The following is a 57,533-nucleotide window of genomic DNA, read 5'->3' on the forward strand; positions in this document are numbered from 1 at the left end:
CGCCTCAAACCTGCGGCCATCGATGTCCACCATGAAGGCCGCGCTGTGCCTGGGAGCAGCGCACCCACCCATCGGCGCCTCGTACGCCCTAGCATCGAAGCCATGGCCTCGACTCCTCTTGGTGACTATCTGCGCAGTCGGCGCGCCCGCGTGAGCCCCGACGACGTGAAGGTGCCGAGCATCGGCGTACGCCGGGTCCCTGGTCTGCGTCGGGAGGAGGTCGCGATGCTGGCCGGAATGAGCGTCGACTACTACGTCCGCCTGGAACAGGGCCGCGAACGTAACCCGTCGACCCAGGTGCTCGACGCGCTCAGCCAGGTCTTCCGCCTCGACGATGAGGCCCGGCTGCATCTTTACCGGATCGCCGGGCTGGCACCGGCATCGTCCCGCGCGATCCTCCCCGAGCGCATCGACCCCCAGCTGCTCCAGCTGCTGGAGCTGTGGCCGAGCACCCCTGCCCTCGTGCTGGGCCGGGCCTACGACGTCCTGGCCGGGAACCGTCTGGCGTACGCCCTCTTCGACGGGTTCCATCACGGCGCGAACCTGCTCGTCAAGGTGTTCCTGGACCCCACAGCGCGCACCTTCTACCCCGACTGGGAGCAGGTTGCAGCGAACACGGTGGCGGGCTTCCGCCTCCTCCACAGCGACGCCCCGCACGACCCACGCATCCGCGAGGTCCTGAGCACCCTCAGCGAGCAGAGCCCCGACTTCACGCAACTGTGGGCCCGACACGATGCGCGCGGCAAGCGCCACGAGTCCAAGCGGTTCCACCATCCTGACGTCGGCGAGGTGACGCTTCGGATGGAAGCCTTCGACGTCCGTTCCAGCCCCGGGCAGCAGCTCGTCGTGTACCACGCCGACCCCGGCTCACCCAGCGCCGAGGCGCTGCGGCTGCTGGGCACTCTGGATGCGACCAGAGCCGAGGAACAGAAGGCCCGCTGATCGCGGCACGCGGCTCAGCCGCCTTGCACCCGGCCTCGGGCACATCCGATGACTTCCCCGAGGTCGACACCGTAGGTCGGCCCGGCGGTCTGTTCGTACGCTTCGAGCCGACCCGCTGCCCGATCGATCAGGCGCGCGGCACCGACGGCGTTGCCGCGCTCGTGGTGGGTCAGCCCCACGCACAGCTGAGCCAGCCCCTGCCACAGCTCGCGCTCGTCCTCAGGGCACGACTTCCACCGGACCTCGAGGGCCTCGTGGGCCGCGAAGGGGCGACCGTCGTCGAGCAGACTGCGGGCGTACGCCAAGGTCTCGTCGGGAGGTAACGGCTCCTCGGAGATCGGCTCGACGCCGACCTCGCCGTACGGCAGCGGACGTCCGAGCGCGTCGCGCGGTCGAGCCTGCTGCGCACGCCCTTGATCGTTCCGATCGCGATCGCTCACCATGTCAGCCTCCTCGGCTCCCACCATACGGACCCGCGTCACCTCGATGGCGTCGACCGGGGAGCCGCGGTTCAAAATGCACGAAGGGCCCCGACTGCAGAAGCAGTCGGGGCCCTTCGAGTTAAATCAGGAGACGCGGACGTTCTCAGCCTGCGGGCCCTTGGGGCCGGCGGTGACGTCGAACTCGACCTTCTGGTTCTCGTCGAGCGACTTGTAACCGTTGGTCTGGATAGCGGAGAAGTGAACGAACACGTCCTCGCCGCCACCGTCCTGCGCGATGAAGCCGAAGCCCTTGTCAGCGTTGAACCACTTGACAGTTCCCTGAGCCATGATCTTGTTCCTTTGTTCGGTGCCGGGACACTGTGCCCCGAGCTGCTGAAGACATCCACACCTGAGCTGATGTCCAGCGAACCGAAAACCAGAAGTAAAAGATACAAGCCGCGACTTGGTGTGCGGCCAGGACGGCTTTTATGCCCGTCCCTTCAACAAGACCAACTGTAGCGCATCTGCCCCAGGTTCGGGGTTTCGACGTTCTTCGGCGCGGCGATCAGGACTGCGCGGCCTCCCTGCTCGGCCCTTCGACACCGGCATCGAGCAACCGGACGGTCTCGTCGAACTCGGCCTCGATGGCCGGGTTCGCCCTGTACGTCAGCAGGCTGACGACCACCGCGACGATCGAGTTGAGGACGAAGCCCGGCACGATCTCGTACATCTGCGAGCTGAGCGCGTCGATGTTGCCCCACACGACGACCGTCACCGCGCCGACCACCAGACCGGCCAGAGCGCCGGCCGCGGTGAGCTTCCGCCACCACAGCGACAGCAGGATGATCGGGCCGAAGGAGGCGCCGAAGCCCGCCCAGGCGTAGGCGACCAGATCGAGCACGGTCCCGCTCTTCGGCCAGGCCAGCACGGCCGCCACGATCGCGATCGCAAGCACGGCGAGCCGGCCGAACATGACCAGCTGGCGGTCGGACGCGTCGCTCTTGAAGACCGCCTTGTAGAGGTCCTCCACCAGGGCCGAGGAGGTCACCAGGAGCTGCGAGGAGATCGTGCTCATGATCGCCGCGAGCACCGCGGCGAGCATGACGCCCGCGACGAGCGGGTGGAAGAGGACCTGGCCCAGGGCGATGAAGACCGCCTCCGGGTCCGTGAGCGTCGCGTCGGGGTTCTGCTGGTAGTAGGCGATGCCCACCAGGGCGGTGCCGACCGCGCCGAAGAGGCTCAGCAGCATCCAGCCGATGCCGATCCGCCTCGCAGCGGCGGCCTCTCCGGCCGTACGCAGGGCCATGAACCGGACGATGATGTGCGGCTGACCGAAGTAGCCCAGACCCCACGCCAGAGCGGAGACGACACCGAGGAAGGTCGCCCCTTCGACCATGCTCAGCCGCGCCGGGTCGACGGCACGGATGCTGTCCAGGGTCTCGGACGGCCCACCGGTCACGAAGACACCGACCACAGGCACCAGGATCAGGGCGAGCAGCATGATCGTGCCCTGCACGAAGTCGGTGTAGGAGACCGCGAGGAAGCCACCGAAGAGCGTGTACGCCACCACGACCGCGGCGACCACCAGCAGGCCGGTGTGGAAGTCGGTGTCGAAGGAGCTCTCGAAGAAGACGCCGCCGGCGACCAGGCCCGAGGAGACGTAGAAGGTGAAGAAGACCAGGATCACCAGACCGGAGGCGATCCGGAGCAGTCGCGAGCTGTCCTTGAGCCGGCTCTCCAAGAAGCTGGGCACGGTGATGGAGTCGCCCGAGACCTCCGTGTACGTCCGCAGCCGCGGCGCCACGATCTTCCAGTTGAGCCAGGCGCCGACGGTCAGGCCGACAGCGATCCAGCCCTCCATCAGCCCGGACGCGTAGATCGCGCCGGGAAGGCCCATGAGCAGCCAGCCGGACATGTCTGATGCACCCGCACTCAGCGCACTCACCATCGGGCCGAGTCCACGGCCGCCCAGCATGTAGTCGTCGAGGTTCGAGGTGCGCCGGTACGCCCAGGCGCCGATGCCGAGCATGGCGACCAGGTAGGCCAGCAGCGCCAGCACTTGGAAGGTCAGGTCTGACATCAAGGACTCCTTGATCGGGGGATTCCGGAGAACCTAAACCGTGAGCCACCTCACCAGCGACGGACACCTGTCATAAACCTGAGGTCCACTCTCTGTACAGATGTCTAAGACACGGGCCTCCCAGTCTCCATACGTGTTGCCGCCGGGGACGCGCGCTCGACAAACGTTATGCAGTTCGCTTGAATCAATAGACATTTGCTCAACGCCCCTGGAGGGCACGTGCGCCCCGAACTGCTAGACGTCATCGACGACATATCCCGGCTGTTGGACCACCCGGTCACGCTGGAAGACCGCGACTTCAACCTGGTCGCGTTCAACTCCCACGAGTCGCAGATCGACGACGTACGCCAACGCTCGATCCTCGAACGCAAGTCCACCACCGAGGTTCGCCGGTGGTTCGAGGGGTTCGGGATCGCTACCGCGACCTCCCCGGTCCGCACCCCCTCCTCCCCCGAGCTCGGTGTCCTGGGACGCCTCTGCCTGCCGGTGCGCTGGAACGACGTCACCTACGGCTACCTGTGGGCGATCGACGAGAGCCGGGAGATCGACGATGCCGCGCTGCCCGCGGCGATGGTGATCGCCGAACGGGCCGGCGCCTTGATGGCGCAGCAGGCGCGCACCCGCGAGGACCTCGGGTTCCGGCTCCGCGACCTGCTCTCCAGCGACGTGGACACGGCCGAGCAGGCGGCCGACGAGATCGCCGCCCGACGCATCATCGGCCGCGGTGTCCCGGTCACCGCCATCGAGCTGCGTCTGGTCCGCCAGACAGCCGCCCCGGTGCCGATGAACCTGTGGACACTGCCCCGCTCGGTGATCGCCTGGACCGGCGCGAACCACACCACCTTGCTGATGCCGCTGCCCGGCCACGATCTCACGCCCGCCTACGACCTGGCCCAGCGCGCCCGCGAGCTCTATCTGGAGCGCCTCGACCCCGATGCCGAGACCGACCTGGTGGCCGGCATCGGGGCACCACGTGATGACCTGGCACAGTTTCGCGACAGCTGGCGGCAGGCACGTCTCGCCGCTCGCGTGCTCGAGTCCGTACCCGAGCGTCGGCCCGCGGCCGCTTGGCCCGATCTCGGCATCTACCGCCTCCTGGGCTGCGGCCCCGACAGTGTCCTCGCCGACGCGGTGCTGGATGCCCCCGTGCGGCGACTGCTGGAGCAGGGCGACGCCGAGCTGCGCCGCACCGCCCTGACGTATCTGCAACATGGCAACAACGTGCAGAAGACCGCTGCCGCCCTCAACGTCCACCGCCAGACCGTGTATTACCGGCTGGAACGCATCGCCTCGATCTCGGGACTGGATCTGACCCGAGGCGAAGACCTGCTGCGGCTTCACCTCGCCCTGACCCTGGCGCCGGTACTGCACCCCCGAGCCCAGACAATCTGACCAGTTCGACGCACCGCCTGGAGGGTGACCAAAGCCCCTCGCTGATCCCACTTTGGGCCCTGCCGGCCCGACGCCTCGACACGCGACAGTCGTACAGACAACGCAGCGCGAGGGGGAATGGCATGCAGGCAGTCATCGACGGAGAGATCCGGGCCTTCACCGACTACGAACATGCCTGCCGCGACTTCACCTGGGAGTCGGTGCGTGCAGGACTCCCGGACGTACCCGGCGGCCACGGGCTGAACATCGCCCACGTCGCCGTCGATCGGCACCTGACCGAGGGGCGCGGCGACGTGGTGGCGATCAGGTGCGTGGCCGAGGACGGCACGTTCGAGGACCTGACCTATGCCGAGCTGGCGGGACGTACCAGCCGCTTCGCCAACCTCCTGGCCGATCTCGGCGTGGAGAAAGGTGATCGGGTGATGAGCCTGCTCGGCCGGCAGCCCGAGCAGTACGTCGTCGCGCTCGGAACGCTCAAGCACACCGCGGTCTTCGCGCCGTTGTTCTCCTCGTTCGGGCCCGAGCCGATCCGCGACCGGGCGTCGCTCAGTGGTGCCCGGGTGCTGGTCACCACGCCGCAGCTCTACCGGCGCAAGGTGGCACCGATCCGCGCCGACCTGCCGCGACTCGAACATGTGCTGGTGGTCGGCGACACCGCCGTCGAGGGAACGATCGCGCTCGACCCGGCGCTGGCCGCCGCATCGCCGGACTACTCGATCCCCCGGACCGATCCCGAGGACATGGCCCTCCTCCACTTCACCAGCGGCACGACCGGCAAACCCAAGGGAGCCGTGCACGTCCACGAGGCCGTGGTTGCACACCACGCCACCTCCTCCTTCGCGCTGGACCTGCACGAGGGCGATGTCTTCTGGTGTACGGCCGACCCAGGCTGGGTGACCGGCACGTCGTACGGCATCATCGCGCCGCTCACCCATGGCGCCACCCTGATCAGCTATGCCGGTGAGTTCGACGCCGGCGCCTGGTACCGGTTGCTCGAGCAGCAACGGGTCAATGTCTGGTACACGGCGCCCACCGCGCTGCGCATGCTCGTCAAGTACGGCACCGAGCTTCCTCGGCAGCACGACCTCTCCGCGCTGCGGCACATCGCGAGCGTCGGTGAGGCGCTCAACCCCGAGGTGGTGCTCTGGGGCCGCGAGGCCTACTCCCTCACGGTGCACGACAACTGGTGGCAGACCGAGACCGGCGCGATCATGATCAGCAACTACCCGGGCACGGAGGTACGTCCCGGCTCGATGGGCCGGCCGATGCCGGGCATTCGGGCTGCGGTGCTGACCCGCGGGGACGATGGCCGGGCCGCGATCGTCGACGGATCCGCCCAAGAGGCAGGCACCGACGAGGTCGGCGAGATCGCCCTGCGGACGGGGTGGCCCTCGATGTTCCGTGGCTATCTGAACGACCAGCAGCGCTACGAGTCGTGCTTCGCAGGCGGCTGGTACCTCACCGGCGACCTGGCCCGGGTCGACGCCGACGGCTACTTCTGGTTCGTCGGCCGGGCCGACGACGTGATCAAGTCCGCAGGACATCTGATCGGGCCGTTCGAGGTCGAGACCGCACTGATGGAGCACCCCGCCGTGCTCGAGTCCGGGGTCATCGGCAAGACGGACCCGGTGGCGGGTGAGGTCGTCAAGGCATTCGTCACGCTCAAGCCCGACTTCGAGCCATCCGATGATCTCGCCCTGGAGCTGCTCGCCTTCGGGCGTCGGCGTCTCGGCGGCCTCGCACCGAGGGAGATCGCGTTCGACCAGCACCTCCCGCACACCAGCAGCGGCAAGGTCATGCGCCGGCTGCTGAAGGCGCGCGAGCTCGGCCTGCCCGAGGGCGATCTGTCCACCCTGGAGCGGCCGTCATGACCACCCTGCGCCGCTCCCCACAGACACGCTCTCCGCAGGAAAAGGACACCGCCGTGGCCAAGCACAGGGCCGAGCTGCTCCGCACGATGCTGACCATCCGCCGCTTCGAGGAGCGGTGCGCCGAGCTGTACAGCTCCACCAAGATCCGCGGGTTCCTGCATCTGTACGTCGGTGAGGAGGCGATCGCCACCGGTGTCGTCTCCACGTTGGCTTCGGACGACGCGATCGTGTCGACGTACCGGGAGCACGGCCATGCGCTGGCCCGCGGCGTCCCGATGGATGCGGTCATGGCGGAGCTGTTCGGCAGGCAGACCGGCTGCAGCCGCGGCCGCGGCGGATCGATGCATCTGTTCCACAGGCCCAGCGCGTTCGTCGGCGGCAACGCGATCGTCGGCGGGGGCATCCCGTTGGCGGTCGGCCTGGCCCTGGCCGACAAGCTGCAGGGCCGCGACCGGGTGACCGTGTGCTTCTTCGGTGAAGGCGCCGCGGCGGAGGGCGAGTTCCACGAGTCGCTCAACCTGGCCAGCCTGTGGCAGCTCCCGGTGCTCTTCTGCTGCGAGAACAACCGGTACGCGATGGGCACCGCGCTCGCCAAGGAACACGGCCGGGCCGACCTCGCGCTGCGCGCCTCGTCCTACGGCATCGTCGCCGCACCCGTCGACGGCATGGACGTACTCGCCGTCGAGCGCGCGACCCGCCTGGCGGTCGACGGGATCCGGACCGGGGGTGGGCCGCACTTCCTCGAGCTGGAGACCTACCGGTTCCGGGCGCATTCCATGTACGACCCGGACCGCTACCGGGACAAGGCGGAGATCGAGGCCTGGAAGAAACGCGACCCGATCGACGCGCTTCAGAAGGTGATGCGAGCCGACGGCCAGCTCACCGACCAGGCGCTGGGCGAGATGGAGGCCGAGATCGCCGCCGAGATCGACCTGGCCGTCGCAACCGCAGAGGAGGGCCCACTGGAGCCGGTCGACGGCCTGACCCGATTCGTGACCTCGGACAAGGAAGCGTCATGACCACGACGACCGCGCTGGAGACCACCTACCGCGACATGCTCCGGGAGGCGCTGCGCGAGGCGCTCCGCGAGGACGACCGGGTGTTCCTGCTGGGCGAGGATGTCGGTGACTACGGCGGCTGCTTCGCGGTGAGTCTCGGCCTGATCGAGGAGTTCGGTCCCGAGCGGATCCGGGACACCCCGCTCTCCGAGTCGGCCTTCGTGGGCGCCGGCATCGGGGCGGCGATCGGCGGGATGCGACCGATCGTCGAGGTGATGACCGTCAACTTCAGTCTGCTCGCGCTCGACCAGATCATGAACACGGCCGCATCGATCCTCTACATGTCCGGCGGCCAGTACAACGTACCGCTGGTGATCCGGATGACCACCGGCGCCGGACGACAGCTCGCCGCCCAGCACTCGCACAGCCTCGAAGGCTGGTACGCCCACATCCCGGGCCTTCGGGTGCTCGCACCGGCCACGCTCGAGGACGCCCGCGGCATGCTCGCCCCCGCCCTCGCCGACCCCGACCCCGTGCTGATCTTCGAGCACGGCTCGTTGTACGCGTTGAAGGGAACAGTCGCCGCGGATGCCGGCCCCGTCGACATCGACCACGCCGTCATCCGTCGACCAGGCACCGACCTGTCGCTGATCGCCTACGGCGGCACCCTGCACAAGGCTCTCGAGGCCGCCGACATCTTGGCCGAGGACCAGATCTCCGCCGAGGTCATAGACCTGCGCACCTTGCGCCCGCTCGACGACGCGACGATCATCGATTCGGTACGCCGCACCCATAGCGCGGTCATCGTGGACGAAGGCTGGCGCAGCGGCAGCCTCTCCGCCGAGATCACGGCCCGGATCATGGAGCAGGCCTTCTACGACCTCGACGCCCCGGTGCAACGGGTCTGCACCGCCGAGGTGCCGCTCCCCTACGCCAAACATCTGGAAGACGCCGCCCTCCCGCAGACCGAGGACATCGTCGCCGCCGCCCGCAAGGTTCTGAGGTGAACCATGGCTGACTTCACGATGCCTTCGCTCGGAGCCGATATGGACGAGGGCACACTCCAGGAGTGGCTGGTCAAGCCCGGCGACACCGTCCACAAGGGCGACGTAGTCGCCGTGGTCGACACGTCCAAGGCGAACATCGAGGTGGAGTCCTTCGTCGAAGGCGTCGTCCAGCAGCTGCTGGTCGAGCCGGGAACGACGGTCCCCGTCGGGCAGGTCCTCGCGGTTCTCGGAGACGACATCTCCGCAGCGCCATCTCCCGAGACATCCATCACGACGCCGGCCGAAACCGAAGCGCCACCTGTCGCACCACCTGTCGCACCACCTGCCGCACCAGCGACCGCCGAGGTCGACGCCACCGACGCTGCCGCCGAGCGACCTCAGTCGGTCCGCGTCACGCCGTTGGCACGGCGCCTCGCCGCGGAGCTGGGCGTCGACCTCCGCACCGTGACGACGGCGGACGGCGCGCCGATCCGCGCCAAGGACGTACGCGCCGCGGCAGCACCCTCACCCGCAGCGCCCTCCCCGGCTCCGGCGGCGCCTGTTCACGAGGAGCCGGTCCACGAGGAGCCGGTCCACGAGGAGCCGGTCCACGAGGAGCCGGTCCACGAGGAGCCCAGCCCGGCGCAGCAGCCGTCCAAGGCAGAGGCGACGCGCACGGTGATCGCCCACCTGATGAGCCGCTCGAAACAGGAGATTCCCCACTACTACCTCTCGACCACGGTCGATCTCGCGCGCTCGCTGGACTGGCTGCACGAGCGCAACCGTGCCCTCGACGTCAGCCAGCGGTTGGTGCCGGCGGCGCTGATGTTGAAGGCGACCGCCCTCGCCGCGCAGGCGACGCCGACGATGAACGGGTTCTGGGTCGACGGCGGCTTCAGACCCGGAGGGCCGGTTCACCTGGGCATCGCGATCTCGCTCCGAGGCGGTGCACTGATCGCCCCCGCGCTTCACAACGCGGCCGACCTGCCCATCGAGGATCTGATGGCGGGCATGCGCGACCTCGTGGCTCGCGCCCGCACGGGCCGCCTGCGCGGCAGCGAGCTCAGCGACTCGACCATCACCGTCACCAACCTCGGCGAACAGGGCGTGGAGACGGTGTACGGGGTCATCTACCCGCCGCAGGTGGCGGTGGTCGGCTTCGGCCGCGTCGTGGATCGGCCGTGGGCGGTCGACGGGCTGATCGGCGTACGTCCGGTCACGACCCTCACCCTCGCGGGCGACCATCGCGCCACCGATGGCTTCACCGGCGCCCGCTTCCTCGCCGACATCGAGCAACGGCTACAACACCCGGAGGAGCTATGACCCACGACGCCATCACGATCTCTCCCGACGCCGCCCGGGCCGCGATCGCCGCGGCGATCAGACGGATCGTCCCCGATGCCGACCTCGACACCCTGGCTGACGACGCGCCGATCCGTGCCGAGCTGGAGCTCGACTCGCTCGACTTCCTCTCCTTCGTCGAGCTCCTCAGCGGCGCGACCGGTATCCGGATCGACGAGTCCGACTACCCCGAGCTCGCGACGATGACACGCGCCATCGCGTTCCTGACTGTCCGTGGAGCCAACGGCAACGCCAACAAAGAGGAGTAGCCGCCCCGCAGACATCCTCGCGACCAGCATGGAAACCACGCAAGCATCCACCGAAGGAGAGAGCCTCATGCATGCATTGCCGGGTGACCGGATCGTGATCCGGTCCCACCACATCGGGGAGCCGATCAGGGACGCGGAGGTGCTCGAGGTCGAGCACGAGGACGGCAGTCCGCCATATCGAGTGCGCTGGTCTGACACCGGCCACGAGGCCCTGTTCTTCCCAGGGCCGGACGCGTTCGTCGACAACGAGCATCGCAAGAGCAACATCGACGACCGCAACGCCCGGGACGACGTCTAGCCACGCAGCGTCCCTCCGGGTGAGGACTTGTGGGCGTAGGTGCGAAGGCCGTCCTCGGACGCCGGCGTACCCGGACTGACGCGAGTCGCCGACCGCAGAGAACGACCCCGACATCGGTGGACACACAACGCACGCGCCGGGTCCAGAAATGGGGTCACCCAGGACCTGTTACGCCAGGTCCTGGGTGACTTCGAGGTGGTGCGTGACACCGGGTTCGAACCGTCCGGTGCCGGCGGTGGCGCGCGCTCGTCGGCCTTCTCGCAACAGGCGATGTCACCAGTCCGCCGGTCAACCCGCCAACGGCTCTCCCGCCGACCCCCGACGGCGCTGGGTGAGGCGTTCACCCAGTCGAAACTGTCGGTCCCAGTTGGGGCTGTACTCAACCCCGCACAGAGCCAGGACTCGCACCAAGGACTCGCGTGTCTCGTCGCTCGGTTCCACCCCTAAGCCGTTGCGCAAGCGGTCCTCGCACTCGCTGTACCAGCGCAACGCCATTCCCAGCTCGCTGCAGTTGCCATGCATCTCCATCATGAGGCGGTACATCTCCTCGTTGTACGGATCCAACGAGACGACCCGCTTGCACAGGTCGATGGCTGCCAGCTCCCTGCCCTCGGCCACCGCGATCACGATCAGGCCGTTGAGGACCTTGACGTACAGCGATTCAGCCCACATGCGCTCCTCCCGGGCCCACTCAGACTCATCATCGGGCAGGAACGGCCCATGATAAAGAGCTGCGGCCTCGGCATAGGTGGCCTTGGCCAGCCCCACGTCCCCGGCTTCAGCAGCTGCCGCCGCGGACTGTGCGAGCGTCGAGAAGTCTGTGATGTCGACACAGACATCGTCAGTGACCAGCTCATACCCGAAGTCCACGTATCGCACCTCAGCCACCGGGACGCCCGCCTGCTTCTCGCACTCCCGGAGCACCCTGCGCAGCGCGTGAACGGCGACCTTCAACGATGCGTTGCCGCCCCCACTGCTTCCCTCCGGCCACAGGACATCAACCAGCTGACTCTTCGGGATCACTCGCCCTCGTCGCATCGCGAGGTACTGAAAGAGCTTTCGTGTCTTCCCCGCCCGCAAGCCTGCTGCAGGCACCCCTTGCACGCGCACCTCAGAAGTGCCCAGCATCTTGACTTCCAAACTTCGACCTGTCATCTGCTCCCCTGAGACGTCCGGCTCGATCATGGCCCCGAGAACGCCACTGGCGAAAGTGTTGCGACTTTGGTTACATACTTCCACCCTGCACTACGCCGGGGCATCGCGGAACTGTTTTACGGAAGAACGTTTGGCTCTCTTGGTTGAGACTTCGTCACAGCGCCGCGGCCAGGCCGCGCGGCGTCGGCTGGTCGACCAACATCACGAAGTCCATCTCGACACCGAACTCGGACTCGGCACGCTCGATCAACATCGCCGCCTGCAGGGACCCACCACCGAGCTCGAAGAAATCGTCGTCGGCACCGACCGCCGCCAAGGCCAAGACGTCGGCGAAGAGCGCGCAGAACTGCTCTTCCCGCTCCCCCTCCGGTGCCGAGAACTGTGCGCTGAGGTCGGGGCGATCAAGCGGCTGCTGGCTCAACGTCAAGCGGTCGATCTTTCCGTTCCGGCCGGTCGGCAACGGTCCAGTGACGTACCTGCGAGGCACAGACGGCGATGGTAACCGCGTTTCCAGGTAGGTCCGTACAGCGTCGACGTCGATCTCGCTGTCACCGTCGATGTAGGCGACCAGCACCCGTGGCCCGTTGCCCGGCTCATGAGCAACGACCGCGGCCGCTGCAATCACGTCCAGCGACAAGAGCTCGTGCTCGATCTCCGCCGGCAGGACCCTGACGCCGTCGATCTTGACCTCGTCGTCGATACGGCCGACGACCTCCACCACACCGTCGGCACCGAATCGGGCCAGGTCTCCGCTGCGGTACAGCACAGGGAAAGGGTCCGAGTCGATCGGGTTCGCGACGAACTTCGTCGCCGCCTTGGCCTCGTCGTTCAGGTAGCCCTTGGACAGGCTCCTGCCTGATATGCACAGCTCGCCGATCACTCGGCGGGGTACCGGGTTCAGCTCGGAGTCCAGCACGTATATGTTCACGTTCCGCACGGGCCGCCCGATGGGCACCGCGGACAGCCGTTCGCGTGGGACATCGCGCACCAGCCGGGTCGCGTCGCACAACGACACGACGTTGGCCTCGGTGGACCCGTACACGTTGAGCACCTGATAAGGGCTGCGGATCGTGGGCCACACGCCCAGGCGTTCACCCGCCACTCGCAGCGAGCGGAAGGATTCCGATACTCCTGAGTCGAGCTTGATCATCTGCTCAGCGAGGGCCGTCGGCATCTGGGCGTGGGAGACGCCGTGCTCTTCGATCCACGTCCACGCCGTACGTGGATCGCTGCCCAAGCCGTCGGGGGCGACGACCACCGTCGCTCCCGTCCACAGGCTGGGGAACAGGTCCACCTGGACCAGCCCGACCCCAGGAGGGCAGAACCACGACGCCCGTGAGTCCGAACCCAGTCCCGACGCCGCTGCGATCGCGACCGCGGTGTTGGCCATCGGCCCGTGCCTCAGCTCCACCGCCTTCGGCGTCCCCGTCGAACCGGACGTGAACGCGATGTGGCTGGTGGCATCGGGGTCCAAGGGGGGCGAAACCTTCTGCTCGACGTGCAGATCGATCGTCGAGTCGTCGATATCCATGTCTACTTCGATGAATCGCAAGCCGGCCGCAGCGACGCTGCGTCGCACGGAGTCAGTGCTGCAGTCTCCCACCACAACAACGGTCCGCGACTGGCGTAGCTGCGCCTCCACCCGCGCCGGCGGGAGGGAAGGGTCGATCAACACCACGGGGCAATCGGCCAAGAACGCGGCCAGCTGGGCCACCGCACTCTTCGTACCCCTCCCCAGCGCCACCGCCACCGGCTCGCGCGGCTGTGCGTGTCCGGCGATGAGCCGCGCGTTCGCCACCGCCAACCTCGCCAGCTCGTCATAGCTGGTCGAACGCCCGCCCTCCTCGATGGCGCACTTCGACGGGCTCTCCAGTGCATGTCGCAGCACCGCCCTCCACACCCCGAACGTGGGCCCCGGTTCAACCGGCCCCGTCCCGACCGCCAGCTCGTCCCGGGCCACGGAACCGGCCCGCTCTGCGGCCCCAGCCTCTCCCAGCAGCTGAGCCACCAAGGCCGCGAAGCCGCGCACCTCCTCCGTTCCAGCCATCGGACCGCGCCCCACGAACTTGACCAGGTCCGCGGTCCGCTCCACCGACATCGTCGCGGCCGGCGATCGGACCACCCCGTCCGTGATCAGCTCGACATCCACCTGAACGCCGGAGACGGCACTCCTCGGCTGCTCGCGATATCCGTCGTCGCGAACGCAGGTCCACGCCCCCTCGGCATCGTCTATCTCGACCACGCCATCAGGCCGATAGCGGGTAGCGACTCTGGTGAGGAGCTCGCGCGCACCGCGGGGGCTGATCGCGTCCCATACAGGGGTGCGGAGAGTCGTCTGGTGAGTGTTCACGTTCGCACGTCCGTTTCCGTGACTCGAAGTGTCGGAAAAATGCTGCTGAAGCCGGGACCGGTCGACGCGGACACGGAGTCGAGGAAGTTGCTCACGATCCGGTGACCGTCCCGGCTGCCATGGCTCTCGGGATGGAACTGGACACCAACCGCCAGCGCGCCGACCTCGATGCCCATCACCACGCCGTCGTCGACGGCGTTGGCCACCACTCGAAGGCTCGGGCCGGCGGTTGCGGGATCAACCGCCAACGAGTGATAACGGGCGACCTTGGCCTCGGCAGGCACCCCGGCGAAGACCCCCGCACCCTCATGAACCACACCGGACACGCAGCCATGCCGAGGACGGTCGAGCTGTTCGATGGAGGCGCCGGCCAACAGACCCAGGACCTGGTGTCCCAGGCACACTCCCAAGACAGGCTTGGATCTCATCGTCGCCAACGCCACCGGCACATGGCACGACTGCGCTGGGTGCCCGGGTCCAGGTCCAAGGACCACGGCATCCGTGTGCGGGTCTGTGGCCGCTCGCAGAGCCGACTCGACACCTACCTTGTCCGGCCGGACCATCACCACCTCCGCGCCGGGTCGCCGAGCGACGTAGTCGGCAAGCACGTGCACGAAACTGTCTCTGGCGTCGACCACGAGGACCCTCATGAGCACGTCCTGACCGCTTGCCGGGGGCCGGAGAGCTTGGTCTGCACTTCCTCCCACTCCTTCGCCAAGGACGAGTCCCACAGCACACCGCCGGCAGCTCTGATCCGGCAACCCTGTGGCAGCACCTCCACCATGCGGATACAGATGGCCGAGTCGAATCGACCGTCGGAGTAGGCGCAACCGACCACGCCGGCGTAGGCACCGCGGGCCTCGGGTTCCAGGTCAGAGATGATCTCCATCGCCCGGAGCCGCGGAGCGCCCGTCATCGTCCCGGCGGGGAAGACCCTCCGCAGGGTTTCGAATGGGCCACGGCTGCGGTCCAGTCGCCCTGCCACGTGCGAGGCGAGATGAAATACGTTCCCGAACGCCTCCACCTCGAACTCGCTGCGCACCTCGACAGACCCGTCGACACAGGTGTTCGCGATGTCGTCGCGACACAGATCGAGCAGCATCAAGTGCTCCCCGAGCTCCTTGGCATCCTCCTTGAAGAGCGCCAACGTCGCCGAGTCCAGCTCCTCCACACCGGAGCGGCGCACCGTGCCGGCCAGCGGGTGAAGGTGCAGCTCCACCCCGTCGGACTTGGCGAAACACTCCGGACTCGCGCCCACCAACGTCCGTCCGTCGCTCAAGGGCCACATGAATGCGTAAGGAACCTGCGAACGGCTCGTGAGCTCGTCGAACAAGGCCCGAGGACAGATCGAACCCTGATGACCGACGCTGTGACTCAACACGACCTGGTAGGCCTCGCCTTGGGCGATGTGGTCGGTCACCGCTTCGAAGGCGGCCCGGTAGGCATCGGCGGGTTCAACGACTCCCTCGGGCACCGCAACAAGACTCACCGGCGTAACGGACGGAGCTTGCGGCCGCTCGGGACCCCCGCCGTCCATGCTGACCTCGTGGACTGCTTCGGGAAGCACCAGCTCCGCGAGCAAGGTGTCCTCTGTGACCCCCGGAGGGTAGGGGATCGAGTCATCGGCATGCGTGGCCTCGAACGCGAGGTGAAACAACACCGGGGTCTGCGTCGCGACCTCCCGGATGCCGGGGACCTCCAGCACCGCGTCGAACAGCACCCACGGCTGAGTCGTGAACCGTTCGCCCAGGGACCACCAGTCCCGGGTCAGCAGATGTTCGGGATCGAACACCTCGAATCTGTCCACGAACACAGACACCCGAAGCCTCACCCCACGAGCAAGCAGGGTGGGCGTGCTCGACGTCTGGTCGTGCAGCAACCACGTGTCACGCAACTTCTCGCCCTCGAGCCGGGACCACACGACCCGCTCGCCTGGACGCGTCATCGCGACGACCGTGAGTCGACGAGACGAGCAGTCTTCCAGCTCGCCGTCGCGCCAGTCTTGGTACGCGGGCTCAGTGAGTCGGTGAACTCCACCGTCAACGGCATCGCCAACAGCTCACCCAGTGCCTCACCGACTCCCGGCGTACGGTTCGCAGGATCAGGAACCAACAGCCGTAGCCGGGCCGCGGGCAGCTGGCTGGAGCCGGCGATGAGGACCTGGTAGCCCAAGCACCCTTGGACGTCCTTCAACGCCAAGCGTTCCACATCGTAGGCAGAGACCCGCCGACCGTCGCCCGTCAGGACCTGGTCAGCCACTCGTCCGAGAACCGTGAGCCTCCGCCCCGGATACTCATGGCAAGGATCGGTCTCCAACGCAACCAGGTCACCGGTCCTGAACCGGATCATCGGGCGCAGCCCCGGAACCAGGGACGTCACCACCAGCTCACCCTCGTGGCCCGCGGCAGGTGACCCGTCGTGCGGGTTCACCAACTCGAAGTGGTAGTTCAGCTCGTTCAGCCGCAGTGACCCGTCCGGCCAACCCGACGCGACGCACAGCGCCTCTTGGGACCCATACATCGCTGGCGATACCCGTGCCCCGGGCCAGAATGACTCCGCATTCGACCGGAAGTCAGGCGTGGACAACTCGCCCAACACCAAGAATCGCTTGATGGCGAAGTCTTCTGCGCTCAGTCCCGCGGCCGAGACGACCTCGGCCAGCTCCAACACCATCGACGGCGCGCACACCACATGCGTCACCTGCAGCTGCCTCAGAATCCGCAATGCTTTCGACAAGCCCACGCGGGGAGAATCCGGCCACAGCTTGACCTGTGGAACCCCCAGGGTGCGAGCCACCGACCCGAACACGTCACCGAAGGCGTAGAGCTCGCTCGGGCCCATGATCGCCACCACAGCGGGGCGCCCGTCCTCGGCCAGCATCGACGTCCACGCGCGGACCAGCGTGCGATTGCTGGCCCACACCTCCAGCTCTCCGCGAGGGCACGGCGTCGGCGGTCCGGTGGTGCCGGTCGTCTCGTAGTAGACCTCTGCCTCGGCGACGGAGCCAGCCAGGATGTTCATTCCGGCCTCGACCAGATCGGCCTTCGTGGTGAACTCGCCGGACCACCGCGGGCCCATCTGCTCGGCCCTCCGGGAGTAGAACACGGACTCGCGCGCGGTCAGCGCACGGACCTGCTCCAATCGCTCAGCTCGCCAAGATTCCAGGGTGGGCGAGCGCGGGTCCCCGTCCCAGCGGTTCTCCATGCTCTCCCACGCGCGTTTGAGAAACTCACGTCCTCGGTGCTTGGTTGAAGTCGCCACGCACCCACCGTGCCGGCCCGGGGTTGCCTTGCGGTTTCCAGGCAATCACCCAGCCATACCGTCGCTTAAGCCCCGAACCACCTCAGTCCTCGAGCCGGCGGGCTGCCGAGATCATGAGCCGGCCAGCTCCATGATGACCTGTGCCGTCTCCTCGGGGTGCGTGACCATCGGCCAGTGCCCCGTGGCCAGCGTGCGATAGTCCCAGCCGAGCTGGTCTGTGGGCACGTCCTCGACCGGGGGGTTCGTGACCAGGCACCGCACATAGGCCGCGCGCGCCACGTCTGCAGTCAACGGCTCCTTGATCGCCGCCTGCGTGTACGTGGCGATCGGCTGCCCGGCCAGCCGCGGTCTCATCCACGCGAAGTCAGCATCGCTGATGCCATGCCCCGGATAGAGCTGGTCGAGCTGCTCTCGCGTGAACCAGGGGATCGCCCCATCCTGCGCCAGACCCGTCATGAACGTGGCCACACCGGACCCCATGACATCGAACCAAGACTTGTTTGGCCTCGGCAGGATCGCGTCGATGAAGATCAATCGCCGGACACTGTGCGGTTGCCGCTCCAGTACGCCGGCTGCGACGTAACCGGCGAAGGAGTGGGCGACCAGCGTCGCCTCGGTGAGACCGGACAGCACCTCGCAGACGTCCTCGACCCACGCCTCCAGGTCGACGGCTTCGGCTGGGGTGGCATCACCGCCCGTGGTGCGCAGCCGTGGCGTCACGGATTGGAACCCATGGTCTGTCAAGAATGGCGTGACCCGGTCCCACGCCCAAGGGCCGAGTCCGCTGCCACCGATGAGCACGATGGGGTTGTTGGCATTCATGCGTTCACTCCTACGCAGTTGATGAAGTCGTCCAGGTCCGTGATGAACTCGGCAGCAGAATCGAGCGAGGCGACGTGGCCGCCACCGTCATGTGAATACCAGCCGACGAGGTTGTTCTCGCGTGCAGAAACAGCACGCCCGGCGAAGTCTCCGCTGCCGAACACACTCACCGCGGTCGGCACTCCCCCGGCGATGGCATCGACCTCTGCGGAGTCCATCGAGTAGATCCGCATACTGCTTCCGGCGCTGCCAGTCAGCCAGTAGAGGGTCGCATTGGCCAGAATGAAGTCCGTTCCGAGCCCGAAGTCGTCGCCGAGGTCGCCCTGCCACAGCTGGTATTTGTCGAGTTGCCAGGCGAGCAATCCGACTGGTGAGTCAGACAGCGCGTAGGCAAGCGAGTCAGGGCGACGGCTCTGCAGGTGAAGGTATCCGCCGCTACCTCCCACGAACTCCCGCAGTCTGCCCCAGACTGAACCGTCGTTCGCCCCTTCAGCCATGAACCCCTTCAGACCTGCACTGACATGAACGCCGATGACCCGGTCAGGTGCGATTGCGCCGACCGCGCGAGCCACCACCGATCCCCAGTCCTGTCCGTGGACGATGAACCGGTCGTGGCCCATTGCCGCCATCGCGTCAGCCATGAGCCGCGCGGTGTCGACGGCCGACCAAGGACCCAGCGGCAGCCGGGACGTACCGAATCCTGGCAGCGATGCCAGCACGACCTCGGACGCCAAGGCTTGTAGTGGCTCGATCACCCGGTGGAACGCGAGGAAGGAGGTCGGCCAGCCGTGCAGGAGCAGGATCGGGACTCGACCGGACCCCGGGAATCTGGCCACGTGCACGCCCCGGCCGTCGATGTCGAGAATGTCGTGGTCACCAAGCCCCGGACGCTGTGGTTGAGCGAGCCATCGCTCCCACTCGGAGACAAACCGTTCCACAGTCGATGCCGTGACACCGCGCGCCCGGCCGTCGGCGGGTGGCAGCACCGGCCATCGCGTCTCGCTCAGACGACGACCGAGTGCCTCCATACCTGGCCCCCCACCGGGGAGGGCAGCCACGAGAAGTTGGTAGCATGCTGTCACGTCGCCCACGTTAGGAAACTGACAGGAACCTGTCAAAAGGAGAGCATCATGACGGATGCCGATGTCGACGCGGCTCTACACGCCATCTTCGATGCGAATCGGATCCTGCGCGAAGCAAGTGAGCGAATCTCCGCAACCACAGGCCAAACGCACTCCCGCCGGATGGTCCTCCAAACTGCCGGCGACGGCGCCACCGTGCCGGACGTCGCCCGCAAGCTCGGCCTCCAACGCCAGAGTGTCCAGCGCGTGGCCGACGAGCTGGTCCGCGCAGGCCTGGCTCGCTACGACGAGAATCCTCGCCACCGACGGTCGCCGCTGCTCGCCACGACCGCAGCCGGCAAGGCCACACTGGCCACGATCCAGGCCATGCACCGCGAATGGGTGGAGGAGATCGAGACCGCCGCCGGCGAGGTCGATTGGCCCCGCCTTCGAGGGGAGCTCGACCGTATCGCGCGGGCTGTCGATGGCCTGCCCCAGGCACCCGAGTAGATCTCGGGCAGCCTCAGTACTGGCACGGATCACGCAGCGGGCCGCCGGCCGCGAGGTTGTCGAGGTTGGCGCACAGATCGTCGAGGTGCTGGTCGGGGAAGAAGTGGTCACCGCGGTATCCGGTCACTTCGAAGGGCCCGGTTGTGAGCTCGACCCACCGCTTGACCCCCTCGGGGTCGACGTCCCGGTCCTCGCGTCCGTAGCTGGCAGCGATCGGGCAGCTCACCGGCTCCAGGCCAGGCGCGTAGGTCTCGGCCAGAGCGAAGTCCGCACGCAGGACGGGCAGGAACATCGCCCGCAGCGAGGGCTCTGCGAACACCTCCGGCGGCGTTCCTCCCAACGTGCTGATCGCTGCGGCAAAGCTCTCGTCGTCGAGCTCGTGCCTCACGAGAGCGGGTGGTCGAACCGGGGCTTCAGCCGCTGCGACCCCGAGCCCGTCGACCTCGACGCCGCGTCGCTGCAGCTCCTTCACGGCAGCATGGGCGACGTAGGCGCCCAGACTGTGGCCGTGGAGCAGGAGCCTTCCGCGAGCGGCGAGAGCCTCCAGCTCGTCGCACAACGGGCCGATCAGCTGTGAGATGCGCGAGGCAAGGGGCTCGCCCAAGCGCCTTTCTCGGCCAGGGAGCACGACCGCCATCGCGCGGTGTGGACTGCTGAGCCTGCCCACGAAGCCGTACGCGCCGCGGCCGGCGGGCGGAAAGACCACGACCGTGGTCCCCGCCCGCCCGCCGGATATCTCATGCAGGAACCTTGCCTGCATCTGCACGACTTCCCCTCAGAACCAGTGACACGCTTGCGGCCGCAAGCACGAGGATGCCTGTGGACACCCACATGGCGCTTCCGATGGTGCTTTCGTCGAAGGCTCCATTCGTGCCCACCCCCAAGGCGATCGCCGTCAAGGTGGCCAGACCGATCGCCTGGCCCAGCTGCCCGAGTGTGGTGACGATGCCCGATCCCAGTCCAGCGTCTTGCATGGTCAGGTTCGTCAGTGCCGCGGTCTGTGCGGCCGGGAAGGTCACGCCGCCGCCGAGACCGACGAGGATCATGCCCGGCAAGAGACCTTCCCAGAAGCCGTCGCCGAAGGGTCGCGAGGCCAGGAGCGCCATGCCGACAGCAGCCATGCACAGGCCCGTCACCATGACGCCGCGGACGCCGACAGTGGGCATCCTCTTGATGGCCTGCTGGATGCCGATCATGAACACGATGCAGTAGGGCACCCACGCGAGTCCGTTCTGCAAGGGCGAGTAGCCCAGCAGCGCCTGCATGTACAGGACCAGCAGGAAGAACATGCCAGCGGTCGCTGCGTTGAGCAGGCCCAGACCTACGTAGCCCGCCGCCCGGACACCGTCCTGGAGGAAGCTCAGCGGCAGCAGCGGCGTCGAGGACCGGGCCTGCAGCATGACGAAGGCTGCCAAGAGTGCCAGCCCGACGAGCAGCGGGGTGAGGGTGGCACCCGACACCAGGCCGTGCTCGGCGATCTGGAGGATGCCATGCACCAGCGACACGGTGCCTCCGGTGACCAACAGGGCGCTCAGGGGTCCGTCGGAGATCTTGCCCTGCATCTTCGACTCGGCCACCAGCCCGAAGACCAGCACTGCCGGGATGATCGCCAGGGGCACGTTGATCCAGAAGATCCAACGCCAGCTGATGAGGTCGACCAGCACCCCGCCCAAGAGCACGCCGGCTACGGACCCCAGGCCGGACAGACCGCCCCAGATGCCGAAGGCCTTCTGGAGTTCCTTGGGGTCGGCGAACGTCAGGGCGATGATGCCCAGCGCCGCCGGCGCCGCGAGGGCCTCCGCGACCCCCTGAAGAACCCTCGCGCCCAGCAGCACCTCGGCAGAAGTCGACGTGGCAGCGACGACGGAGGCCACGCCGAACATGAGAGCACCAGCGACGAACACCTTGCGTCGTCCGATGACGTCCCCGAGTCGACCACCCATCAGGAGGAGACCTCCCGCTGCCAGGAGGTACCCGTTGACCACCCAGGTGAGCATGGCGTTGGACATCTCGAGGTCGTCACGGATCGACGGAAGCGCGACATTCACGATGGTCGCGTCCAGGAAGATGATGAACTGAACGACGGCGAGTACCCACAGGATCGTCCACCGCTTCGGGTTCGGCGCGTTCTCACTCCCCCACTCCGCCTTCTGCGCATCCACCGTCGTGTCATCGTTCGGCGAGCTCACGTTGTCTCCTTTGTCGGCAGGCTTTGAGCCCGCGAAATTGCGTACACGCCCACACCATCAGCGAGGTCGGTTACGAATCGGTTAGTGATCCCGCAGCGACCGACGCCGGGCCCACCGCCCCTTTACTCCGGCTGGTCTAGGAATGGCCCCGGAGGTGGTGCAGATGTCCGATGTTCTGAGTCCGGTAGGTGTTCACCAGACAGATGTGGCCCGCGACGAACCGCTCGCAGGGCTGCTCGGCGCCGAGGTGCGACGAGCGCGCTCGGCGGTGCCGTTGGTGGCCTCGACGTCCATCGGGCACCCCGAGATGCGGGCGCTGGCCGGCTCCGAGTTCGGTGACTTGACCACGGAGGGCTACCCAGGCGCGCGGTTCCACCCCGGATGTGAGGTCTTCGACCGAGTCGAGGAACTGGCCCAAGCCCGTGCTTGCTCGGCTTTCGGAGCGTCCTTCGCGAACGTGCAGGTGCACTCGGGATCCACGGCGAACCAGGCCGCCACGGCCGCGCTGGTCAGTCCTGGTTCACGGGTGCTGTCCATGGCGCTGAAGGCCGGCGGTCATCTGTCGCACGGCGCGAGTGCATCACAGACCTCACGCTGGTTCGAGTACGTCCACTACGACGTCGACCCCGAGGGCCTCCTGGACTATGCCCAGATCCGTGCGCAAGCACGCGAGGTGCAGCCGGCTCTCATCATCTGTGGCGCGAGCTCGTATCCGCGGCGGATCGACTTCGCAGCGTTCTCAGACATCGCACGAGAAGTCGGGGCTTTCCTCATCGCGGACATCTCCCACATCAGCGGACTCGTGGTTGCTGGGCAGCACCCCTCCCCCATCCCCCACGCGGACCTCGTCACCACGAGCACCTACAAGCAGCTCGCCGGGCCTCGCGGCGGACTGATCCTGGGCGGGTCGGACGTGGCAGACGCTCAGGCCTTGCACCAGCGGGTCAACCAGGCCGTCTTCCCAGGTCTCCAGGGCACACCGAACGGCGCATCGGTCGCGGCCAAAGCGTGGGCGCTCGGCTATGTGACCAGCCCCGAGTTCCGCGCGATCGCCGTCCGCATCGTCGAGCTGGCACGCATCGTCTCCGACCGGCTGGCCAGCCACGGTCACCACATCGTGACGTTCGGAACCGACACGCACATGGTGCTGGTCGACACCTCGGCGGCCGGAGTGTACGGCTTGGAGTCCGAGCAGTCGCTCGAGGCAGCCGGGATCCTGGTCAACCGCAACGCCATCCCCCACGATCCCCGGCCACCCAGTCGACCCAGCGGGATCCGACTGGGGCTCAACAGCCTTGCCCAGCTCGGCGCCTCAGACGCCCAGGCAGCGCTCGTCGCGGACATGGTCGCGACGGTCCTCGCGGCCCTGAGGCAGGCAGAGGCTCGCCAGCTGCGGCGAACGATCGAGACGACCCGCACCCAAGCGGCAACGCTGATGGCGCAGCTGTGGGCCAGGCACACAGAAACCACCTCGGAGAGAGGCGTACTGGCATGACCACGACGAACGACTCGTTTCCCCTCACCGCCACACAGGAGGCCTACCTGGTCGGGCGCAGCTCGGGCGTCGACTTCGGCGAAGTCGGTTGCCAGGGCTACTGGGAGTGGCGACGCCCCTACCAGCCAGGTGACGAGCACAGGATTCGCGATGCCTGGAACACCATCGTGGAGCGGCATCCATCGCTACGAACGGTGATCGCCGGCGACCGCTCCTCACAGAAGACGCTCCCCCCGGGATCCCCGTGGACCTTCACCTTCAACGACTGGTCCCAGCTCTCAGCCGATCAGGCCGACGACCGCCTGGCCCAGCTACGACACCACTTGTCACATCACACGTTCGACCCCAACACGTTCCCTCTGTGGGACGTCCAGGTGTCGTTGATGCCAGACCAGAACGCCCACATCCACTTCAGTCTGGACCTGCTGATCGCCGACGCGTGGAGCTACTACCAGGTGCTGGTCCCGGAGTTCGCAGCTCTCCTGTTGGACCAAGACCTGCCGGCGGTGCCCGGCGCGTCGTTCCGGGACTGGGTCCTGGCACATGAACGTGCCACCCACGAGTCAGCGTCGTGGCGCCGAGCAGAGCAGTACTGGGTCGACCGCCTGCCGACTCTGTCCCCGGCTCCGCAACTGCCTCGAGGATCGGGCGAGGCCACGGAGTTCACGCGCCTGGAGGATGCGGTGGACGCTCACGGCTGGGCTGTGATCCAGAAGGCCGCCAGCGGTCGACGGGTAGCCGGCACAGCGCTGGTCGCTGCAGCACTCGGTGAGGTGCTGCGCCGTTGGGGTGCGGGCGAGAGGTTCGTCATCACGGTGCCGACCTTTGTGGCATCACGTGCGTCCGAGGCGTACGCGGGGGTGGTGGGCGACTTCACCAGCACGATCCTTCTGGAGGTGGACGGGTCCGGCGACTCGTTCGCGACACGTGCCCAGACAGTGCAGCGGCAGCTGTGGAGCGACCTGCCCCACTCGGCGTTCAGCGGCATCCACGTCGCTCGCGAGATGGCGCGTGCCTCGGGGGCCACGCAGGTGAGCTTCCCGTTCGTGCTCACCAGTCTGCTCGGCCAACCCCCGCGCCGGTACCACACCGATCTGGGTGTCTCGACCTACACCAACACCAAGACACCGCAGGTGAGCGTCGACGTACAAGTGGCTGAGGTCGACGGCGCCTTGGCCTGGAGCTGGGACTTCCGGCGAAGCGCTTTTCCAGATGGCCTGATCGAGGACATGTTCACCGAGTTCGGTCGTGTCTTCCGGGACCTGTCACGAGACGACATCTGGGCCAGCAGCGACTGCATCGCCCAGCTCCCGCCGCACCAGGCGGTCGCGCGGGCACGCGCGAACAACACGGCCGGGCCCGTGCCAGGCAACACCCTGGGTGAGTCGTTCTGGAGCCAGGTCGAGGCCCGACCCACGGCAACGGTGCTGGTGAGCGAAACCGGCACTCGCCTGACCTACGCCGAGCTGGCTCGAGCTGCCAGGAACGTCGCCGGAGCTGTCGCCGAATCCGCCCACGATGACGGTCCGGTCGCGATCGTGCTACCGAAGCAGGCCGCGCAGTTCATCACCGCGCAGGCGGCGAACTACGCCGGCCGCACGTTCGTCTCCCTGGACCCGGACCAACCTCTGACCCGTTTGCAGCGTGCACTCGACTCGGCGTGCCCCGCTCTCGTCATCGCCGACGAACCCCTGGCTTCAGCCCTCACCTCGCTCACGCAAGCCCCGGTGCTCAACGTGACCCAAGCACAGGCGCACGACCCCCTCCAGACCCCGGCCACTGCCCCCGAAGCCTGCTACGTCGTGTACACCTCCGGCACGAGCGGGCAGCCCAAGGGCGTGGTCGTGGGCCAAGCCGGGGTGGCGAACGCGTTCGCCCACATGAGTGAGATCGGCGAGATCGACCACACCGATGTCGCCTACGCCGTCTCCCCGTTCCACTTCGACCTGGGCATGTTCGAAGCGCTCGGCATGCCGGCCCTCGGCGGCGCGGTGGTCGTGGCACCGCCGGTCGTTGACCCGCTGCGGTGGCTCAACGACGTGCACCGTGAACAGGTCACGGTGTGGAACTCCACCCCGGCGCTGCTGAGCCTGCTGCTCGACGCCGCCGAATCCCAAGGAGAGACCCTCGCCAGCCTTCGTACGGTCATCCTCGCCGGCGATCGGATCCCGGGGGCCCTGCCCAGCCGGCTGGCGCGGCTGGCACCCGACTCACGCCTCATCGCGTCGGGGGGCCCAGCTGAAACCTGCGTGTGGTCGGTCTACTACCCCGTGCCCATCGACTTCCCGGCGTCGAGCCCGTCGGTTCCCTACGGCCTGCCCATGCGCAATCAGCGTTACCTGTTGCTGGACCCACTCGGACGTGAAGTGCCCGACTGGGTCGAAGGCGAGATGGTCGTCGAAAGTGAGATCGGGCTGGCCGAGGGGTACCTGAACCTCCCCGACCAGACCGCAGAGAAGTTCTCGCACACGGCCACCCCCGGCACCCGTCGGTACGCCACAGGAGACATGGGACGCTGGAGGCCGGACGGACTCATCGAGATCATGGGCCGCAAGGACTTCCAGGTCAAAGTCAACGGCGTACGCATCGAGCTGGGCGAAGTGGTCGAAGCGCTCAAGACCCTGCCCGAGATCTACGACGCGGTGGTGGTGCAAGCCGGCGACGCCTCAGAGTCACCCCTGGTCGCTTTCGCGAGGAGTGACAACGTCGGGCTGAGCGAGATCGCCATGAAGGCCCACGTGTCGAACCTGCTCCCGCGCGCAGCCGTGCCGGCACGGATCATCGCGGTTCCGCAGTTTCCGCTCACCCCGAACGGGAAGGTGGACATCCTGACCCTGCAAGCGACCGCAACTGAGGCCATCACGGCCGCGGCGTCTCAAGACTATGGATCCGTCGAACGCGATGCCATCGAGGTCGTCTTGTCGGCTTGCTGGCTGAGTCTCCTCGGGCACCGGATCGGACGGGATGACAACTTCTTCAACGTCGGAGGCACCTCGTTGGACGTGGCGAAGGCGACGATGCGGTTCAGCTCCTTGACCGAGTTCGACGTCGACGCCCGGACGATGTTCATCCATCCCACCGTCAGGTCAGCGGCCCGCGCCCTCTTGGAGCGCCACGGCCAGGAGATGCTCAATCGGTGCAAGCTCATCACCAACGCCTAGCTGTACTCGGCCATCACGTTGGTCACAGTCGGGCGAGGCCCTCTGGAGCTGGACGCATCAGAACACCGGCCACTCAGGCTGCATGACTCGACAACCACCCGGTCGAGCGGCAGCGCGAATTGGCGCGTATCCTGATGGCAGGGAGGTCCCGCATGTCGAATGCACGGTTGACGCTCGCCTCACATGCACTGTGTTGGCTCGAGTACTGGCGCCGCGAGGGCAAGGAGTTCCTCACGTCCGACAAGCTCGCCAAGAGCCTTGGAAGCAACCCGGTCTCAGTCCGCAAGGTTCTCGGCGGCGTGCGAGACGCCGGCATCCTGCGTACCGGGCGCGGTCCCGGATCTGGCTGGGCGTTGGCACGCCCCGCCTCGGAGATCACGCTCTTGGACGTGCACAGCGCGTTGGGCCTGTCAGGACCCTTCGACCTTCACGCCTCGCCTCCGGACTTCAGCTGCCCGGTCGGCGGCGGCATCAGCCAGACGCTGACGGCCGTCTACGGTCTGGCTGAGCTGCGCGTGGCCGAAGTGCTCCGCGAGGTCACCATCGAGCTCATGCTCGAAGACATCCTTCGAGTCAACCAAGGTGGCGAGTCCATGGCTGCCCAGATCCTCACCAAGGAATCCGGGCAGCCATGGCTTGCCCCGCTGTCCGGTTAGGACCTTCGGGTCAAGGTCGCGGTCAGATTGTCGGGGATGAAGAAGCCCCCCTCCGCGACCGACAAGGGTTCCTCGGAGAGCTGCAGGTCGAACTCGGTGGTCAGCGCTGAGAGCGCCAGCGTTGCCGAATGGATGGCGAACTGGCGCCCGATGCACATTCGAGGGCCCGTGCCGAACGGCTTGTAGATGTGCGCCGGGCGCGCCTTCACCTCGTCGGGCAGGAACCGGGATGGTCGGAACTCGTGTCGGTCCGGCCCCCAGGCCTCATCGTGGTGCAGAGCTCGGGTCAGCACCGCGGCCCATCCGCCCTCGGCCACCTGATGGACGCCGCCGACCGTGGTGTCCTCCTTCGCGACCCGCAAGAACGCCGGTGTGGGCGGCCACAGGCGCAGCGTCTCGTCTATCACGCGCCGCAGGGCGCGCAGCTTGGGCACTTCGGCGAATGTGGGGTGCTGCCCTTCTAGCACCTCTGCGGCCTCCTGCCTCACCTCCTCGAGGACGTCTGGGTGGGAGTAGAGGTACATCAACGCGAACGAGATCAGCGAGGCAGTGGTGCCGTACCCGGCCACCATGAAGGTGGTGATCTGGTAGCGCACGTTCTCCTCGGGGAGTGTCCGCCCCGTCTCCGGGTCCACGTTCCTCAACATCGCGTCCAGCAGGTCGCGCTGCTCGTGGTGGGGGTTGTCCTTGCGTTCTTCGATGACGGCGTCGACCGTCTTGTTGAGCAGCCGCACCCAACCCTCGAAGTCCGCCCGCCGCTGCTCCTGCAGGTCTGGGGGCAACACACTGAACATCAGCGCCTCGACCATGGCATCGACATAGGGGTGACGGCCGGCCTCGGGCCCCATCGTCCCGAAGTCGTAGCCGAAACCGGCACGCCCGATGATGTCGAGCGAGAGCTTCGTGGACTCGCTGCCCACGTCGACAGGTTGGCGCTGCTCGTGCCAGTAGGCGATGAACTTCTCCACCGACTCCCGCATCGGCTCGTGGTAGCGGGCCAGAGCCTCCTTCGAGAACGCCGGCAGCAGAACCCGGTGCGCAAGACCCCAGTTCTCTTCGTCGTTGCGGGCGGTGAAGAGCCCATCTCCGGTGATCGGCCTGAATGCCTCCATCCCGAAGCCCGCGAACTTTTCGAACCGGCCGTCGTCGAACAGGTCCTTGCACACATCTGAACCCGATGCGACGACCATGCCGAATCCTGGCGCCTGGGTCTCGAAGATGGGCCCCAGCTCCTGAGACCAGCTGAACAGCTTCTGCATGGGCTTGACGAAATCCGAGTTGGGAGCGTCGAGCAGCTCCGGGTCTCTGCCCGGAGGGTGCGGGATCGTCCCCATGTTCCATTCATCGAGCATCGATCTTCTCCTCCTTGTTGGTCAGCGATCGCGTTCGCTGAAGCTCTCTTCGGCCAAGAGATCGTGCCCGCCCAGTTCGGCGTAATGCCGAAGCAGGCGGGCAAGACGGGCCATGCGTACGGCCATGCGCCGCAGCATCTCCATCCCTTCGGTGTCCTCGAGCACCTCACCCGCGGCATCGCCGAAGAGCACCGGCGGGAATCCCGCGCCAGGCAGGATCATCCGGTTGAGCAGGAGGTGCTGGAGCAGATAGTTGTAGGTCTCGACGTGGGAGTAGCGCCGGCCAGTGACGAACGCCCCACCAACCTTGTTGGTCAGCACTCTGTCGAAGCGCAGGTGTCCGGTGCCGATGCGCTCGATGAAGGTCGGCAACGTCGGGCTGGGCCCGAACCCGTGCACCGGTGCCGAGAAGATCACCCCATCGCAGGCAGCGAGCTTCGGGATCAGGTCGGGAAGTGCGTCATCGACCTCACACGGCGAACTGCGGAAATTGCAGTCACCGCAGGCTCCGCACGGGCGCAGGTCCATGTCCCAGACATTGACGACTTCGAGGTCCACGCCTTCTGCGGAGAGGACCTTCTCGAGGAACCCGTAGGCGCGAGCCCCGTTGCCCTCAGCACGCTCGGACCCGTTGATCCCGATGAACTTGATCCGCTCACGTTGCTTGGCCATGGTCGCAGCATGTGGAGGCTCGGTAAGGTCTCGGTTAACCCCTCCGTCAGCGTCCGTTCTGGCCGTTGACCACGCCGTAAGAGTGTCGTCCCAGGAGGTAATGATGCACGTCGTGTTCTACCGAAACCTCAATCTCGGTCATGCCGGGTCGCCGAACCGAGAGCAGCTGGAGGGTGCCCTCAAGGCGGGCGGTGCCGCGCAGGTGAAGTCGTTCCAGACCAACGGGACGGTGTTGTTCAAGGCCGAGGATCCCGAGGGCGTTGTGGCCGCGGCCGCCGGTGAGTTGGTGGCCGCAGCGGGGTATGCCGACGCAGCCATCGTCAGGCCGCTCGCGGATCTCGAAGATCTCCTGGCCCTGGGGGTGTTCGAGAAGCACGAGTCGCCCCGCACCTACCGCGAGACCGTGACGTTCTTCCAGGGCGGGAAGAAGCCGAGTTGGTCGATGCCGTGGACCAACTCCAAAGACGACGTCGACGTGCTCCACATCGGAGACGGGATCGCCTTGAGCCTGATCCGCAAACCCCGCAACTCCGCAGGGAGCCCCACCTTCGAGCTGGAACGGGCAACAGGTGGAGTGGCCACGACGAGGACCCGTGGCTCCATCGACCGGCTGTTGAAGGCTGCCGCAACTTGGAAGTAGTCCGACCCGGGTTGTGCCTGCTCGCCCTTCCTGCAACGCACCACTCGACCGCCGTGGCAACGCAGCGCGATCGAGAACTGGCTTCGAAGTTCGCCGACCCCGAGGATGCCAAGTCGTTCTTGACCTCGAGGTGGCTGACAGGTGAAGCGGCCAGTCGCCTGCTCGACGTGCCGGCTCCACATGTCCGGATCACTCGGGAATGCGCTCAATGCGGCTCGACGGCGCACGGCCAGCCGCGAAGTGGCGACCTGTGGTTGTCGGCGACGCGGCGCCGGAGCCTGGTCGCCGCGGCGGCCGACAGTGTTCGAGTCGCTGTGGATCTGGAGCCCGTGGCGGCCGGAGCCGGTGTTCCGGACTCCTGCTTGACCCGCCGGGAACGCGATGCGGACGCCTTGGGCCGGCTTCGGCTGTGGACGCGCAAGGAGTGCTTCGTGAAGTTGGGAATGTGCAGCGTCGACGACTTCGGGATAGTCAGCGCCGGAGAACCTCACCTGGACGACGTGCAGGTCGGTGCGGTGCGGCTGAGCTCACACGTGGTGCGGCCGCAGACAGGGCAGCCCCACGTGGTCACGGTCGCCTCGCTGGGCCCACGGCCCCCCACCCCAACGTTCGTGTGCCGCTGAGACGGGGGCGCCGCTCGGCCTCAGCCCACGCGGACCGCAGGGGCGAACCGGATGGGCAACGAGGTGAGTCGATGCACAGTGATGGAGTTCAGCCAGACCAGGTCCTCGGCTCGAGCATCGAGCCGCAAGTCCTCGAGCCGGTCCAGAGTGCGCCGAAATGCGACCTCGCCTTCCAACCTCGCCAACGGCGCGCCCAGGCAGAAGTGCGTCGACTTGCCGAAGCTCAGGTGCGGGTTCGGTTTCCTGGCTACGTCCAGCCGCGCGGGGCACTGGATCACCGCCTCATCGTGGTTGGCCGTGGGCAAGGCAATCGCCACGTGCTCGCCCGGTGCGATCGTCGCTTCACCGATGCTGACTTCTGAACGGGCGAAGCGGTAGGTGATCGCAGAGACCGGGGAGTCGAACCGCAATAGTTCCTCCACGAGCAATGAGGTCGACTCGGCGTCGCGGTTGGCCAAGGCCCGGCTGAGCTGCTCGGGGTGGCTCAACAGCGCCAACAAGCCATTGGCCAACAGGTTGACCGTCGTCTCGTAGCCGGCGGACAGGAAAAGGAACGTGTTCGAGCGGGCCTCGACCTCGCTGAGGCGGCCCTCGTCAACGGCGCGAGCCATAGTCGTCATCACGTCCGCGCGGGGCTCGACGCGGCGCCTGGCCAGCAGCTCCCCGGAGAAGTCGTAGAACCACGTACCGGCGGTGAAGATGCCGCTTTGGTCCCCGTCGTTTCCCACCCCGGTGATGACCGAGGCGTTGGCCTCGAAGTCCGCCTGATCGGTCTCCTCCACACCCAGAATCCGACTGATCACCGCGATCGGCAACGGCAGCGCGACCGAGGTCACATAGTCGGTTCTTCCTGCTTCGATGAACTTGTCGATGAGTCCGTCGACGAAGGTGGTCATCCACGGCCGGAGGGGCTCCACGTTCTTACGTGTGAAGGCGTCGTTCAACACGCTCTTCATACGCCGGTGAGCCTCGTCGTCGGCGAACAGAATGTGCTGCGCGAGCGGGAAGTCACCCGCCAAGGACAGAAACCGCCTGATCGTCGGATCGGCAGCTTCGGCGCTGCGGACCAGGTCGCGGTGCGAGAGCACGGCATCGACCGCCCGATGCCCGACGGCGAGCCAGCTGGGCATCCCGTCCGGGAGGATCACGCGCACGCAACCCTCGGTGATCCCCGTCTTGGCGTAGATGGTCTGGGGCGAGGCAAAGTCGGTGCTCTCAAGCTTTACGACAGTCGGCTGCTCGGTCATTCGTCCCTCCAATTCGCTGGAGAGACCACCGTCGCAACATGCGGTTACGCCCCGAGAAGCAAGGCCTCATCCGCATTAACCGTGGCTCGCGTCGTGGCGTCACACACTGGCGGGACGAGACGACTCGAAGGGAATCTCACATGCGCGAAGACATGGATCTCGACCGGGCGAACGCTTGCCGGATCTACGACACACTGATCGGAGGTGGCAATCTCTCCGAGGCTGACCATTCGGCCTACGGGCGACTCCTGGAGATCAATCCCGGAACCCCGTTCGTGGCCCGGGAGAACCGCGACTTCATGCTCAGAGCCTGCCGGACACTGGCCAGTCAGCACGGGGTGCGCCAGTTTCTGGACCTGGGCTGCTCCTTCCCCACCTTCGACACGCCAAACCTGCACGAGGTCATCGCCGAGCACCAGCCCGACGCCCGGGTGCTGTACGTCGATGTCGAACCCGAGGTGGAACATGCGTGGGACCTCGTCATCTCGGGGCTCCCGTCGGTGGGCTTCATCCGCGGCAACGTGTCCGATCCCCGTGGCACCCTCGAGGCTGCCAGGGCGGCCGGGGTACTGAACTTCCACGAACCGATCGCCATCGTCTTGACCGGCGTCCTCCCGTTCGTACCCACCGACACCGACCCCTGGGCGGCCGTTTCAGCGTTCCGAGACAGCTGTGTAGACGGCAGCCACCTCGTGCTGTCACACGCACTGACCTCGGAGGACTGGCCGGCGGGAGCCGAAGAGGTGCTCAGCATGTATCGCGAGCACATCCAGCCGATGTTCCCCAGGCTCGAGCGGGACGTGCTGCGCTTCTTCGACGGCTACCGCCTCCTCGAGCCGGGCCTCGTCTCCACCCCGGCCTGGCGGCCTGACACCCCTCCGGACCCGGACCTCGTAGCGTTCAAGCGTGCGGTCGCGGGAGTGGGGATCAAGGAGCCTTGCCCGCGGTAGAACCCCCGCCCTGAACGAAAGGCACGCGCGGATCCATGCCGCGCGTGCCTTCGTCATTTCGGGCCCGCTAATCGCTTCCCGGCGATAGCTCCGCCAATGCCGCCGCCTTGAGGCGCAGGGCGATTCCCGCCGCGGTCGGGTCGTCGTACATCTCACTCATCCGCAACGACACTCCGAGGTCCGATCGAGCCGCGGCGACGGTCCTGGCCAGGATCAAGGAGTGGCCGCCCTCGTCGAACAGGTTCGCCGTGCGCGACACCGAGCGCTGCAAGAGCATGTCCCACAGTTCCAGCACCCACCGCTCGAGCTCGGCCAGATCGTCATCCACGGGGCTCTCGTCCGCAGCGGTCACACCTGTGGAGACCTCGGTGCCGGCCTCCAGGTCCCCTGATGAGGCAGCGCTTGATGAGGCAGCGTTTGATGAGGCAGCGTTTGATGAGGCAGTGCTCGCTTTGGCAGCAGCGATGACAGCGAGTCTGTCGACCTTGCCGTTCGGGGTCAGGGGCACGGCGTCAGCGGTCACGGCCACCACATCAGGCCGGATCGCGCGTGGCATCTTCAAGAAGGCCGCGTGGAGCGCACTCGGGTCCGGGGCCCCCTTGACCAGGAGATAGACACGCTCTCCGTCGCATGCAGCAGCTGCCGGTCCGGCCCCGGCTACCGCGGACGCGATCGTCTCGTACTCCCCCAGCTCCACTCGGTGGCCCCGCACCTTGACCTGTTCGTCCGAGCGTCCCAGGAACACGATCTGGCCGTTGACGACCTTCGCCTGGTCGCCGGTGTCATACCAGCGCACGCCCTCCGCGAGGACGAACTTCTCGGCGGTGAGCGCGGGTTGTTCCCCGTACCCGTGTGCCAACGCCGGGCCACCGATCATTAAGCGCCCGACCTCTCGGGGCGCCACAGGTTCGGTACGCGAGGAACTGACGAGGCGTACAACATATCCCGGCAGAGGGGTCCCGATGGGCGGGTCGACTACGAGGTCATCACGCAACCGGAACTGAGTCGCCCAGATCGTTGCTTCCGTGGGCCCGTACACGTTGCGGGCGTCGCTGCTGCGGAGCAACAGCTCTTGGGCCATGGAGAGACTCAGTCGCTCGCCGCCGACAATGATCCGGGCGATCTTCGACTCCGGGCTCCACCCCTCAGCGAAGAGTGCCGCCATCATGCTTGGCGTCCCATGGACGACGTCGACATTACCGCGACCGATCTCGGTGACCGCGTCCGAGACTCCGCCAAGTCCGTGCCCACCTTCAGGGAAGACGATGCTCGCCCCACAGACCAGCGGGAGCAGGAGCTCATCGATGGAGATGTCGAAGGTAGGGCTGGTCAGAGCCAGCATGCGTTCGCCAGCTCGTACGAACTCCGCCTTCGACGCCGCGCGGACATGCTCAGCCAACGCTTCACGTCCCACCCACACCGCCTTCGGCTCTCCTGTGGACCCCGAGGTGAACATCGCGTACGCCCGCTCCGGGGACAGCTTCGGCGCGGACCCGCTGTTCATGTGAGGTGTGACTCGTAACCCGTCGGCACCGGAGCCGATCTCCACGTCCGTTCGTGCCTTGCTCCTGATCGCCTCGACGCGACTGCCGGGCAGAGAGTCGCTGACCGGAACGTAGGCGACCCGCGCCGAGAGGCATCCCAGCAGGGCCACGACGAGGTCCGGCCCATGCTCAGCAGTCACCAACGCCGTCGCAGCACCGCACTCGAGCAGTTCTGTCCGCAGGCGCGCCACCCGATCGGCGACCTCGGCGTAAGTGAGGCGAACCTGGCCTCGTTCGACAGCGATCTGCTCCCCCCTCTCCTCCACCGATCTGAGGAACAGTTCGTCGACGTCGACGGCGGGTTCTGCATCCACCGTCCCCAAGTCCGCGCCCGCACCCCGGCGCCCCAGATCACCTACGGACCCACCGCACGCCACGTCGCTCAATGCTTGGACGAGGTCGTCGCCGATCTGCTCGATGAACTCGATGGTGAACATCGATTCTGCGTAGTCGATGCGTAGGTCGACGCCCCCGTTGGGGGTGTTCGCCGCCGTCACCTGGAACGGAACCCTGGCGGTGTCGTTCATCACCGGGCGCGGCGCCATGCTCGCCCCACCTGCCAAGGACAAGGGCTGCGGGTCCGCGGCGTCAGTGGTCACCAGCACGTTGTAGAGAGGGTTCAGGCCCCCCTCACGGCGTGGGCTCAGGGCACGTACCAATGATGAGAACGGAACCTCGTGCTCGACGTTCCCGCTGGCCGGGCCGGCTGCGACTCGTGCCAACGCGGCCGAAGCCGATTCCGTCGGGTCGAGCTCGACCCGAATCGGAAGGCTGTCGGCGAAAGGGCCCACCGTCGAGGACAACCGAGCAGACCTGCGCCCGGACACCGACAGGCCCACGACTGTGTCCCACTCACCGCTGTAGCGGCCGCAGACGGCCGCCACCGCCAACATCAACAACGCTGATGGTCCAGCTGACTCCCGGCCCGCAGCTGCGATGGACGCCGCCCACGCCGCATCGTCTACGCGGAACGAGCGATGGCCACCACGAAACCGGGACGCGTCGTTCCTCGAGGGCTGATCCGGTGGGAAGTGGGCAGGAGTGGCCGATCCCAGGTGCTCTCGCCACCAGGTCAGGGCCTGGTCGCTGGGTTCCTCGTCGGTGGAGACCGTTCCGGCGTGAACCAGTCCCCGGAAGTGGTCGGACGTTTCGACGGCTCGCCCGTCGTACCGGGCACAGATCTGCTCAGCCACGATGGCGATCGACTGACCGTCGGCCACCACGTGGTGGGTCTTGACCACCAGCGAGATCGACACGCCACCCTCGGGTGCTCGTGAACCCGCGTTGGGCGCCTGCAACACCCACGCCTTGGTGCACGGTCCGGCGTGGGGGTCGATCGGCTCCGATGCGATGCGCCGTGTCCAGATGTCGAGGTCGACGTCGCGGACGACCTCGACCTCGGCCGCCGGCACCAGGTATGACTCGCTGCCCGCAACGGTGGACCGGTATGCGGTGTTGAGCACCGGGTGGGCCTTCAACGTCTCCTCGACAACTCGCGCCAGCAGGTCCACGTCGACCACACCGTTCACGTCGAACGCCGTCGTGAGGGTGTAGGGGCTCAGCGGCGCCGCCTCTGCCTCGCTGGCGAGGATCGCCTCCTGGGTCGGGGTCACGGGCACCACGGAGCCAGGATCATCCAGCGCGGTTTGCGGTTCGATCCCGAACGCACTACGGCGGTCATCGAGTGACTTGCTTTCCCACCGCTGCAGAAAGTCCATGCTGGTCTCTCCTAGGTGGCTGAAGTCGTTGACGACGTCAGCCCTAATCTCGTGCGGATGTGAGTCGCCAACCCGGCCGGATCTGTGGTGCAGAAGTAGTGATCACCTGTAGGCAGCACGGACAGGCTCACCGGGCTGCCCAGCCGTCCCCAGTCGCTGTACCTGTCCTGGAAGCCCTCGGTCGCGGGGTCTGCCCCGCCCACCACGCAGTGGACCGGCACATCCAACGGCACGGGAGGGTGCTCGAGGTCGGTGAGATACATCCGGACCATCTCCTGCAGGTCGTGACGCACAACCTTCAAGATGCGGGTGATGTCCGAGTCGTCCAGGACCCCGTCGAATCCGCCCAGGCCACGCATGTGGCCCAGCAGAAGCGCATCGTCACCGTCCCTGACCAGCGCCATCGACGCCTTCGGATCGCGATCGGGCAGCGCCGCTCCCACGAACACCGCGTCCAGTCGAATCCCATCGCGCCGCATCGCCCGGGCGAGGCGATCTGCGGTTGCGCAGCCGGCACACTGTGCGTACACGGCCGTGGGCATCTCCGGCAGCTGCCTGAGCTCCGCCGCCACTTGGTCGGCCACCTGGGAGATGGGCTGCATGGGAGACCCGTCGGCCAGGTCGTGCCCCGGCAGGTTCACCGACAAGACCTCCACGGCATCGCCGAGCTGGTCGGCCAACGGCTGATAGGCGATCGCGTTCCCACCGCCGTACGGCACGCACACCAGGCGAACCTTCGCCGTTGTGTCGGTGCCGGACAGACGTACCAACCGCTTCAGATGGCTGGTGGAGCCGTCGGTGTCGAGGTAGTTCGCGAGCTCTCGCACCGTGGGGTAGCGAAACAGGGCCACGGTGGGCAGGTTCGGGTCGATCAGACGGGCCGCCTTCACAGCCTTGAAGGAGTCACCGCCCAGGGCGAAGAAGTCGTCCACGGCGCTCTCGACCGGCGTGGACAACACCGCGGTCCACACCTGCGCAACGTGGGCCTCACGCTCGGTTTCCAGGGGCACCTGCTTCGCCGAGCCGGTGAGCTTCTCTGCCGTGTCGAACAGAACCCGTACCTGCTTGCGGTCCAGCTTCCCGCTGGTGTTGAGAGGCATGGAGGTGACCCGCCGAAACTCCGACGGGATCATGTACGAGGGCAGCTCGGCAACCAACCTCTGCCTGACTGCCTGCATGTCCGGATGTTGCTCGGACTCGAGAACGGCCACCAGCCGCTCATCCGGGTCGGCCACGGGAAACACGACCGCAGAGGTGACCTGTCCGGACTTGACGATGGCGGCTTCGACGTCGCCGGGTTCGATCCGGAGCCCAGCCAGCTTGATCAGGAAGTCGCGTCGCCCGAGCAGCTCCAGCGTCAGCTCGTGGTTCCACCGAGCGATGTCGCCGGTGTCGTACCAGACCTCTCCGTCCTCGCGCGCCTGGAACTTCTCCCGAGTCAGTTCCTCTGCGCCCAAGTACCCGGAGGCCAGCCCCACACCACCCAACAGGAGCCGTCCGGGGACCCCGATGGGGCACAGCCGGCCCTGTTCGTCGACCACGATGCTCTTCTGGTTGGCCATGGGGCGCCCGTAAGGAACCGCGTTCCACGTGGGGTCCACCTCGGCGACGCGGGTGTAGGTCGAATGGATGGAGGCTTCCGTGGCACCGCCGAGGACATCGAACGTGGCGTCACCGAAGAACGCCCACCACCGAGCCGGCATCGACAAGGGAGCCCAGTCGCCCCCCAGAACCGCGGCGCGCAGCGGAGGGGGTTCCTGGCTGGCGTCTTGTTCGAGCTCGTCGAGGAAGGCCCCCAGCAGGGCTGGGGCCGAGTTCCAGACCGTGGCCCTTTCGTCGACTGCCCGCTCGAGCCAGTGGGACGGGTCACGCCGGAACTCGGGATCCAAGATGACCGAGGCTCCACCAACGCTCAGGATGCCGAAGCCCTCGAAGACCGACATGTCGAAGCCGGTGGAGGAGATCGCCAGGCATCGGTCCGCGCTGGTGAGGTCGAGGCGACCAGCAAGATCGTTGAGGTTGTTCACGATGCCGCGATGGCGGATCTGCACTCCTTTGGGCACTCCGGTCGAGCCGGAGGTGAAGATGATGTAGGCGTGGGCGTCGGGTTCGACATCGCGAGGTTCGAAGCCCGCTCCTGCCCCCTGGTAGACCCACGACTCGACCACCTCGGTGCTGGTGAACTCTGCGACGGGCTGGGCAGCCGCCCGGATCTGGTCGAGGCGCTCGGTGGCCATGTCGTGCGCCACGGGCACGAATGCTGCCCCTGTCATCGAGGTGGCCAAGCAGGCCACGAGATACTCTCGGCCGGGAGGAAGAGCAACCAGGACTGTCCTCGTGACCCCGGCCCCTTCCTTGACCAGCCGAGCAGCGACCGCGGTCGCATCCGTGGCGAGCTCCTTGTAGGTGACAGCAGTACCGCCAGGCAGCAGAAGCGCTTCGGCGTCGGGCCGTAGCTCCGCCTGTGCCAGCACCAGGCCGTGCAGGGTCTCGGCGCCCGTAAAGTCCTTCTCGGTTGCGTTGATCGCGGCCAGCGTCTGTGCTTCCGCAGGGCTGATCGTGGGTAGCTCACCGATGGGCCGCGATGGATCCTCGCAGGCGGCCTGCAGGCAGTGGTCGATTGCGGACAACAGCGCCTCGACCCGACTAGGGGTGAACAGGTCGGTGTCGTACTGGACGTGCACCCGGGTGTCGTGGGCCTGGTTCCGCACGCTGACCAACAACTCGTACTTCGCCGCATGGGAGTTCACGTTGTCGTCCAGCGTGGTCCTGCAGCCCTCGAACGCGAATGCGCTCCCGGGAGTGTTGTCCTGCTGGAAAAGCACCGCTGTCAGTGCCTTACCGGTTCCGTCACCGCTGACGCCCAAGCGCGTCACGACCTCACCGAACGGCGTGTTCGCCCGCTCCTGGGCCTGGCTGACGGTGCCCTTCACCTGCTCCACCAGCGCCGCGAAACTCATCTCGGCTGGCGCCTCGGCGTGCAGCACCAGGGTGTTGACGAAGAATCCGATGAGCCCGGCCAGGTCCTCAGAGTCGCGGCCCGCAGCACTGGTCCCGAACACGAACTCGTCCTCGCCGCCGTGCACCCGAGCCAGCGCCAGGAACGCTGCCAAGGTGACGATGAATGGAGAAGCGCTCAAACTGCGTGCGCAATCCTGGATCGCCCGGGTCCGTTCACCGCCCAACCAGAGAGCTCGCTCATCGCCACCGAACGAGCTGTGCGCCGGTCGCTGCTTGTCCGGCACAAAACGCAACGCTGCTTTCCCCTGGGCGCGCGAGACGAAGTGCGCGACCCCGTCGCCATCACCTCCGACTGCCTCGACATCGCCCAGCTGCAGGTAGTCGGCCTCGATGGGCCGAAGGCGCGGTTCATCGCCCCGAAGAAGAGCGGCGTACGCCGTGGCCAGCTCACTGGCGAAGATGCCCATCGACCACTGGTCACAGGCGATGTGATGGATCGTCAACAGCAGCTTGTGCCGCATGGGACCGAGCGAGATCAACGTTGCCCGGAACGGAATGTCCTCGGTGAGGTCGAAGGTGGTCGCGATCTCGGCAGCGATGATGCTCTCGGCCTGCACCTCACGCAGTTCAGGCTTGGACTCTGCCAACGACCTGACGGTGAGCACAGAGGCCGGCGCCGGCCGCAGGACCTGAGTCAGGTCACCATCAGCGTCGGTGAAGGTGGTGCGGAATGCGACATGACGTTCCACCAGCGCAGCCAACGCCCGGTCGAGCACCCCGACGTCCAAGGGGCCCTCCACGTCGTGGAGCACAGGGACGGTGAACGCAACGTTCCCGCTGAGCTCGTTGGCCACCCACAGTCCTTGCTGGGCAACAGTGGCCGGAGCGCGCGTCCCAGGGGCGGGCGGTCGAATGTGTGTATCAGAGTGCTGTGCCTGCGCTCGAGCTCGCCGGGCACGCTCTTCCAACCGATTTCGTAGGCTCTCTGCCATTGCTCCTCCTCGACGACGCACCGACGGTCACACGGTCGAGTTAGGAATGGGCAAGGCAGTGAAGGGACGGCTTACCGGTGCCTAACCTGCCCGGATCAGGCTTCATGGGTGGCCGGAAGCAGACCCTCAGAACAAGTCGACGTGGTGATCGTGGGTGCGCGCTGTGCCGGCGCCAGCCTCGCCATACATCTGGCCCGCGCTGGCCTGTCGGTGGTCGTCATCGACCGCGCCAAGCGTGGAAGTGACAAGCTCTCGACCTTGTACATCCACCAGCCGGGAGTACAGCAACTTCGAAACCTCGGCGTGCCGATGGGCGTCACGCTGGCCGGAGCACCGGCAATGGACACGCTCAGGTTCCATGCCGAGGGCGTGGAACTGCAGGGCCGGGGCCCGTTGTTCGGTGACGGCAACGTCGCCTATGCGCCCCGTCGCTCGGACCTGGATGAGTTGTTGTGCTCGCAAGCAGAGAACGCCGGCGCGACCGTGCTCCATGAAGCCCGCGCCACCGGCCTGCTCGCTGACGAGGACAGAATCACGGGGGTCTGCTTCCGCACCTCCGAAGGCGATCATCTACTGGGCGCTCATCTGGTGGTGGGGGCAGACGGGCTGCGTTCGACGGTGGCTGAGAAGGTGCAAGCCCGTACCTACCTGGAACGGCCCAAGGCATCCATCTGCTATTACGGGTTCTTCGAAGGGTTGGACGACCCGTTCTCCCAGTTCCAAGGCGGGCGGCGTTGGGTCGGAGTGATCCCCACCGCCGGTGCTCACCTGGTCGCCGCTTATCTGCCCCAAGGCGAGTTCACCACCGCGAAAGCCAGCCCCCAGACCGCCTTCCGCCAAACCCTTGCCGAGGTGGACGCGCGCCTGTACGCGAAAGTCATGGACGCGAGCCAGGCGGAGCGACTCATCGGGATGGGTGACCAGCGCAACTACTACCGCGCCGCATCAGGCCCGGGCTGGGCTCTGATCGGAGATGCCGGACACCACAAGGATTCCCTGACCGCTCAAGGAATCACCGACGCCCTGGTGCAGTCAGCCATGCTCGCCGGCGAACTGGCCCAGGTCCCGATCGACGACCCTGACCGAGTCGATCAGGCCACCAGAGACTTCGAACGCAAGCGCGATGAAGAGTCCCTGGCTCGCTACTACTCCACCTTGGCCATCGCTCGGTTGCAGCTGGATCCGGCTCGTAAGGCAATGCTCGAGGCGATCGCTCCGAGCCCACAGCTGTGTGACCTGTACGCCTCCGCCGTGGCCGGGGTCACCACACCGGCCGAGTTCCACGCGCGTCTTGGCGAGCACGGCGTCAATGCAGACCGATGAAGCACCCACATGGGAGAGATCAGATGACCGAACAGCTGGACAATGACCACTCACTCAGCGGCGACGCCAGCATGTACACCAAGCCGGTGCTCCGGATATACGATCCGATCGCGCTCGGGATGGTGTGCCCCATCGCGTGGCGCTGCTCACGAGGGACGATGCTGCAGTTCTTCAACGACAACGTACGAGGCAAGCACCTCGACATCGGACCCGGGACTGGCTTCTTTCTCGACAAGGCGACCTACCCGGTCGAGTGCCCCGACATCGTCGTCGCCGACCTGAACGAGCTCGTCCTGCACACCACCGAGAAGCGGATCATCCGGTACCGGCCCCGCACCATGGTGCAGGACGCGCTCATGCCGCTTCAGACCGACGAGTTGTTCGAGTCCATCGCCATCCAGAACGTGTTGCACTGCCTCCCCGGCACCATGACGGACAAGGCAGTGGTGTTCGACAACCTGATCCCGAACCTGAGCCCGGGCGGGGTGTTGTTCGGGTGCACCGTGCTCGGAAAGAACCACGGTCTCGGGAGAGCAGGATCGTGGATGATGGAGAAGTACAACGACGCGGGATCGTTCCACAACCGCCATGACGACGTGCACGGGCTCGAATCGATCCTGGCCGATCGTTTCGAGAGGTACTCAGTGCGCACCCGGGGTGCCGTTGCCTTCTTCGAAGGCCATCGTGGCTGAGGTTGTCCTGGTTCCCGGGTCCTTCCTCGCCGCGAAGGTATGGGAGCCCGTGCAAGACCTGCTCACCGCACAAGGGATCCATGCGTCGGCCGTTGAGCTGACCGGCCTCGGAGACCGCCACAGCGAAGAAGCCACCCTCGACGCACACATACGAGACGTGGTCGAGGCTTTGGCGGCCACCGAGGGACCCACCCTGCTCGTCGCACACTATTATGCCGGTGTTCCCGCAGCTCTGGCCGTGGCGCGGCTGTCGCAGGAGTCACGCGAGAAGGTCTCCACGATCCTTCTGGGCGCGAACCTGCCTGTCGCAGGGCGGTCCATCTTCGACGACTTCGGCCGGGGCGCCGCGTACCTGAGGAAGTTGTCACTCGAGCTCGGCGGAGTGGCGATCCCCGTGCTCACCAGGACGCAACTAGACGGGTGGGGTGATCACGGGCTGAAGGGAGACCTGCTCGCCCAGTTCGAGGCGGTGACGAGCCCCCATCCCATCGCCACCTACGAAGACAAGGCGGAGCCTTCCTTCAGCTGGGATGCGTTCGTGACCCCACCGACCTTCGTGGATCTCCGACGAGACACCGTCAAGGTGCCCCCGATCGCACTGGAGTCGATGGACGTCGTCCCACTCGATGCGGGCCACTGGCCCATGATCACGGCACCTCGCGAGCTGGCCAACCTGATCGTCGAGCGCACACGTTGATCCGTACGTTTGAGGTTGGTACGGGCGGATGAAATTTCGAGGGCGCTTTGAACTGCATTGTTGCAGTTCAAAGGGCCTTCTCAACAGTGTGCGTGATACTGGGTTCGAACCAGTGACCCCCTCGGTGTGAACGAGGTGCGCTACCACTGCGCCAATCACGCGTTGCGGGTGAAACATTAGCGCATCCGTCCGCCGGACCCACATTCGACCCCGCCGAGACGTAGGCTCCCGGCCATCGGCATGACACCCAGAGGCAACCGAAGGAGCGAGGATGCTCGCGTACGAACGGACCGGCAGCGGGGAGCCCCTGCTCCTGATCCATGGCATCGCACACCGCAGGCAGGCGTGGGCGGGGGTGGTGGAGCGGCTGGCCGACGAGTTCGAGGTGATCACGGTCGATCTGCCGGGGCACGGTGAGTCGCCGGCGTTCGATCTGGCGGGGCGTACGGTCCGGGAGGCGGTGGCCCACGAGCTGAACCAGCTCCGAGAAGAGCTCCGGATCGAGCGGCCGCACGTCGCCGGCAACAGCCTCGGCGGGCTGCTCGCGCTGGAGATGGCCGACGCCGGGCACGCGCGGTCGGTGACGGCGCTCTCCCCTGCCGGGTTCTGGATGAACCACGTCGACTACCTCTACGTCCGGGGTCTGTTCGCCGGGATCCAGGCGGTCGCGCGGCCGCTGGCGCCGGTGGCGGGGACGCTGCTGCAGTCGCGGGCGGCGCGCGCAGTCACGATGGGCTGCTTCTTCGCTCGCCCGGGGCAGATCGACCCGGCTGTCGCGGCCGCCGACACGGCCAACATGGTCAGCTCGCGCGAGGGGATCAGGACGTTCTTCAGCGGTGTCTACCGCTACAGCTACCCAGGGCCGACGCAGACCTTCGTCCCCACCACCGTCGCGTGGGCTTCGCGCGACCTCACCCTCCTCCCCTACCAGGCGAAGGTGGCCGCGCGGCGGCTCCCGCACGCGACCCATCGGTGGCTGACCGGCTGCGGCCACGTACCGATGAACGATGACCCCGACCTGGTGGCCGAGGTCATCCGCGAGACCGCCCGGACTCAGCGGCGCGACGAACAGGTCGCCTAGCCGCGAGCGGCGAGAATCCCGCGCGGGTCGAAGGCGACCCGGATCTCGGTGATCAGCCCGTCCTCGACGCGCATCCAGTTGGCGGTGGGGGCGGGCTCGGCGACAGTGGTGTGCAGGTCGAACCAGGTGATCACGCTCGGGCCGTCGGCGAGCCGCTCCTTCACGTCGATCCTGTCGAGCACCGTGGCCATGCCCTCCATGCCTGCGACGCACTCGTCGGCTCCCTCGATGGTGGCGAGCGGGCCGGCGAAGCTCACGTCGTCGGCCAACAGCGTGCGCAGGCGGGCGAAGTCGCGCTCCTGCCAGGCGGTGAAGTACGCCTCGGCGAGCTCGGCAGCGGATGCGGTCATCGGATCTCCTCAGTGGGTTCGGCTTTCACCATCCAGCCTGACCCGAAGGAAGCGAACACTCAAACAGATGGTTCTGCTGATTGCTAGCATCAGTAGTGATGGAAATCGGACAGCTCCGCTACTTCGTCGCCGTCGTCGACCATGGTTCCTTCACGGCCGCTGCTCAGCGGCTCCATGTCAGCCAGTCGGGCATCAGCGCCCAGCTGGCCAAGCTCGAGCGCGAGCTCGGCCACGACCTGCTCGTCCGGGGTCCCCGCAACGTACGACTCACCCGTGCCGGCGAGACGCTCCTCCCCCGCGCCCGCGACGCGATCCGCGCGATCGAGGGCGTGCGGCAGAGTGCCGACGAGCTGAGCGACCTGATCCACGGCCAGGTACGCCTCGGGATGATCGCCGGGTGCACGATCCCCGGTTTCCTCGACGCCGTCGCCACCTTCCACCGCGAGCATCCCGGGGTCAGCGTCGAGCTCGTCGAGGACACCTCCGACCGCCTCCAGCAACGTACGCTGGCCGGCGAGCTCGATCTGAGCCTGATCTCCCATGCCGGTCCGGTCATCGAGGGCCTGGCCACGGATTCCGTCAGCAACGAAGGACTCGCCGTGATCACGCTCCCCGGCCATCGTCTGGCCGGCGCTGAGCCACGGCTCGCCGACCTCCACGAGGAGACGGTGCTCTGCATCCCGCCGGGCACCGGGATACGTACGGCCTTCGAGCAGTCGTGCGCGCGGGCGGGCGTGGACCCCAAGGTCGACCTCTCCGGGTCCAACCCGGAGACTTTGCTCGGGCTCACCGCGCGCGGCCTGGGCGTCTGCGTGCTGGCCGGGTCCATGGCGCGAGGCACCGAGCTGGTCGCGACCACGATCGTCGATGCGGAGGTGCGGGCCGGGCTCGCGCTGATCATCCGGGACGGCGACCGTCAGCGTGCCACCCGACGCCTCTACGACCTCGTCCGCAGCACTCTCAGCTGAGCACGTCGGAGGCCACCCGCGGGTGGCGCAGCCCGGGGTGCTCGGCCGGGAGCGAGCGCTGCAGGACGACCCAGCTCATCAGCAGGCACAGCGCCACCAGAGGCCAGCTGAGCGCGACCCGGGCAACGGCCAGGGCGAACACGTCACCCGACCACCACAGCGGCGCGAAGACCGAGACCCGGACGACATACTGGCCGACCCAGACCCAGCTCGCCCGCGAGTAGCCGCGCAGCAGCGCCGGGTCACGGCGCCAGGTGCCGCGTTGGCGCAGCACCAGACCGACGATCACACCCAGCAACGGTCGCCGGAACGCGATGCTGACCAACCACACCAGGGCGCTGGCCGCGTTGGCGGCGAGCTGGACCACGAAGAAGTCCTCCGCCCGCCCCGTACGCAGCGCGATCATCGCCGCGACGGCGACCCCGGCCACGCCCAGCAGGACGGCGCGCGGCTTGCGGCCCTTGTGCCACTGCCAGACCGCGACGATCGCGGCGACCACCAGGGAGACCACGGTCGCCACCCACAGCTCGCCGCTGACCAACCAGCCGAGCGCGAAGGCGACCGGCGGAATGGTGGCGTCGATCGCTCCACGGGCGCCTCCTAGGAGGTCCGCGAGAGTTTCGGCGTCATCGTCGCGGCGGCCGGTGGTCTTCACGCGAGTAAGGGTAGCCTTACCAACAAGGGCGGCGCCGTCTCGGTCCGCGTAAGTGACCTCTCGGTCGACGGGAGTGACGCCTCGGCCGACGGGAGTGACGCCTCGGTCGACGGGAGTGACGCCTCGGCCGACGGGAGTGACGCCTCGGCAATGTTCACCGCGAGGGCAACCCGCGGACGTACGCCGGCCATCCGGCGCCGGTTGGCTCGACCCGCGCCGCTGCTCGGGCACGCGGAGACGCCCTTATCTCATGCGGAGGATCCAACGTGTCGAACGATCACCACCCCCACCCCCACGGCCACAGCCACTCTCACGACGGCCACGACGACGGCCACGGCCACGGCCACACGCACTCCCACGAGGTCGACGAGATCACCCTCGCCGCCTCCTCGGACGCGTCCGACGGCGACCTGCGTCCCGCCGAGGTCTCGCGGCGCAACCTGCTTCGCGCCGCCGGCGTCGCCGGTGCCGTGACCGCGGGGATGGCCGGGATGACCGGCGTGACCCCGGCGATGGCCGAGGCCGCCACCGTCGCCACCGCCAAGGGCGGCAACCGGGCCAGGATCCGGCACTGGCTCGCCGGCGACCACCACATCCACACCCAGCACAGCCCGGACGGCATGTACCGGGTCATCGACCAGGCCCAGCACGGCGCCGCGTACGGCCTGGACTGGCTGGTCATCACCGACCACGGCGGCGCTACCCACGCGAAGCTCGGCGTCGACGTGGTCAACCCCGACATCGTGGCCGCGCGCAAGATCCTTCCGGAGACCCTGATCTTCCAGGGGCTGGAGTGGAACATCCCGGCCGCCGAGCACGGCACCGTCTTCGTCGCCCCGGGGCGCAACGAGGTCGCGGTGCTCAAGCAGTTCGAGAACAGCTACGACGGAAGCGTCAGGAATGCTCGTGCCAACACCCCGGAGAACGAGGCGCTCGCCGTCGCTGCGATCCAGTGGCTCGGCACCCAGAAGACCAAGCGCCGGATCGACGACGCACTGTTCCTCGCCAATCACCCCGCCCGCAACGGCATCGACAGCCCTCACGAGGTGCGGGCCTGGCGCGATGCCGACCCCCGGATCGCGATCGGGTGGGAGGGCGCGCCCGGACACCAGGCCGGCGGGCTGCCGTCCGGCTACGGCCCGGGCAGCGCGCGTGGTGGCTACGGCAACTCCGCCGGCGCCAACTCGTTCCCGGGCTACCCGCCGGAGAGCTACCGCTCCTGGGGCGGGTTCGACTTCTACACCTCGACCGTCGGTGGCCTGTGGGACTCCATGCTCGCCGAGGGGAAGCCGTGGTCGATCACCGCGAACTCCGACTCGCACCGCAACTGGAGCGACACGGCCGTCCGCGGTGGCGGCGACTTCAACGCCAACGGTCGTTACGACGACCCGGTCTACGGCGGCGGGATCCAGCTCAACCTGGCCGACTTCTGGCCAGGCTTCTACAGCCGGACCCACGTCGGCGCCAGCTCTCGTGACTACGGCGCGGTGATGCGCGGCATGCGGGACGGCCGGGTCTGGGTCGACCACGGCAGCCTCGTCAAGAGTCTTGACGTGCGGGTAGTCGCCACCAGCCGTCGCGGAACGGTCTCCGAGACCCTCGGCGGCACGCTGCAGGCCTCCCGTGGCAGCCGCGTCGAGCTGGTGGTCACGATCACCGCGCAGGACGTCCCGAACTGGTCGCAGTTCGTCCCAGAGCTCAACCGTGTGGACGTGATCCGTGGGACGGTGGACGTCGATCACGCCTCCGGTGACGCCGACACGATGACCGCTCCGGACACCACGGTCATCAAGCAGACCGACGTCTCGGGGCGCACCGGCACCTACACGCTGCGCTATGACCTCGGCGAGCTGGAGGAGGCCTTCTACGTGCGTCTGCGCGGCACCGACGCCAACCGGTCCCAGCCCGGCTACCTCGGCGCGAGCATCGACCCGGCCGGTCCGGCCATCGACGTCGTCGGCGACGCCGACCCGTGGGTCGACCTGTGGTTCTACACCAACCCGGTCTGGGTCGTCCCGACTCGATGACCACCCGACCCCTGGCCGTCGACGCCGACGCCCGGGACCTCGCCGCCGCCGAGCACCTCGTCCACAGCCTGGACGAGGTGCTCGGCGCGGGGCAGGCCGCGGACGCGTACGTCATCAGCACCCATGTCGTGCGCGAGCCGACCGCCCGCTTCGTCGCCGTCCTGAGCTGGCCCGATGGCCCGGCGGTCGAGGAGCTGACCGCGCTGCTCGCGGACGGACTCCCCCAGGCGTACGTCACCCTCGACTCCCCCGCGATCGACGAGGCCGCCGCGCGCAGCGCCGGGCGCCTGGCCCGCTACCCCGGACGCACCAGCATCGAGACCGTGACCACAGTGGCGGCGGTCGAGGCCGACAGCATCGTCGACGCCGTCGAGGGGCTGGCCGGGATCTCGCTCGGGCCCGACGACACCCTCGACCTCACCGGGTTCGCCCGGCCGGTGTGGCGTGATGGCCGCTGCGTGCTCCTGGTCCAGCGCGCCGCCAGCGGCCTGGTGCCGTTCGAGGTGCGCCACCAGATCCCCTGCTGCTCCGACCACTGACCCCGGCGAGCCGGCCTCAGACCGAGGCGGATCCCCGGGGCAGCGGCGCCTCCCAGTGGCGCCACATCGCCAACAGCCGCCAGCCGACGCAGACGACGAATGCGGTAGCCATCACCAGCGACTGCGGCAGCTCGAGGAAGAGGCCGAACGCCACGATCGCGGCGCCGGCGAAGGCAGGGATGGCGTAGAAGACGCTGCGGCGCAGGATGACCGGCACCTGACCGGCGAGCACGTCGCGTATCGCCCCGCCGCCGACGCCGGTGGCCAGGCCCATGACCGCGGCGGCGAGCGGGGAGAGCCCGAAGTCGAGCGCCTTGACCGCCCCGGCGATGACGAAGAGCCCCAGCCCGAGGGCGTCGAAGACGTTGATCAGCGGCCCGAGCCGGCCCAGCGCCGGATGGAAGTAGAAGGTCAGCAGACCGGCCACCATCGGCACCACGAGGTAGCGCCAGTCGGAGAGCGCGGCGACCGGTGTCGCGCCGATGGCCATGTCACGCAGGAAGCCGCCGCCGAGGCCGGTGACGCAGGCCAGGACGATCACGCCGAAGATGTCGAGCTCCTTGCGGACCGCCATCAGGCCGCCCGAGAGCGCGAAGACGAAGCACCCGACCAGGTCGAGCACGAGAAGGGTCAGCGTCTGTTCCACTGCCAAATGGTCGCCTCGCAGGTCCCAAAAAACCCAAATGCCACGACCACGCCGCACGGGCACCCCATACGATGCAGGTCAGTGGCGTAGGGTCGTCACAACCGTATCTAGAATTGAGAAGAGGATGTCAGCCGAAGGATTGCCCCTGACTCCGGGCCAGCTCGAAGAGCAGGCGCCGGATGAGGCTGGTCCCGTCCTTCTGCGGCTCATCTCGGTCAGTGACGATGGTCTACGAATGCTTCTCGTCGATGACGAGGACCGTGAGTACACCGCCGACATCGACGACCGTCTCCGTGCAGCACTCGAGGCTGTGTCGACCCGCCGATCGGAGCAAACCGTGAACAAGACCCCGAGCAGCAGCCTGCGGCCCCGTGACATCCAGACCCGCATCCGTGCGGGCGAGAGTGCCGAGGAGGTCGCCGCTGTCGCCGGCACCACGGTCGAGAAGATCCTGGCCTTCGCCGGCCCCGTCCTCGCCGAGCGCGAGCACATGGCCCAGCGTGCCCAGCAGGCTTCCGTACGCCGTCGGCCCGGTGAGGCCTCCAGCACCGCCCGCACCCTGGGCGAGGCAGTCGGAGCGCACTTCCAGACGATGTACGCAGACCCGGGTTCGGTCAACTGGGACTCCTACCGGCGCCCCGACGGACGCTGGAAGCTCACCGGTGAGTACGAGACTCCCGAGCGCTCCGGGATCGCCGAGCTGATCTACGACATCCCCGGCAATTTTGTCGAGCTCGAGAACGACGACGCCCGCTGGCTGACCGGCGAGAAGCTCGAGGAACCGGTTCCCGAGCCGGACCCGGTCACCGACGACATGCTCGCCGCCCGCCGGCGCCGCGCACAGAGCTCGGCCCCTTCAGCACCGGCCGCACCGGCGACTCCTCCCCCGGCGGCCCCGCCCGCTCCGACGGCCAAGCCCGCTCCGGTCGATGTCGACACTCCGCTCGAGGCGTTCCTCGGTGACGAGACGCCGACCGAGAAGCAGGCCCCGGTCCCGGCCGAGCCCGAGCCGACCATCGAGCCCGTTGCCGAGCCGGCTCCCGTCGAGCCCGCTGCCGCTGCCACAGAGGCCGCCGACGAGCAAGCCGAAGATGCGTCGCAGAAGCCCGCCAAGAAGTCGGCCTCGAGGCGCAAGCGCGCCTCGGTGCCGAGCTGGGACGAGATCATGTTCGGCGGCGGCAAGCCGGAGTGACCCGGCTCGTCAGCCGAAGGGCAGCGGCTCGGGCACCAGGGAGACGGACTTGGCCCGGGCCGCGGTCAGGCGGCGGCGGTGGTGCTGGCGGCAGAGGACCTCGTAGGAGACCGTGCTGGGTGCCTGGTCGGTGTCGCCGACGACGACCTGGTCGCCCTCGGTGACCATCACGCCGTCCTCGACCCGGGCGTTGTGGGTGGCCCGCTTGCCGCACCAGCACAGCGCCTCGACCTGCAGCACCTCCGTACGGTCGGCGAGCTCGACCAGTCGAGCGGCACCCGGGAATAGCCGGGTGCGGAAGTCGGTGAGGATCCCGAAGCAGAACACGTCGATCTGCAGCTCGTCGGTGATCTTGGCCAGCGCCTCGATCTGCTCGGGCGTGTAGAACTGAGCCTCGTCGCAGATGAGGTAGTCCACCCGGCCGCCGTGGGTCAGCGCGTCGACGATGTGGCGCCAGAAGTCGAAGTCGTCGGTGACCTCGATCGCATCATGGGTCAGACCGAGCCGCGAGGTGACCACCGCACCCCCGGAGCGGTCGTGGACGGTGAAGATCAGCCCCACCCTGCCGCGTGCCGCGTGGTTGTGGTTGGTCTGCAGTGCGAGGGTCGATTTCCCCGCGTCCATCGTCCCGGTCCAGAAGGTCAGCTCAGCCACCCGGAGAACACTAGTGGTTCAAGAGACGAGCAGCGGGATCAGCATCTCGTCAGGGGTGAGTGATCCGTGCAACCCCACCAGGGTCGTCTCGTACTGGAACAGGCTCGTCGAGACCACCGCGTGCTCTCCGTGCGAGGCGACGATGACGTCGCCGAGCCGCGGCAGCACCGACGGCGTGACCGGTCCGAACCAGCCACGCCGGATCGCGGTCTCCCGGGTCATCACGTCGGCCTTGTCGCCCAGCTGCTCCGACCAGGTCGCGACCACGTCGTCGACGGCGCCGCGCGAGCAGTAGAGGTGGCGGAAGCGAGCCTCGCCGCCGACCAGGGCGACCCCGTCGCGGAGCTCGGGGAAGTCGTCGATGTCGGTGCGCGACGAGGCGGGCGAGTCGACCATACCGTGGTCGGCGAGGACCAGCAGACGTACGGACGGGTCGAGGGCGTCTCGGAGCTGCTCGGCCTCGGCGTCGATCATCGAGAGCTGCTGCAGCCAGGGCGAGGAGGCGACACCGTACTTGTGGCCGGTCCAGTCCAGGTCGCCGTCGTAGAGGTAGGTCAGCGAGCCCGGCACCCGCGAGAGGGTCACCGCGGACGCGATCCGCTCCCCGACCCGGTCGGCGCCGACGAACTCCGCACCGCGGTGGGCGGCGATGGTCAGGCCCGAGCCGCCGAAGACGCGCTTGTTGATCACCGTGACCGGGACACCTGCCTCGCCCATCCGCTGGAAGACCGTCTGGTTGGGCTGCCACTCGACCGGGTCGACGTCCTTGCGCCACTGCAGCGCGTTGAGCAGGTGGTCGGTGCCGGGGATCCGGGAGGTGTAGCCGACCAGACCGTGGCCGCCGGGGGTCAGCCCCGTCCCGAACGAGGTGAGGCTGGTCGCCGTCGTCGACGGCACCCCCGCCGTGCCTGGCTGCTGATTCTCGCTCAGCGACGCCAGGAACGGCGCCGCGTGCGCATAGCGCCGCAGCAGGTTGGTCCCCATCCCGTCGACCAGGAAGATCACGTACGCAGCCGCCGAGGGCAGCTCGAGACCGGATCGCGCCTCGGAGGTGCCGAGCGGGACGTCCATGGCGGCGGCGACCGCCGGCAGGACATCACCCAGCGAGCGCTCTCCGTAAGCGGGAGCGAGGAACCCGGTCACCACTGCCTCACCGGCTGTGAGTGCGAGCCGAGAGCGATTCCGCGAAGGAGAGCAGGCGGTCGACCGAGTCGTGACCGTCGGCGGCAGCCGAGACGCGCAGCGAGAAGTCGTCGGGGGTGAGCACGCCGGTGTAGCCGTGGTCGGCGTCGCAGTTGGGGTCGGAGCAGCCCGCGGGCTCCAGGTCGACGCGGTTGACGCCGCCCCAGCCGATGGTCATGACGACCTCGGCCGGCTTGCTCGAGCCCTTCGTCGGGTTGGTGATCATCCGGGTCACCACCACGGAGTTGACCGAGTCGATGCGCACGGCCTCGGTCGAGGTCGAGGTGTAGGGCTCCGGCAGCAGGTCGTCGCCGGCATGCTCGTCGGTGTGGGCCAGGATCAGCCTGGTCGGGGTCAGCACCAGCACGGAGAGGTGGCGGCGCACCTCGTCGCGGTCGAAGGTCGGCTCGTGGTGCAGGAAGAAGGAGGACACCTTCTCCCCCGCCACGGCGGAGGCGACACAGTCGGCCACCACCTCGGGGTAGTAGCCGGTGCGGTCGATCTCGACGCGCAGGTCGTCGGCGCGGTCGAGATCATCGGTGCGGGTGCTCATGTCACCCATCCTTCCACGCGGCTCCACCCTCGCCTAGCCGGGCAGGGTGTCGCCCACCGCCGGGTTGAGGCGGCGTACGAACCAGTCCGAGCGCGGATCGGCGACCAGGTCGACTCTGGCACTGGCGGTGAGGACGGCTGAGTACTCGAGGCCGACCAGGACCAGGGACAGGTCGAGCGAGGAGATCTGGGGCAGGTCGTTCTGCAGCTGGGCGACCTTGAGGACGAGCCGCTCGATCTCGTCGACGTCGACCATGTCGCCGCCGCGGTAGCCGAAGAGCATCGGCGCGGCCTTGATCTCGCGCACCATCGAGGCCGAGTCCCGCTTGGACAGCGGCGGGATCCGGTAGGCGCGGTCGGCCAGCAGCTCGGTGATCGGTCCGGCGATGCCGAAGGAGACCACCGGCCCGAACAGCGGGTCCTCCATCGACCGGATCGCGACCGGGACTCCCGGCGGCGCGGTGCGCTGCACCGTCAACCCACCGGTCTCGGGCGGGATCCGGCTGGTGATCTGCTCCCAGGCCTCGGTCATCTCGTCGACGTCGTCGATGTTGCGTACGACGTGGGCCTGATCGGGCCGCTCGCGCACGCTCTCGATGGTCGCCTTGAGCACGACGTCCCAGCCGAGGTCCTCGGCGGCGGAGATCGCCTCCTCGAGGGTGGTGACCTTGTGGGTGTTCCACAGCTTGATCCCATAGGCGGCCAGCACCATGGTGAGGTCCTCGCGGCTCAGATCGCCACCCGAGGGGCGCGCGGCGAGCACGTCGGTGACGATCTTGCGTGCCGTGCGCGGGTCGCACTCGTCGGAGCTGTGCCACGGCGTCTCGCCGTCGGCGGAGCGCAGCCACACGGCGTACTCCACGACCTTGGCCAGGGCGCGCACGGCCGACTCGACCGAGGAGTACGACGGCACCGAGCCGCGGCCCGCCGTGGACCCGGCCACATCGGGGACGCGGAGCAGCTCGGGGACGCCCTCGGCACCGAGGAAGCTGGTGACCAGCGGCTTGTCGGACTGCTCGCCGACCGCGGCGAGCACGTTGGCGATCTCCTCACCGGAGACGTTGAGCGGCGGGATGTAGACCGAGATCACCGCGTCGACCTCGGGATCGTCGATGGCCGCGTCGAGCGCGTCCTCGAAGTCCTCGGCGCTCGGCTCGGTGGGCAGCGGCACCTGCTTGTTGACCTGCAGCCCGACCGAGACGGCGGCGTCGGCGGCCAGCAGGCCCAGGGCGTCGGAGTTGCCGACGATGGCCACGCGCCGACCTCGCGGGAGCGGCTGGTGGGCGAGGAGCTGGGCGACGTCGAACATCTCGTCGAGGGTGTCGACCTGAATGATCCCGGCCTGCCGGAACATCGCGTCGACAGCCGCCGGTGGGGCGCTGATCTTGCGGACCGCGTGGCCCATCGGCACACCCTGGGTGGTGCGGCCCGAACGGACCGCCACGATCGGCTTGCGCTGGGAGACGCGGCGGGCGATGCGGGAGAACTTGCGCGGGTTACCGATCGACTCGAGGTACATCATCACGACCTCGGTCGAGGCATCCTCCTCCCAGTACTGCAGGAGGTCGTTGCCGGAGACGTCGGCGCGGTTTCCGGCGCTGACGAAGGTCGACAGGCCCAGGCCGCGGTTGTTGACCTTCTCCAGGATCGCTGAGCCGAGCGCACCCGACTGGCAGAAGAAGCCCGCACGTCCGCGCGGCGGCATCGTCGGGGCGAGGCTGGCGTTGATCTTGACCTGCGGGTCGGTGTTGATCACCCCGAGCGCGTTGGGCCCGATCAGTCGCAGCCCGTAGGAGCGCGACAGGTTCACCAGGCGCCGCTGCCGCTGGCGGCCCTCCTCACCGGTCTCGGCGAAGCCGCTGGAGATGACCACGAGGCCGTGCACGCCCTTGGCGGCACAGTCGAGCACGACGTCCTGCACCGCGTCGGCGGGCACCGCGACGATCGCCACGTCGACGTCGTCGGGGATGTCCTGCACGCTCTTGTAGGCCGGCATGCCGCTGACCGCGGTGGAGCTGGGGTTGACCATGTAGACCCGGCCGGTGAAGTCGCCGATCACCAGGTTGCGTACGAGCGCCTGGCCGACGGTCTCCTGCCGTCGGCTGGCGCCGATCACGGCCACCGAGCGCGGGTTGAAGAAGCGGTGGATCGAGGCGGCCTCGGCCTCGTGCTCGCGCAGAGCGAGCCGGCCGACCGCGGTGTCGGTGACGTCGATCGAGAACTGCAGCGAGATGACGCCGTCCTCGTAGACGGAGGCCACCTTGTAGCCGGCGTCGCGGAAGGTCTGGATCATCCGCCCGTTGTCGGGGAGCACATCGGCGGTGAACTTGGTGACCCCGCGCTCGCGCCCGGCCTGGGCGAGGTGCTCGAGCAGGATCTGCGCGATCCCGCGGCCCTGGTAGTCGTCCTCGACGAGGAAGGCGACCTCGGCCTCCCCCGGCTTGACCACGTCGTAGCGCCCGACCGCGATCATCCGACCCCGCAGGGTCAGGATGAACGCGACCCGGTCCTTGTGGTCGACCTCGGTGAAGCGCGCGACGTCACGGGCCGAGAGGTGCGGCATCGGCGAGAAGAAGCGGTAGTACTTCGACTCGTCGCTGACCCGGTGGTCGTAGAAGTCGACCAGCAGGTCCTTGTCCGCCGACCTGATCGGCCGGATGTGCGCCGTCCGCCCATCGCGCAGCAGCACGTCCGCCTCCCAGTGGGAGGGATACGGCGGGGTCTGCTGCGCGGTCACGAGAGAAATCTAGCGGGAGACGCCAGAGTGCCGCGCGTGCCGGGCGCGGTCAGTGGCGTACGACGTTGGCGCGGTCGCGCTCGTTGAGCACCCGCCAGCCGTCGTAGTCCCAGTTCCTCGCCAGCTTCTGGGCGTGCTTAGGGGCATCGCCCTCATGGTTGCGGAGGACGAGCTCGCGCACGGCGAACTCGATTGCCTCCTGGGGCGTGCTCGCGCCGGAGATCCGCTGGATCTCCGCGAGCAGCTCGGTGTCGAGCTCGATCTGGGTGACAGCCATCTTCAAGCACCTCCATGTGCGTTGAACCAGTGACTCCTGGACGGTTTGACCTATACAGCCAATGTACGCGGATGTACGGCGTACGGAAGGGCTGCAGGAGCCGAGGACCTCACGCGGCAAGATCGTGGTCGAGGAGCAGATCGCGCAGCACGAACTCTGCCAGGGACAGTGGTGGTGGGTCCGGTGTCCAGGTGTCGGGTGGTGGGCTGACGTAGGTGTGTCCGGTGGGTGTGATGGTGATGATGCTGCCGTCCGGTCCTGGTCTGGCCTGCCAGCCGAGCGCTTCCTTGGCCTGATTGCATCTCTCGCAGAGCCCTTGAAGGTTCGCGGCGCTGGTGGTGCCGCCGTCTGTGTGGCGTTGGGCGTGGTCGACGTTGCGGATCGGGGCGTCGCAGCCGTTGGTGCGGCAGATCCCGCCATCGCGGGTGGTGATGAACTCTGCGAGACCCTCGGGGGCTGTGCGGGAGCGGGACTCCATCGCGACCAGCTGGCCGGCGGGATCGGTGAACAGCCGCCGCATGAAGACCTCCGCGTCGGCGAGCGCCTCACGGGCCCAGGCGGCAGGGACGGGTCCGTAGCCCTCGACCATCGCGGGCTGGTCGCTATCAGCAGCCATGGCCTCGGCAGTCATGACGACCTTGACCTCGACCCGAGGCTTCGCGCCGGTCGTGCTTCGGCCGGTGATTCGGTCGACGAGGGTGTCGGCCATGACCTGGCCACGGGTCCGTTCATCTCCAGCCGCCCGGGCGGCCATGGCGGCCTGGTCCAGTGCGGCATAGACCGCGACGCCGTCTTTGACCGGGAGCAGGGCACCGAGCCAGGTCATCGTGTCCGGTGCCGGCCGGACGCTGACCCGACGGTCCTTCTCCGCGTTCGCGGCACGAGCCACGACGGACTCCTGGTCAAGGGTGATCGCGAGCTTCTTGGCCGCGTTCTCGAACTGCCGCAACCCCATCGCCACGACAGCAGGCGGTTCACCGTCCGGGCCAGGTGCACAGAGCTGGTAGTCGATGACCCGGCGATCTTCTAGTGAGAGGCAGGCGGTTTCGCGGGCGAGGATGGTGGCCTGCCACTGCGAGAAGAGGCCGGCTTTCATCAACGCGAACGTGTGCGGCATCTCGGCGAGGAGGATCTTCGCCAGGCCGAGCAGTTTGGCGCCCTTGGCCGGTGAGACCCGCCGCGCCAACGCCACCTGCGAAGCCACTCCTTCGCCAAGCTTGCGGGCAGGGATCCCGGCCTCGGCCTGCCGCACCCGGACGGCCTCGTCGAGGCGTACCGCTGCTTCTGCCTGAACGGCCTCAGCGGCGCACTTGACCTCTTCAAGCCGGCTGATCCAGTCGACCAGTTCCTTCTCGGACGCACCCAGTGGCGGCCCGGCAAGGAGCTGGTCGACGGTCTCGTTCATACGCCCCATTATATGTGAAACAGCACCACGGCGCTACCTGTTTGTGCTGTTCAGCACCGATTTATGCGGTCCGCGAACAAGTAACCTGATCCCCGCGCCACACCCTCGCCGCCGCCCCGATAATGGCGAAATCTTTTCTCGATCAGGTGCCGGGTCAAGGATGGCCGAAGGCCACCGCGAAGCGGCGGGCGAAGCCCGTTCTTGACGCGGCGCATGATCGAGAAACACTCGAGGAAGGGTCGGCGGCGAACACGGAGACGAAGAAACAGTCGCCAAGCGAGGTTTCCTCAGGGGAGGTCTCGACAAGCTCGACCCCGCGAAGACGACTGTGTTGGTCTCGACACGCCTCCGCCTAGCGGCTCCGGCGGCTCGACCAGCGAATCAGGAGATCTGCTGGATGAGGTTGTCAGCGATCTCCTCCATGGAGTTTCCCTCGAGGAACTGCTCGCCGTCGAGAAGAACGGTCGGAGTACCCCGAACGCCGTCGTCTGCGGCCGCCCGGGTGGCGGCGTCGGCCCAGTCCTTGCCCTCGAGATTCTCGATACCGTCCTTGACAGCCGACTCCTCGGCGCCGGCCTCGACGGCCAGGTCGACGAGA

50 protein-coding genes and 1 tRNA gene (2 of these 51 cut by a window edge) are annotated in these 57,533 nt (G+C 67.5%); 22 read left to right on the forward strand and 29 right to left on the reverse strand.

Annotation, left to right across the window (positions count from 1 at the left end; genetic code table 11):
• A protein-coding gene (locus ABZZ22_RS05040; protein WP_354927445.1) for an SDR family oxidoreductase crosses the window boundary here: on the reverse strand, position 1 shows a 1-nt sliver of it. Its footprint begins 752 nt before the window's first position; just 1 of its 753 coding nucleotides falls inside the window; its start codon straddles the left edge of the window (only 1 of its three bases is visible, at position 1); the stop codon falls past the left edge of the window.
• A 101-nt stretch (positions 2–102) separates the two neighbouring features.
• Here ABZZ22_RS05040 and ABZZ22_RS05045 point away from each other — a divergent pair, with 101 nt between their 5' ends.
• The gene (locus ABZZ22_RS05045; RefSeq protein ID WP_354927447.1) at positions 103–942 is read left to right on the forward strand and encodes a helix-turn-helix transcriptional regulator; all 840 of its coding nucleotides are present in this window, start codon (positions 103–105) and stop codon (positions 940–942) included.
• A 14-nt stretch (positions 943–956) separates the two neighbouring features.
• On the opposite strand, the gene ABZZ22_RS05050 is transcribed toward ABZZ22_RS05045, so the two are convergent.
• From ABZZ22_RS05050 to putP, 3 genes are all read right to left on the reverse strand, one after another.
• The gene (locus tag ABZZ22_RS05050) at positions 957–1,385 is read right to left on the reverse strand and encodes a DUF309 domain-containing protein (RefSeq protein WP_354927449.1); all 429 of its coding nucleotides are present in this window, start codon (positions 1,383–1,385) and stop codon (positions 957–959) included.
• Positions 1,386–1,508: 123 nt separating this feature from the next.
• Positions 1,509–1,712 carry a cold-shock protein gene (locus ABZZ22_RS05055; protein ID WP_045547499.1) on the reverse strand — a complete coding sequence of 68 codons (204 nt, stop codon included), beginning with the start codon at positions 1,710–1,712 and terminating at the stop codon, positions 1,509–1,511.
• A 217-nt stretch (positions 1,713–1,929) separates the two neighbouring features.
• Positions 1,930–3,444, reverse strand: a complete 1,515-nt coding sequence (putP, locus tag ABZZ22_RS05060) for a sodium/proline symporter PutP (RefSeq protein WP_354927451.1) — start codon at positions 3,442–3,444, stop codon at positions 1,930–1,932.
• Positions 3,445–3,663: 219 nt separating this feature from the next.
• On the opposite strand from putP, the gene ABZZ22_RS05065 reads away from it, so the two are divergent.
• From ABZZ22_RS05065 to ABZZ22_RS05095, 7 genes are all read left to right on the forward strand, one after another.
• A complete protein-coding gene (locus ABZZ22_RS05065) occupies positions 3,664–4,836 on the forward strand; it encodes a helix-turn-helix domain-containing protein (RefSeq protein WP_354927453.1) in 1,173 nt (390 codons plus the stop codon).
• Between the two features lie 122 nt (positions 4,837–4,958).
• Entirely contained in the window at positions 4,959–6,707 is a 1,749-nt protein-coding gene (acsA, locus tag ABZZ22_RS05070; RefSeq protein WP_354927455.1) for an acetate--CoA ligase, read from the forward strand.
• 53 nt (positions 6,708–6,760) lie between these two features.
• On the forward strand, positions 6,761–7,726 hold the full coding sequence (gene pdhA / locus ABZZ22_RS05075) for a pyruvate dehydrogenase (acetyl-transferring) E1 component subunit alpha (RefSeq protein WP_354927457.1): 966 nt from the start codon (positions 6,761–6,763) through the stop codon (positions 7,724–7,726).
• Positions 7,723–8,712: an alpha-ketoacid dehydrogenase subunit beta gene (locus tag ABZZ22_RS05080; protein ID WP_354927459.1), complete on the forward strand. Its 990-nt coding sequence runs from the start codon at positions 7,723–7,725 to the stop codon at positions 8,710–8,712. The genes pdhA and ABZZ22_RS05080 overlap by 4 nt, the downstream gene beginning before the upstream one ends.
• A 3-nt stretch (positions 8,713–8,715) precedes the next feature.
• Positions 8,716–10,014 (forward strand): dihydrolipoamide acetyltransferase family protein, encoded by a 1,299-nt coding sequence (locus tag ABZZ22_RS05085; protein WP_354927461.1) that lies wholly within the window; start codon positions 8,716–8,718, stop codon positions 10,012–10,014.
• Entirely contained in the window at positions 10,011–10,301 is a 291-nt protein-coding gene (locus ABZZ22_RS05090) for a phosphopantetheine-binding protein (RefSeq protein ID WP_354927463.1), read from the forward strand. The genes ABZZ22_RS05085 and ABZZ22_RS05090 overlap by 4 nt, the downstream gene beginning before the upstream one ends.
• 67 nt (positions 10,302–10,368) lie before the next feature.
• Positions 10,369–10,599, forward strand: a complete 231-nt coding sequence (locus ABZZ22_RS05095) for a DUF1918 domain-containing protein (protein WP_354927465.1) — start codon at positions 10,369–10,371, stop codon at positions 10,597–10,599.
• Positions 10,600–10,887: 288 nt separating this feature from the next.
• Here the strand turns inward: ABZZ22_RS05095 and ABZZ22_RS05100 are convergent, their stop codons facing one another.
• From ABZZ22_RS05100 to ABZZ22_RS05130, 7 genes are all read right to left on the reverse strand, one after another.
• On the reverse strand, positions 10,888–11,784 hold the full coding sequence (locus ABZZ22_RS05100; protein ID WP_354927467.1) for a BTAD domain-containing putative transcriptional regulator: 897 nt from the start codon (positions 11,782–11,784) through the stop codon (positions 10,888–10,890).
• Between the two features lie 124 nt (positions 11,785–11,908).
• A complete protein-coding gene (locus tag ABZZ22_RS05105) occupies positions 11,909–14,104 on the reverse strand; it encodes a non-ribosomal peptide synthetase (protein WP_354927469.1) in 2,196 nt (731 codons plus the stop codon).
• Complete coding sequence (locus ABZZ22_RS05110) at positions 14,101–14,754, reverse strand: aminodeoxychorismate/anthranilate synthase component II (protein ID WP_354927471.1); 654 nt, start codon at positions 14,752–14,754, stop codon at positions 14,101–14,103. The genes ABZZ22_RS05105 and ABZZ22_RS05110 overlap by 4 nt, the downstream gene beginning before the upstream one ends.
• On the reverse strand, positions 14,751–16,049 hold the full coding sequence (locus tag ABZZ22_RS05115; RefSeq protein WP_354927473.1) for a chorismate-binding protein: 1,299 nt from the start codon (positions 16,047–16,049) through the stop codon (positions 14,751–14,753). Before ABZZ22_RS05115 ends, ABZZ22_RS05110 begins: the two co-directional genes overlap by 4 nt.
• Entirely contained in the window at positions 16,046–17,365 is a 1,320-nt protein-coding gene (locus ABZZ22_RS05120) for a hypothetical protein (protein ID WP_354927475.1), read from the reverse strand. The genes ABZZ22_RS05115 and ABZZ22_RS05120 overlap by 4 nt, the downstream gene beginning before the upstream one ends.
• Positions 17,366–17,476: 111 nt before the next feature.
• Positions 17,477–18,187, reverse strand: coding sequence for an alpha/beta fold hydrolase (locus ABZZ22_RS05125; RefSeq protein WP_354927477.1), 711 nt, complete (start codon positions 18,185–18,187; stop codon positions 17,477–17,479).
• A complete protein-coding gene (locus ABZZ22_RS05130) occupies positions 18,184–19,245 on the reverse strand; it encodes an alpha/beta fold hydrolase (RefSeq protein ID WP_354927479.1) in 1,062 nt (353 codons plus the stop codon). Before ABZZ22_RS05130 ends, ABZZ22_RS05125 begins: the two co-directional genes overlap by 4 nt.
• Positions 19,246–19,317: 72 nt before the next feature.
• On the opposite strand from ABZZ22_RS05130, the gene ABZZ22_RS05135 reads away from it, so the two are divergent.
• Entirely contained in the window at positions 19,318–19,758 is a 441-nt protein-coding gene (locus tag ABZZ22_RS05135; protein WP_354927481.1) for a MarR family winged helix-turn-helix transcriptional regulator, read from the forward strand.
• Between the two features lie 13 nt (positions 19,759–19,771).
• Here ABZZ22_RS05135 and ABZZ22_RS05140 read toward each other — a convergent pair whose 3' ends face one another.
• Positions 19,772–20,518, reverse strand: coding sequence for a thioesterase domain-containing protein (locus ABZZ22_RS05140; RefSeq protein WP_354927541.1), 747 nt, complete (start codon positions 20,516–20,518; stop codon positions 19,772–19,774).
• Positions 20,496–21,947: an MFS transporter gene (locus tag ABZZ22_RS05145; RefSeq protein ID WP_354927482.1), complete on the reverse strand. Its 1,452-nt coding sequence runs from the start codon at positions 21,945–21,947 to the stop codon at positions 20,496–20,498. The genes ABZZ22_RS05140 and ABZZ22_RS05145 overlap by 23 nt, the downstream gene beginning before the upstream one ends.
• A gap of 163 nt (positions 21,948–22,110) precedes the next feature.
• On the opposite strand from ABZZ22_RS05145, the gene ABZZ22_RS05150 reads away from it, so the two are divergent.
• From ABZZ22_RS05150 to ABZZ22_RS05160, 3 genes are all read left to right on the forward strand, one after another.
• Positions 22,111–23,442, forward strand: coding sequence for a serine hydroxymethyltransferase (locus tag ABZZ22_RS05150; RefSeq protein ID WP_354927484.1), 1,332 nt, complete (start codon positions 22,111–22,113; stop codon positions 23,440–23,442).
• The gene (locus ABZZ22_RS05155; RefSeq protein ID WP_354927487.1) at positions 23,439–26,603 is read left to right on the forward strand and encodes an amino acid adenylation domain-containing protein; all 3,165 of its coding nucleotides are present in this window, start codon (positions 23,439–23,441) and stop codon (positions 26,601–26,603) included. Before ABZZ22_RS05150 ends, ABZZ22_RS05155 begins: the two co-directional genes overlap by 4 nt.
• A gap of 152 nt (positions 26,604–26,755) precedes the next feature.
• Positions 26,756–27,259 carry an Rrf2 family transcriptional regulator gene (locus tag ABZZ22_RS05160; protein ID WP_292651635.1) on the forward strand — a complete coding sequence of 168 codons (504 nt, stop codon included), beginning with the start codon at positions 26,756–26,758 and terminating at the stop codon, positions 27,257–27,259.
• Here ABZZ22_RS05160 and ABZZ22_RS05165 read toward each other — a convergent pair.
• Positions 27,256–28,611 carry a cytochrome P450 gene (locus tag ABZZ22_RS05165; RefSeq protein WP_354927489.1) on the reverse strand — a complete coding sequence of 452 codons (1,356 nt, stop codon included), beginning with the start codon at positions 28,609–28,611 and terminating at the stop codon, positions 27,256–27,258. The genes ABZZ22_RS05160 and ABZZ22_RS05165 overlap by 4 nt on opposite strands.
• Positions 28,612–28,632: 21 nt before the next feature.
• On the reverse strand, positions 28,633–29,283 hold the full coding sequence (locus ABZZ22_RS05170; protein ID WP_354927491.1) for a flavodoxin family protein: 651 nt from the start codon (positions 29,281–29,283) through the stop codon (positions 28,633–28,635).
• Positions 29,284–29,386: 103 nt separating this feature from the next.
• On the opposite strand from ABZZ22_RS05170, the gene ABZZ22_RS05175 reads away from it, so the two are divergent.
• Positions 29,387–29,923: a DUF1697 domain-containing protein gene (locus tag ABZZ22_RS05175; RefSeq protein ID WP_354927493.1), complete on the forward strand. Its 537-nt coding sequence runs from the start codon at positions 29,387–29,389 to the stop codon at positions 29,921–29,923.
• Between the two features lie 643 nt (positions 29,924–30,566).
• Here ABZZ22_RS05175 and ABZZ22_RS05180 read toward each other — a convergent pair.
• On the reverse strand, positions 30,567–31,793 hold the full coding sequence (locus ABZZ22_RS05180; protein WP_354927495.1) for a cytochrome P450: 1,227 nt from the start codon (positions 31,791–31,793) through the stop codon (positions 30,567–30,569).
• A gap of 140 nt (positions 31,794–31,933) precedes the next feature.
• Between ABZZ22_RS05180 and ABZZ22_RS05185 the strand changes: the two genes are divergently transcribed.
• Positions 31,934–32,743: an SAM-dependent methyltransferase gene (locus tag ABZZ22_RS05185; RefSeq protein WP_354927497.1), complete on the forward strand. Its 810-nt coding sequence runs from the start codon at positions 31,934–31,936 to the stop codon at positions 32,741–32,743.
• A 67-nt stretch (positions 32,744–32,810) separates the two neighbouring features.
• On the opposite strand, the gene ABZZ22_RS05190 is transcribed toward ABZZ22_RS05185, so the two are convergent.
• Entirely contained in the window at positions 32,811–35,909 is a 3,099-nt protein-coding gene (locus ABZZ22_RS05190) for an AMP-binding protein (protein WP_354927499.1), read from the reverse strand.
• Positions 35,910–36,016: 107 nt separating this feature from the next.
• Complete coding sequence (locus ABZZ22_RS05195; protein ID WP_354927501.1) at positions 36,017–39,958, reverse strand: AMP-binding protein; 3,942 nt, start codon at positions 39,956–39,958, stop codon at positions 36,017–36,019.
• A 108-nt stretch (positions 39,959–40,066) separates the two neighbouring features.
• Here ABZZ22_RS05195 and ABZZ22_RS05200 point away from each other — a divergent pair, with 108 nt between their 5' ends.
• The 3 genes from ABZZ22_RS05200 to ABZZ22_RS05210 are packed head-to-tail and all read left to right on the forward strand — an operon-like array spanning position 40,067 to position 42,670.
• Positions 40,067–41,281 carry an NAD(P)/FAD-dependent oxidoreductase gene (locus tag ABZZ22_RS05200; protein WP_354927503.1) on the forward strand — a complete coding sequence of 405 codons (1,215 nt, stop codon included), beginning with the start codon at positions 40,067–40,069 and terminating at the stop codon, positions 41,279–41,281.
• A 23-nt stretch (positions 41,282–41,304) separates the two neighbouring features.
• Positions 41,305–41,973, forward strand: a complete 669-nt coding sequence (locus ABZZ22_RS05205) for a class I SAM-dependent methyltransferase (RefSeq protein ID WP_354927505.1) — start codon at positions 41,305–41,307, stop codon at positions 41,971–41,973.
• The gene (locus tag ABZZ22_RS05210) at positions 41,966–42,670 is read left to right on the forward strand and encodes an alpha/beta fold hydrolase (protein WP_354927507.1); all 705 of its coding nucleotides are present in this window, start codon (positions 41,966–41,968) and stop codon (positions 42,668–42,670) included. Before ABZZ22_RS05205 ends, ABZZ22_RS05210 begins: the two co-directional genes overlap by 8 nt.
• Positions 42,671–42,759: 89 nt before the next feature.
• Here ABZZ22_RS05210 and ABZZ22_RS05215 read toward each other — a convergent pair.
• Positions 42,760–42,831: transfer RNA gene (locus ABZZ22_RS05215), tRNA-Val, on the reverse strand.
• Positions 42,832–42,941: 110 nt separating this feature from the next.
• Here ABZZ22_RS05215 and ABZZ22_RS05220 point away from each other — a divergent pair.
• Complete coding sequence (locus ABZZ22_RS05220) at positions 42,942–43,751, forward strand: alpha/beta hydrolase (RefSeq protein WP_354927509.1); 810 nt, start codon at positions 42,942–42,944, stop codon at positions 43,749–43,751.
• Here the strand turns inward: ABZZ22_RS05220 and ABZZ22_RS05225 are convergent.
• Positions 43,748–44,101 (reverse strand): nuclear transport factor 2 family protein, encoded by a 354-nt coding sequence (locus ABZZ22_RS05225; RefSeq protein ID WP_354927511.1) that lies wholly within the window; start codon positions 44,099–44,101, stop codon positions 43,748–43,750. The genes ABZZ22_RS05220 and ABZZ22_RS05225 overlap by 4 nt on opposite strands.
• A 98-nt stretch (positions 44,102–44,199) precedes the next feature.
• Here ABZZ22_RS05225 and ABZZ22_RS05230 point away from each other — a divergent pair, with 98 nt between their 5' ends.
• Positions 44,200–45,069 (forward strand): LysR family transcriptional regulator, encoded by an 870-nt coding sequence (locus ABZZ22_RS05230; RefSeq protein WP_354927513.1) that lies wholly within the window; start codon positions 44,200–44,202, stop codon positions 45,067–45,069.
• Here the strand turns inward: ABZZ22_RS05230 and ABZZ22_RS05235 are convergent.
• Entirely contained in the window at positions 45,062–45,724 is a 663-nt protein-coding gene (locus ABZZ22_RS05235) for a DUF3159 domain-containing protein (protein WP_354927515.1), read from the reverse strand. The two genes, ABZZ22_RS05230 and ABZZ22_RS05235, sit on opposite strands and share 8 nt — an antisense overlap.
• Positions 45,725–45,990: 266 nt before the next feature.
• On the opposite strand from ABZZ22_RS05235, the gene ABZZ22_RS05240 reads away from it, so the two are divergent.
• On the forward strand, positions 45,991–47,751 hold the full coding sequence (locus tag ABZZ22_RS05240; protein WP_354927517.1) for a histidinol-phosphatase: 1,761 nt from the start codon (positions 45,991–45,993) through the stop codon (positions 47,749–47,751).
• A complete protein-coding gene (locus ABZZ22_RS05245; RefSeq protein ID WP_354927519.1) occupies positions 47,748–48,290 on the forward strand; it encodes a hypothetical protein in 543 nt (180 codons plus the stop codon). Before ABZZ22_RS05240 ends, ABZZ22_RS05245 begins: the two co-directional genes overlap by 4 nt.
• A gap of 16 nt (positions 48,291–48,306) precedes the next feature.
• Here the strand turns inward: ABZZ22_RS05245 and ABZZ22_RS05250 are convergent, their stop codons facing one another.
• Entirely contained in the window at positions 48,307–48,936 is a 630-nt protein-coding gene (locus ABZZ22_RS05250) for a trimeric intracellular cation channel family protein (protein ID WP_354927521.1), read from the reverse strand.
• A 124-nt stretch (positions 48,937–49,060) separates the two neighbouring features.
• On the opposite strand from ABZZ22_RS05250, the gene sepH reads away from it, so the two are divergent.
• On the forward strand, positions 49,061–50,128 hold the full coding sequence (gene sepH, locus ABZZ22_RS05255) for a septation protein SepH (RefSeq protein ID WP_354927523.1): 1,068 nt from the start codon (positions 49,061–49,063) through the stop codon (positions 50,126–50,128).
• 9 nt (positions 50,129–50,137) lie between these two features.
• Here the strand turns inward: sepH and ABZZ22_RS05260 are convergent, their stop codons facing one another.
• From ABZZ22_RS05260 to ABZZ22_RS05290, 7 genes are all read right to left on the reverse strand, one after another.
• Positions 50,138–50,782 carry a thymidine kinase gene (locus ABZZ22_RS05260; RefSeq protein ID WP_354927525.1) on the reverse strand — a complete coding sequence of 215 codons (645 nt, stop codon included), beginning with the start codon at positions 50,780–50,782 and terminating at the stop codon, positions 50,138–50,140.
• Positions 50,783–50,800: 18 nt separating this feature from the next.
• Positions 50,801–51,925 (reverse strand): nucleotide pyrophosphatase/phosphodiesterase family protein, encoded by a 1,125-nt coding sequence (locus ABZZ22_RS05265; RefSeq protein ID WP_354927527.1) that lies wholly within the window; start codon positions 51,923–51,925, stop codon positions 50,801–50,803.
• Positions 51,926–51,932: 7 nt separating this feature from the next.
• Entirely contained in the window at positions 51,933–52,517 is a 585-nt protein-coding gene (locus tag ABZZ22_RS05270; RefSeq protein WP_354927529.1) for a DUF5998 family protein, read from the reverse strand.
• Between the two features lie 33 nt (positions 52,518–52,550).
• Positions 52,551–55,253 carry a GNAT family N-acetyltransferase gene (locus ABZZ22_RS05275; RefSeq protein ID WP_354927531.1) on the reverse strand — a complete coding sequence of 901 codons (2,703 nt, stop codon included), beginning with the start codon at positions 55,251–55,253 and terminating at the stop codon, positions 52,551–52,553.
• Positions 55,254–55,302: 49 nt separating this feature from the next.
• Positions 55,303–55,530 (reverse strand): type II toxin-antitoxin system VapB family antitoxin, encoded by a 228-nt coding sequence (locus ABZZ22_RS05280; RefSeq protein WP_354927533.1) that lies wholly within the window; start codon positions 55,528–55,530, stop codon positions 55,303–55,305.
• A 109-nt stretch (positions 55,531–55,639) separates the two neighbouring features.
• On the reverse strand, positions 55,640–56,935 hold the full coding sequence (locus ABZZ22_RS05285) for a DUF222 domain-containing protein (protein ID WP_354927535.1): 1,296 nt from the start codon (positions 56,933–56,935) through the stop codon (positions 55,640–55,642).
• A 381-nt stretch (positions 56,936–57,316) separates the two neighbouring features.
• Positions 57,317–57,533: the final stretch of a thioredoxin domain-containing protein gene (locus ABZZ22_RS05290; RefSeq protein ID WP_354927537.1), read on the reverse strand. Its footprint extends 542 nt past the window's final position; the window shows 217 of its 759 coding nt (coding positions 543–759); its start codon lies beyond the right edge, outside the window — the gene reads right to left on this strand; the stop codon is at positions 57,317–57,319.

It is taken from the genome of Nocardioides sp. NPDC006273 (assembly GCF_040613495.1).
In the GTDB taxonomy this organism is placed as follows: Bacteria; Actinomycetota; Actinomycetes; order Propionibacteriales; family Nocardioidaceae; genus Nocardioides.

Coding starts and splice junctions, on each gene's coding strand:
- ABZZ22_RS05045 (WP_354927447.1), top strand. CDS start 103: ATGGCCTCGACTCCTCTTGGTGACTATCTGCGCAGTCGGCGCGCCCGC.
- ABZZ22_RS05050 (WP_354927449.1), bottom strand. CDS start 1,385: ATGGTGAGCGATCGCGATCGGAACGATCAAGGGCGTGCGCAGCAGGCT.
- ABZZ22_RS05055 (WP_045547499.1), bottom strand. CDS start 1,712: ATGGCTCAGGGAACTGTCAAGTGGTTCAACGCTGACAAGGGCTTCGGC.
- putP (WP_354927451.1), bottom strand. CDS start 3,444: ATGTCAGACCTGACCTTCCAAGTGCTGGCGCTGCTGGCCTACCTGGTC.
- acsA (WP_354927455.1), top strand. CDS start 4,959: ATGCAGGCAGTCATCGACGGAGAGATCCGGGCCTTCACCGACTACGAA.
- ABZZ22_RS05080 (WP_354927459.1), top strand. CDS start 7,723: ATGACCACGACGACCGCGCTGGAGACCACCTACCGCGACATGCTCCGG.
- ABZZ22_RS05085 (WP_354927461.1), top strand. CDS start 8,716: ATGGCTGACTTCACGATGCCTTCGCTCGGAGCCGATATGGACGAGGGC.
- ABZZ22_RS05090 (WP_354927463.1), top strand. CDS start 10,011: ATGACCCACGACGCCATCACGATCTCTCCCGACGCCGCCCGGGCCGCG.
- ABZZ22_RS05095 (WP_354927465.1), top strand. CDS start 10,369: ATGCATGCATTGCCGGGTGACCGGATCGTGATCCGGTCCCACCACATC.
- ABZZ22_RS05100 (WP_354927467.1), bottom strand. CDS start 11,784: ATGATCGAGCCGGACGTCTCAGGGGAGCAGATGACAGGTCGAAGTTTG.
- ABZZ22_RS05110 (WP_354927471.1), bottom strand. CDS start 14,754: ATGAGGGTCCTCGTGGTCGACGCCAGAGACAGTTTCGTGCACGTGCTT.
- ABZZ22_RS05115 (WP_354927473.1), bottom strand. CDS start 16,049: ATGACGCGTCCAGGCGAGCGGGTCGTGTGGTCCCGGCTCGAGGGCGAG.
- ABZZ22_RS05125 (WP_354927477.1), bottom strand. CDS start 18,187: ATGAATGCCAACAACCCCATCGTGCTCATCGGTGGCAGCGGACTCGGC.
- ABZZ22_RS05135 (WP_354927481.1), top strand. CDS start 19,318: ATGACGGATGCCGATGTCGACGCGGCTCTACACGCCATCTTCGATGCG.
- ABZZ22_RS05140 (WP_354927541.1), bottom strand. CDS start 20,518: ATGCAGGCAAGGTTCCTGCATGAGATATCCGGCGGGCGGGCGGGGACC.
- ABZZ22_RS05150 (WP_354927484.1), top strand. CDS start 22,111: ATGTCCGATGTTCTGAGTCCGGTAGGTGTTCACCAGACAGATGTGGCC.
- ABZZ22_RS05155 (WP_354927487.1), top strand. CDS start 23,439: ATGACCACGACGAACGACTCGTTTCCCCTCACCGCCACACAGGAGGCC.
- ABZZ22_RS05160 (WP_292651635.1), top strand. CDS start 26,756: ATGTCGAATGCACGGTTGACGCTCGCCTCACATGCACTGTGTTGGCTC.
- ABZZ22_RS05165 (WP_354927489.1), bottom strand. CDS start 28,611: ATGCTCGATGAATGGAACATGGGGACGATCCCGCACCCTCCGGGCAGA.
- ABZZ22_RS05170 (WP_354927491.1), bottom strand. CDS start 29,283: ATGGCCAAGCAACGTGAGCGGATCAAGTTCATCGGGATCAACGGGTCC.
- ABZZ22_RS05175 (WP_354927493.1), top strand. CDS start 29,387: ATGCACGTCGTGTTCTACCGAAACCTCAATCTCGGTCATGCCGGGTCG.
- ABZZ22_RS05180 (WP_354927495.1), bottom strand. CDS start 31,793: ATGACCGAGCAGCCGACTGTCGTAAAGCTTGAGAGCACCGACTTTGCC.
- ABZZ22_RS05185 (WP_354927497.1), top strand. CDS start 31,934: ATGCGCGAAGACATGGATCTCGACCGGGCGAACGCTTGCCGGATCTAC.
- ABZZ22_RS05195 (WP_354927501.1), bottom strand. CDS start 39,958: ATGGCAGAGAGCCTACGAAATCGGTTGGAAGAGCGTGCCCGGCGAGCT.
- ABZZ22_RS05205 (WP_354927505.1), top strand. CDS start 41,305: ATGACCGAACAGCTGGACAATGACCACTCACTCAGCGGCGACGCCAGC.
- ABZZ22_RS05220 (WP_354927509.1), top strand. CDS start 42,942: ATGCTCGCGTACGAACGGACCGGCAGCGGGGAGCCCCTGCTCCTGATC.
- ABZZ22_RS05225 (WP_354927511.1), bottom strand. CDS start 44,101: ATGACCGCATCCGCTGCCGAGCTCGCCGAGGCGTACTTCACCGCCTGG.
- ABZZ22_RS05230 (WP_354927513.1), top strand. CDS start 44,200: ATGGAAATCGGACAGCTCCGCTACTTCGTCGCCGTCGTCGACCATGGT.
- ABZZ22_RS05245 (WP_354927519.1), top strand. CDS start 47,748: ATGACCACCCGACCCCTGGCCGTCGACGCCGACGCCCGGGACCTCGCC.
- sepH (WP_354927523.1), top strand. CDS start 49,061: ATGTCAGCCGAAGGATTGCCCCTGACTCCGGGCCAGCTCGAAGAGCAG.
- ABZZ22_RS05270 (WP_354927529.1), bottom strand. CDS start 52,517: ATGAGCACCCGCACCGATGATCTCGACCGCGCCGACGACCTGCGCGTC.
- ABZZ22_RS05280 (WP_354927533.1), bottom strand. CDS start 55,530: ATGGCTGTCACCCAGATCGAGCTCGACACCGAGCTGCTCGCGGAGATC.
- ABZZ22_RS05285 (WP_354927535.1), bottom strand. CDS start 56,935: ATGAACGAGACCGTCGACCAGCTCCTTGCCGGGCCGCCACTGGGTGCG.